Here is a 56262-nt window from a genome sequence, read left to right as displayed (position 1 = left end):
GCCGAACTCTGCGCGATGTCGCACTGCACGTCGTTCGCAGCTGCGATCACCAGAAACAGCTGGGCATACGTACGCAAACCCTTCTTGCCCGGCTCGCCGACGGTGATCAGCCGCTGTGTCGGTGTGATTCGCTTCTCCCGGCCGGATGCGTGTGCCCGGGCCACGGCGAGGTCGATGGAAGCCGTGGTCGCCAGGCGCTGGGCGGCTGCCATGAAGGCGTCGCTCTCGTGCGGGTTGTCGGTGGATTCCGCCTGCCTCAGGAGTCCACCGATGCGGGTCAACATCTTCTCCGAACTCACGTGGGCGATACTAGGCCCCCAAAGTGATACCGGGCGCCTGCGCCACCGGCGCCCACCCACTTCGACTCGGATCGTCCGGCACGTTCCTGCCGGTAGAAGGGACCCACACTCATGGCGACAGTGACCTACGACCGCACCACCTGCCTGTTCCCCGGCTCGGACAAGCCGGCTGTGGACACGCTGGATCTGCAGATCGAGGACGGTGAGTTTCTCGTCCTCGTGGGCCCGTCGGGCTGCGGGAAGTCGACGTCGCTGCGCATGCTGGCAGGTCTCGAACCGGTTCACAGCGGCCGCATCCTCATCGGCGACAAGGATGTGACGGTCCAGGAGCCGAAGGAACGCGACATTGCGATGGTGTTCCAGAACTACGCCCTCTACCCGCACATGTCGGTCGCGGAGAACATGGGATTCGCGCTGAAGCTGGCGGGAACGCCGAAGTCGGATATTCGCGCGCGGGTGCAGGACGTGGCGAAGCTGCTCGACCTCGAGGAGTACCTCGATCGCAAGCCCAAGGCGCTCTCCGGTGGTCAGCGCCAGCGTGTGGCGATGGGCCGCGCCATCGTCCGCCAGCCGCAGGTGTTCCTCATGGACGAGCCGTTGTCCAACCTGGACGCGAAACTGCGTGTGCAGACGCGCACTCAGATCGCTCAGCTGCAGCGTCGCCTGGAAACGACGATGGTGTACGTGACGCACGACCAGGTGGAAGCGATGACGATGGGTGACCGCGTGGCCGTTCTCCGTGACGGACAGCTGCAGCAGTGTGCCACCCCGCGCGACCTGTACAACCGTCCGACGAACCTGTTCGTCGCAGGTTTCATGGGGTCGCCTTCGATGAACCTGTTCACCCTGCCACTCGCCGAGCAGGGAGTGGTACTCGGGGACACCGTCATTCCGGTGCCGCGGCAGCTTCGCGGTGACAACGCAGAGTCCGAGGTGGTCGTCGGTGTGCGCCCCGAGCACCTGGAACTCGGGAGCGAGGGCATCCCGATGGACGTGGACGTGGTCGAGGAGCTCGGCTCGGACGCCTACATCTACGGCCACACCACGGTCAACGGTGTCGGCCAGGAGATCGTGGCCCGCGCAGACTGGCGGAACCCGCCGAGCAAGGGCGAATCCGTGAAGCTGCACGTCGACCCGGAGCAGCTGCACCTGTTCTCGGCAGTGGACGGTCGCCGTCTGGGCAGGTGAGGGGTCGATATGTCCCGGCGAGCAGGGTATGACACGCTCCTGACCGATTCAGGTCGGGGGTAATGCCCCTTTTTCGGGTGGTCCGTGCCACAGTATGTTCCGACACCGCGACAGGTGCTGTAGGTCCGTCATGCCGGTCGCGGGTTCATCCGCCTACCAACGGGGAGTACTCCATGGTTCAGATTTCGAGAGCGGTTCGCCGCGTCGCTGTGCTTGCCACGGCTGCGTCGCTGGTGACGCTCACCGCATGTTCGTCCGACAGTGGCGATGCCCAGTCGGAGAACCTCGACGCTCGCGGCCCCATCACGTTCGCGATGGGCAAGAACGACACCGGCAAGCTGCTTCCCATCATCGACAAGTGGAACGCCGCGCACCCCGAAGAGCAGGTCGAGTTGGCGGAACTTCCCGGTGAGGCGGATTCGCAGCGTGCCCGGCTCGTCCAGTCGTTGCAGGCCGGCAACTCCGACTACGACGTGATGGCGCTCGACGTCACCTGGACCGCGGAGTTCGCCGCGAACGGGTGGCTGCAGCCGCTGACCGGCGATCTGGCGATCGACACGTCCGGATTGCTCCCGGCGACGGTCGAGAGTGCGACCTATCGGGACGTCCTGTACGCGGGTCCGCAGAACACCAACGCACAGCTGCTCTACTACCGCACCGACCTGGTGCCCGAGGCCCCCGCGGACTGGAAGGCGCTGACCGACAGCTGCGCCGTCGCAGCCGAGAACAACGTGGACTGCCTGATCACCCAGCTCAAGCAGTACGAGGGGCTGACCGTGAACACCACGCAGGCCATCAACTCGTGGGGCGGTTCGGTCGTCGGTGATGACGGCAGCACCCCCGAGGTCGAGTCGCCGGAGGCCAAGGCAGGCCTGCAGGCTCTCGTCGATGCCTACGCGGCTGGGCAGATCGCGAAGACGGCCACCAGCTCCACCGAAGAGGAGACGAACCTGACGTTCGTCGACGGCGAGGCCATGTACGCCTACAACTGGCCGTACATGTACAGCAACGCCGCCAAGGACGGTTCCGCCGTACAGGGCAAGTTCGCCGTTGCGCCGATCGTCGGCCCGAACGGACCCGGTGCGTCGACGCTCGGTGGCTACAACAACGCCATCAACGTGAACTCCGAGGCCAAGGCCACCGCGCACGACTTCATCGAGTTCGTGCAGAGCCCGGAAAGTCAGACGTTCTTCGCGGACAACTCGTTCCCGCCCGTCCTGGCCAGCGTGTACGACGACGAGTCGCTCATCGCCGAGTACCCGTTCCTGCCGGCCCTGAAGGCGGCTCTCGAGAACGCCGTTCCGCGTCCGGTCACCCCGTACTACAGCGACATCAGCCGTGCGATCCAGGAGAACGCGTACGCCGCGATCACCGGTGAGAAGTCGGTGGGCCAGGCGATGACGGACATGTCGGCGGCCATCGAGGTTGCTTCCAAGTAGTTCGTTCGGATTCGAGAAGAGGGACCGGGTAACAAGACGATGCTTGACACCGCTGAGCGGACGCAGGACGACGAGCCGTTGGCAGCGCCACGCAAGAAGCGGGATCGGCGGGCCCTGTGGCTCATCGGGCCGACGATGCTCATTCTTGCGGTCGTCATCTTGTACCCGGTCCTTCGTGCGATCTACCTGTCCTTCCAGGAGGACAAGGGGATCGACCCTGCCACGGGCAGATTCACCGAGGGCGGATTCGCCGGTTTCGACAACTATTTGTTGTGGCTCACCGGGAACTGCGGTACGGGTGTGGGTTCGTGCCCGCCCGGTGTGCTCGCCGCCAACTTCTGGCCGTCGGTCGGGATCACGTTCTTCTTCGCGGTCGTCACCGTGTCCATCGAGGTCCTCCTCGGGCTGTGGATGGCCACGGTGATGGGCCGTTCGTTCTTCGGGCGCTCCTTGCTGCGGGCCAGCGTCCTGATTCCGTGGGCGATTCCTACGGCGGTCACCGCGAAGCTGTGGTTCTTCATCTTCGCGAACGACGGGATCGTCAACAGTGTGCTCGGCACCAACATTTCCTGGACCACCGATCCCTGGGCCTCGCGGTTCGCGGTCATCATCGCGGACGTCTGGAAGACGACGCCGTTCATGGCGCTTCTCATCCTCGCGGGTCTGCAGATGATTCCGCAGGACGTGTACGAAGCCGCGAAGGTCGACGGTGCGACCGCGTGGCAGCGTTTCAAGCAGATCACCTTGCCTCTGGTGAAGCCCGCGCTGATGGTGGCGGTGCTGTTCCGCACCCTCGACGTCCTGCGCATGTACGACCTCCCCGCCATCTTGTCGGGTGTCAGCGGTGCCACCCCGACGACCACGGTGTCGATCCTCGTGGTGGCGGACATGCGGGGCGGAAACTTCAACAGCGCGTCTGCGCTGTCGACCCTTGTCTTCTTGATGATTTTTGCCGTCGCGTTCGTGATGGTGAAGTACCTCGGGGCCAACGCGGTCCGCACCCAGGACGATCAACGTAAGGGAGAAAAGTCTTGATGGCGGGCAGGCACCGGTCGCCGGAACCAGGTGACGCGGACGTGGCACGGGAAGATCCGCCGGTTCACCGTCGGCCGATCGGGCCGATTCTTCGCACGTACGGTGGCGTGATCCTCATTCTGGTGTGGGGTCTCGCCCCGTTCTACTGGATGGTGGTCACCGCTTTCCGCAGCGTGGACCACACGTTCGATACGACTCCGTGGCCGACCAACGTCACGCTCGACAACTTTCGCGAGGCGCTGTCGACGGAGAAGGGCAACGACTTTCTGGGCTCGATCGTCAACAGCTTGATCATCGGTACGGTGACCACCGCCGTGGCGTTGATGCTCGGCATCTTCACTGCCTACGCGCTCGCCCGTATCGAGTTCCGCGGAAAGTACATGGTCACCGGCATCGTGCTGGCGGCCTCGATGTTCCCCGGCGTCGCGCTGGTGACCCCGCTGTTCCAGCTGTTCGGTGATCTGAACTGGATCGGCGAGTACCAGGCTCTGATCATTCCCAACATCTCGTTCGTGCTGCCGCTGACGGTGTACACATTGACGTCGTTCATGTCGGACATGCCGTGGGAGCTCGAGGAGGCGGCCCGCGTGGACGGGGCGACCAGGGCGCAGGCTTTCCGACTCGTGATTCTTCCGCTGGCGGCGCCGGCTCTGTTCACGACCGCAATCCTCGCGTTCATCGCCACGTGGAACGAGTACATGCTCTCGAGCCAGCTGTCGACCCGCGCAACCGAGCCCGTGACGGTGGCGATCGCCCGGTTCTCCGGTGGTGACGCCTTCACACAGCCTTACACCGCGGTGATGGCTGCGGGCACCCTGGTCACGGTTCCGCTCGTCATCATGGTTCTGCTGTTCCAGCGTCGTATCGTGTCCGGTCTGACGGCCGGCGGCGTGAAGAGCTGACATGCACCCGGTTGCCAAACGTCAGCGGCTCGAGTTGCTGGTCGGGTTACTCGGATTCTTCACGTTGATGGCGTTCGTCTCGTCTGTCGTCGAGATCGTGCGCGGTACGCCGAGCGTCCTGTCGTCGGTTGTTCTGTTGGGGTGTGTGCTGCTGACGGGGTCGGCGGTCATGGCGCTTCGGCGGGCCCGAAACGGGCAGTGACTGCGACTCGAATTCGGTGCAATCGGGTCCCTCTGCGATTGCTGCGCTCGTCACAGTTGGCGGGAAACGTCAAACATAGGTATTCCTGGGTGGAAAGATCCGTCACGTTCGGATGCGCCTACCGGGAGTCAGTGAGTGAGTTCATCGACCGATCTGCCAGGTGAGGGACGCTCGTCCCGCGCCGCCGCCCGCAAGTCGAGGCGGCGTCGTAAGCCCGTCATGCGTTCGCTACTTGTGGTTGCCGTCGTGTTGCTGGTGGTTCCTGCTCTGATCATGGGTGTCGCCTACATCCGCGCCGAGGTTCCGCAGCCGGCGGATATGGAAACGAATCAGGTGGCCACGATTCTCGCTGCGGATGGCACCACCGAGATAGCAACGGTGATTCCGCCGGAGGGGAATCGCAACGAGGTGGATCTCGACCAGATACCCCAACACGTCCGTGACGCCGTACTGGCGGCCGAGGATCGCAACTTCTACTCGAATCCGGGATTTTCGGTGACCGGATTTCTGCGCGCGGCCCGTGACAACATCCTCGGCAAGGACAACGCCGGCGGCGGCTCCACCATCACTCAGCAGTACGTGAAGAATGTGCTCGTCGGCGCGGAACGCACCATCTACCGCAAAATGCGGGAACTGGTGATCTCCACGAAGATGAACAACGAGTGGTCCAAGGACGAGATCCTGGCCGCCTACCTGAACACCATCTATTTCGGTCGCGGCGCCTACGGGGTCGACGCTGCCGCACACGCGTACTTCGACAAGCCGGTGGGCGCTCTGACCCTCGAGGAGGGCGCGGTCCTCGCTGCGGTGATTCGGAGTCCCTCGTACCTGGACCCGGAAGCGAACCCGGACGAGCTCGAGGCGCGCTGGAACTACGTGCTCGACGGCATGGTCGAGATGGGCGTCCTGAGCAACCAGGATCGCGAGGACATGGAGTTGCCGCAGGCAGCACCCGCAGACCGGCCGACCGACGCCACCACCGCGCCCGGTCCTGAGGGGCACATCCGCGATCGAGTGTTGAGTGAACTGGCCGCGGCCGGTGTCAGCGAGCAGACCCTGAACACGGAGGGTTTGCAGATCACCACCACTATCGACCCGGCGGCGCAGGCCGCGGCTGTCGAATCCGTGCGCGACACGCTCGAGGGCGAAGATCCGAGCATGCAGGCCGCGGTGGTGTCCATCGATCCGCGCACCGGAGGGGTACGCGCCTACTACGGGGGTGAGGAAGGTGCCGGATACAACTACGCGCAGGCACCGTTGCAGACCGGCTCGTCGTTCAAGACGTTCGGCCTCGTCGCGGCGCTCGAGCAGGGTATTCCGCTGTCGGCACGGTACAGCAGTGCACCGCTGACGGTGGGAGACCTCGAGATCGGCAACGTCGAGGGCGAATCGTGTGGAGTGTGCACCATTGCGGAGGCCACCAAGCGGTCGTTGAACACCAGTTTCTACCGCCTGATGATGTCGATGGAGAACGGCCCTCAATCCATCGCCGACGCGGCACACAAGGCCGGCATCCCCGAACACATTCCGGGCGTGGAAGGGCCCACCCTCAGTCACGAAGGTGGTCCACCGCAGGGTGGAATCGTGTTGGGTCAGTATCTTTCCCGACCCATCGACATGGCATCCGCATATGCGACGCTCGCCGCGTCGGGCATCTATCACGAGCCGTACTTCGTGCAGAAGGTGGTGACGTCCGACGGCGAGGTGCTGCTGGATCGCCCGCCGGGCCCCGGTGAGCGCCGCATCGACGCGGCCGTGGCCGACAACGTCACCCAAGCCCTGATGCCGGTCGCGGCCTATTCGCGAGGTCACGCGTTGGCCGGTGGGCGTCCTTCGGCGGCAAAGACCGGCACCACCCAGCTCGGTGACACCGGTGAGAACAAGGACGCCTGGATGGTCGGGTACACGCCGTCCCTGTCGACGGCGGTGTGGCTCGGTACCGCGGATGGCAGTGCCCTCACAAACAGTTGGGGTGGGCTGGTCTACGGGTCGAGCCTGCCGTCGGACATCTGGAAGGGCACCATGGACGGCGCCCTCGAGGGCACGGATTGGGAAGAGTTCCCGTGGCCGGACCCGATCGGTGGTCAGGCAGGTGTGCCGAGTTACAGCGGAACCAGCAGTGATGGCGACAGTTCCAGTGGAAGCAGCGACAACACCACCGGTCCGGGGAACACCGCCGGAGGTGAAGCCACTCCGCCGCCACCTGGCCAATCTCCGGTGCCCCCGGTGCAGGTGCCGCCCGTGGAGATACCGACCCCACCTCCACCACCTCGACAGGTGGAGATCCTTCCGGGTGTGGTGATCCCTCTCCCCGGTGGCTGACGCCTGTGCGCGGCCAAGGAGTCCAGAGACTCGTCAACCGCGCACAGGGGCGCCGACCCTATTGAACCTCGTATTCGTCCACATGGAAGGCGAGGATGGTCGGGGCACTGTCATCGGTGTCCGGGCCGCTGCCGCGGAACTCCTCCAGCGATGCGCGGTCCGTCCACCGTTCGCTGACGTTGACGCGACCCGGATCAAGCGAATCCGCTCCGACACTGAAGTCGAGGCAACCTGGCGTTCTGCGCGCCAATTCCACGGCTGCGGAACTGAGTTCGACGTGACGATCTCTATCGGCCGGTTCGAGGGTCAGATGCCCGATGACGATGATCATGCACTCTCCCGTCTGTGCTGTGTCAGGGCCGGGCGGCGATCAGCACCGGTTCCGAGCCCGCGGGGACGGCCGCGGTCCGCATAAACGACTGTGCGCGGTTGAGGAGTCCGGAGACTCGTCAACCGCGCACAGGTGCGCAGCGCCTATTAGGCCTCGACGATGAAGGCTTCCAGCTCGGCACGAGCCTTGTCGTCGGCCATCTGGACTGGCGGGGACTTCATCAGGTATGCGGATGCCGGGTAGACCGGTCCGCCGATGCCGCGATCCTTGGCGATCTTGGCGGCGCGGACGGCGTCGATGATGATGCCGGCGGAGTTCGGGGAGTCCCAGACCTCGAGCTTGTACTCCAGGTTCAGCGGGGCGTCACCGAAGGCGCGACCCTCGAGGCGGACGTATGCCCACTTGCGGTCGTCGAGCCACTCCACGTAGTCCGAGGGACCGATGTGGACGTTGCGGTCGTGGACCTTGCCCGCGAGCGAACCGGTGAGGTTGGACGTCACCGCCTGGGTCTTGGAGACCTTCTTGGATTCGAGGCGGTCGCGCTCGAGCATGTTCTTGAAGTCCATGTTGCCGCCGACGTTGAGCTGGTACGTGCGGTCCAGCACGACTCCGCGGTCCTCGAACAGCTTCGCCATCACGCGGTGGGTGATGGTGGCACCGACCTGGCTCTTGATGTCGTCGCCGACGATCGGGACACCGGCGTCCTTGAACTTGGCAGCCCACTCCGGGTCGGAGGCGATGAAGACGGGCAGCGCGTTGACGAACGCCACGTCGGCGTCGATGGCGGCCTGGGCGTAGAACTTGTCGGCCTCTTCCGAGCCGACGGGGAGGTAGGACACGAGGACGTCGACCTCGGCGTCCTTCAGGGCCTTCACCACGTCGACGGGCTCGGCGTCGGAAACCTCGATGGTCTCGGAGTAGTACTTGCCGACACCATCGAGAGTGGGACCACGCTGGACGACCACGTCGGACGGTGGGACGTCCGTGATCTTGATGGTGTTGTTCTCGCTGGCGAGGATGGCCTCGGAGAGGTCGAAGCCGACCTTCTTGGCGTCCACGTCGAAGGCGGCGACGAACTTCACGTCACGGACGTGGTACCCGCCGAACTTCACGTGCATCAAGCCGGGCACGCTGGCGTTCTCGTTGGCATCCTTGTAGTACTGCACGCCCTGAACCAAGGACGAGGCACAGTTGCCCACTCCCACAATGGCGACGCGCACTGCGCGCGCCCCGGCGGTGTTGTTCTCACCCATGGTCGGGTTCTCCTTCTTTCTTGTGCGTTGCTGTTGACTGTTCAGCGGCAATCAGTTCGTTGAGCCAGCGGACTTCGCGTTCGCTGGACTCGAGTCCGAGCTGGTGCAGCTGACGGGTGTATCGGTCCAGTGACGAACTCGCGCGTCCGATGGCAGCTCGGAGACCTTCGCGGCGTTCTTCGACCTGGCGACGTCTGCCTTCGAGAATCCGCATCCGCGCTTCGGCGGGGGTGCGGCTGAAGAAGGCGAGATGAACGCCGAATCCATCGTCGGTGTAGTTCTGTGGACCTGTGTCGGCTACGAGCTCGGCGAACCGTTCTTTGCCGACGGGTGTGAGTTGGTACACGCGGCGGGCTCGGCGTTTGACGGCCGCCGGTGCACCAGTATTTTCGGCGATCAGCCCGTCGGCCTGCATGCGCCGCAGCGTGGGATACAGAGACCCGTAGGAGAACGCGCGAAACGCTCCCAGTAGCCCGGTCAACCGTTTCCGCAGCTCGTATCCGTGCATGGGTGACTCATGGAGGAGCCCGAGAATTGCGAGTTCGAGCAGTGTCCTCACCTCCTGAGTTCGTTTCTGTACCCGATGTGCACGTATTCGATGAGCCGATGTATCCGATGCGATTACAAACTATATCGCAGCGATATATACGAGCATACGTGGGCCAGGTTACCTGTGACAATCGGTCACACGCTGCAGGTGCGTGTTCCGGGGAATGCCCGGCTCGCTGTTGGGGTAGATGTCCGAATTCAGGTCGTCCCCACCGTGCCGATCCGTCCCCGAACCTCGTTCCCCGAGTCGGACGCACGTACTCTGGTCACCGTGCGGTTACAACGGCAGGTGGTGGACTATGCGCTTCGGCGTCGGTCGCTACTGGCCGAGGTCTATTCGGGCAGGACGGGCGTCAAGGAAGTCTGTGACGCAGATCCCTACCTGTTGCGAGCCGCAAAGTTCCACGGCCGGGGCAGCGATGTCATGTGCCCCATCTGCCGCAAAGAACAGTTGACCCTCGTTTCGTGGGTTTTCGGCGAAAAACTGGGGGCTGTCTCCGGTTCGGCGAGAACTCCCGACGAGCTGGTGCGATTGGCGGCAACTCAGGAAGAATTCTCAGTTCATGTCGTGGAGGTGTGCCGGACGTGCAACTGGAACCATCTGGTTCAGTCGTACATCCTGGGTTCGATACCGGCACCCAAACGACCACGGCGATCGTCGGCGAGGGCACGCCCTCCTGGTCGGCGGACGGCGAGCGAGTAGGCCACAGCCCTTCGGGTGGGGCCGCAACGCGCGCGGCCGGATTCCGATGGATGCAAGACAGGACCGACCGGTCCACGACCCCCGATCAGTCAATGACTCTGGAGATTTGTACGTGAGTTTCCCCCGCAACGACGGACCGGGTGGCCGCCCGCCCCGACATGATGGACCACCCCCACGCCAGGGCCGTCCGATGGGTCCGCCCCCGCAAGGTCAGCCGCCTCGCCGTCAGGGTCCACCACCCCAGGGGCGTCCGATGGGCCCGCCTCCGCAGGGCCGCCCGGTGGGGCCACCGCCTGGTCGCCGACCCGGAGGGCCTCCACCCGGCGGACGTCACGGTGCTCCGCAGGGACCCAATCCGCGTCAGGGTCCCTCGGGTCCGCCACGTCGGCAGTCTCCTCCGCCTCAGCGTGGGGTTCGTCCGGCTCCGCGCAACGCTCCATCTGCCGGTGCGCGTCCGCCCGGAGGTCGGCCGCCCGGCCCACCTCCACGTACGGGTGGTGGTTCCGGTGGCGGCAACGGTGGTCAGCCGCCGAGGAAGAAGCCTGTGAACAAGAAGAAGTCGTCTCGGTGGAGGACCGTCCGACGCACTGCCTACACACTCGTGGCGCTGGGAATGGTGATCCCAGTTCTGGCGTTCATGGCTGCCTATGTGATGCAGGACGTACCCGAGCCGGGTGAACTGCAGACCAACCAGGTCGCCACCATCTACGGGTCGGACGGAACGTCGGTGATCTCGAAGATCATTCCCCCCGAAGGCAACCGCACCGAAGTCACCCTCGACCAGGTTCCGGTCGACGTGCGTAATGCGGTGCTGGCCGCGGAAGACCGGAACTTCTATTCCAATCCCGGCTTCTCGGTCACCGGTTTTGCCCGTGCAGCCCGCGACCACCTTCTCGGTAGGGAAGACGCAGGTGGTGGGTCCACGATCACGCAGCAGTATGTGAAGCAGGCCGTGGTCGGCACCGAGCGCACCATTACGAGAAAGCTCGAAGAGCTGGTCATCTCGTCGAAGATGGCTCGTGAATGGTCGAAGGACGACATCCTCGCGGCGTACCTCAACACCATCTACTTCGGTCGCGGTGCGTACGGCATCGCGTCGGCTTCGAAGGCGTACTTCGACAAGCCGGTGCAGGAGTTGACGTTGGAGGAGGGCGCCGTTCTGGCTTCGTCGATTCGTCTCCCGTCCCTGCTGGATCCGGCGAACAACCCGGACGGGGCGCTGGCGCGGTGGAACTACGTGCTCGATGGCATGGTCACCGCCGGCACCCTCGACCAGGCAAAGAGGGAAACGCTGCAGTACCCGGCATACCAACCTCTCAGCCAGGTCGACAACGGCGGCGGCGCGTCCGGCCCGGACGGGCACATCCAGACGCAGGTGCTGCAGGAGTTGAGTGAGGCCGGCATCGGCGAGACGCTGCTCAACCAAGCGGGTCTCGAGATCACCACGACGATCGACCCGAAGGCGCAGGCGGCTGCCGTCGAGGCGGCCCGCTCGAACCTGGACGGACAACCAGAGAAGCTCGAGACGGCTGTCGTCTCGATCGATCCGCGCACCGGTGGGGTCCGGGCCTATTACGGCGGCGAGGTGGGCCACGGCTACGACTTCGCGAACGCCGGCCTGCAAACGGGCTCGTCGTTCAAGGTCTTCGGCCTGGCCGCCGCTCTCGAACAGGGCATTCCGTTGTCGGCGATGTACGACAGCTCCGAGATGACCGTCAACGGCATCGACATCAGTAACGCGGGCGGTTCGACGTGCGGCACCTGCACCATCGCCGAAGCGTTGAAGCGTTCGCTGAACACGAGCTTCTACCGGCTGATGCTCGACCTCGACGGCGGCCCCCAGGCGGTGGCCGACATGGCACACCAGGCCGGTATCCCCGAGGAGGTCCCGGGGGTGGGACCGACCCTGGTCGGGCCGAACGGTGAAGCCCCGAACAACGGCATCGTGCTGGGTCAGTACCTGTCTCGACCCATCGACATGGCGTCTGCTTATGCCACTTTCGCTGCATCGGGAACGTTCCACGAGCCGTACTTCGTGCAGAAGGTCACGACCTCGGACGGCACGGTGCTGCTCGATCGTTCGAACGAGCAGACCGGTCAGGAGCGGGTCGGCGAGGATATCGCGGACAATGTCACTGCGGCGATGGAGCCCATCGCGGAGTACTCGCGCAATCACGGGCTGGACGGAGGACGCCCGTCGGCGGCGAAGACGGGTACCGCGCAGCTCGGCACCACCGGTGAGAACAAGGATGCGTGGATGGTCGGCTACACGCCGTCGCTGTCCACCGCCGTGTGGGTCGGTACGTCCGAAGGAACCGCGATTCAGACCAGTGGGGGTGCCTCCATCTACGGTTCGGGTCTGCCGTCGGACATCTGGAAGGACACCATGGACGGTGCGCTCGAAGGCACCCCGGAGGAGGAGTTCCCGGAGCCGGGCAAGATCGCCGGGCAAGCCGGTGTCCCGTCGTACACAGCGCCGTCGCCGACCACCACCGAAGCCCCGACCAGCACGTTCCAGCTGCCGACCGAGCTGATTCCGCCGGTGCAGGTGACGCCCAAGCCGGTGGAGATCCTTCCGGGTATCACCATTCCGATTCCCGGGCTCGTGCCGCGTGAACCCCAGCAAGCTCCCCGGAACGGAGCCAACAGTGGACAGGATGCGCCCGGTGCCGGAGGGCCGGGAAATTCCGGCAACGGCGACGGCTACAGCAGTGGCGACAGTTACGGAAGCCCCGGCAACGGCGGCGGGCCGAACAGCGAAGCCGACGATGGTCAGCTGATTCCCGGTCGGTAGTACCCGGTAGCCTCGCGGAGTGACCGTGACCCCTCCTCCACACCGGCACCAGGAGCGCGGCGACGTTGCGGCGGTGTCGCCGGGGCCGCTGGCAACCGACCGGCGGTCGGCCGATTGGCGGGACGTACCCAGCCGTACCGATCCGGTGGTCGGTCGGCTCTCCGAGATGGTGGGCGGGCCGATCGGGCGGCATGCGGTCGTCGGGCGCACGAGGTTCTTCACCCCGATGCGGGTGATCTTGCTGCTCGCCGTCGTGTTCCTGGCCTTCGGTTGGTTCTCCAAGGCTGCCTGTATCCAGCAGGCTCCCGTCGGTCCGGACGGTGCGCTCGGACTCGACTGGAGTGGCAGCAGGCAGTACGTCGCGATGTGCTACTCGGACACGGTGCCGCTGTACGGGGCGGAGCGTCTGAACGAGGGCGCCTTCCCCTACAAGAAGTGGTGGGAAGAGGAGCGTCCGGACGGTTCGGTTCAGCGACGGTACATGGAGTATCCGGTGATATCCGGTCTGTACCAGTACGTTTCGATGACCGTGGCGAAAGCCTGGGACGCCACCTCGTTCCTTCCGGGGGCGTTGCAGGTGGCGTTGTACTTCAACGTCGTCGCGTTCGGTCTGGCGTTGGCGTGGTTGGTGACCGTCTGGGCGACGGCGCTTCTGGCAGGCCGACGGGTGTGGGATGCGGCGCTGGTCGCCTGCTCTCCGCTCGTCGCGGTGCACGCCTTCACGAACTTCGATCTGCTGGCCACGGGATTTGCGGCCACCGGACTCCTGGCGTGGGCGCGCAAACGTCCTGTGCTTGCCGGTGTCCTGTTGGGTCTCGGTGGTGCGACCAAGCTGTTCCCACTGCTGTTGCTCGGACCCCTGCTGGTGCTGTGCCTGCGATCCGGGAAGATTCGTGACTGGTCTCGATCCGCCCTTGCTGCTGTAGCGGCCTACGTGGTGGTCAACCTGCCGATCGCCGTCCTGTTCCCCCGTGGCTGGGTCGAGTTCTTCCGGCTCAACTCCGAACGCGGCGCCGACCCCGATTCGATCTACAACGTGATCTCGTCGTTCACCGGGTGGGGTGGTTTCGACGGTCCGTTGGCTCCGGGGCAGGGGCCCACCATCCTGAACGCGGTGTCGCTGCTGCTGTTCGTCCTCGTATGCGTGGGCGTCGGCTACGTGGCCCTCACCGCGCCGACGCGGCCGCGCGTCGCCCAACTGTGTTTTCTGCTGGTGGCCGGGTTTCTCCTCACCAACAAGGTGTGGAGCCCGCAGTATTCGCTGTGGCTGGTCCCCTTGGCGGTGCTGGCGTTCCCGCACACGCGAATCCTGCTGGCGTGGATGACGGTCGACGCCCTCGTGTGGGTGCCGCGCATGTACTACTACCTCGGTGAATCCAACAAGGGATTGCCGGAACAGTGGTTCACCGCCACCGTCCTCATCCGCGATGTGGCTGTCGTGATCATCTGCATTCTGATCCTCCGGCAGATCTATCGGCCCGGCACGGACCTCGTGCGTTACGGATTCATCGACGATCCTGTCGGCGGTGTGCTGGATCAGACCGACGATCATCCCCCGAAGTGGTTGCCGAAGTTCCTGCGTCCGAGAGCGGACCGCGGGGCGTCCGGGGACGAACTGCGGCTTCGTGAGGAGGGTGGGATCGTTCCCGCCGGTTGACGGGTTCTCCGGTGCGGTCTCGGGTCGGCGTGTGATTCAACTGTTACCTGTTCACAGTAACCGGGGGGGGGGTGCGCCGATGTCACTGGAAATCGCCGGATGAAATGTGGCTGGCCGAAGGGACGGATCGATGCGACGAACAGGTTCTTCGCGACCGAACGTGGGTGTGGGCAATGACGAGTCGACGTGTGCGAGGGATCCTCACCTGCGGAGGCTGTCCGGTGTCGCGGCCGCCGGGCTCCTGGTGGGGGTACTCGTGGGCTGACGGGATCACCTGCTTCCGCGGTTCGCACGGCTTCACACTGGGCCGCCACACCAACACACTGTTCTGAGGTACGGCCTCGATTTCCCTGGTCACGGGATTTCCGTGTACCCTGCAAAGGTTGCTGACGCAACGACCCTCCTGTCACGGACAGCCCGTGACCGTTTCACTAGTCCATAGGAGGTGATGAGGTCTTATGCGTCATTACGAATTGATGGTCATCCTGGACCCCAGCCTGGACGAGCGCACTGTTGCTCCTTCGCTGGATACGTTCCTCAATGTTGTTCGCCAAGAAGGCGGCAATATCGACAAGGTCGATGTTTGGGGCAAGCGTCGTCTCGCTTACGAGATCCTGAAGCACACAGAAGGCATCTACGCGGTGGTCGACATCACTGCGACGCCTGACACCGTCAACGAGCTCGATCGTCAGCTCGGCCTGAACGAGTCGGTGCTTCGTACGAAGGTTCTGCGCCACAACAAGTGATCTCTGTCGGGCCGGGCCTCTAGGCTCGGTGCCAACCGAATTTCACATTACGCAGGAGGAACCACATGGCAGCAGGCGACACCGTCATCACCGTCATCGGAAACCTGACGGCTGATCCGGAGCTTCGTTTCACCCCCGCAGGTGCTGCGGTTGCGAATTTCACGATCGCATCCACACCTCGCCTCTTCGACCGTCAGACCAATGAATGGAAAGACGGCGAGGCGCTGTTCATGCGCTGCAACATTTGGCGCGAGGCAGCAGAGAACGTGGCGGAGACCTTGACCCGTGGCTCGCGAGTGATCGCGAGCGGCCGGCTCAAGCAGCGCTCGTTCGAAACGCGTGAAGGTGAGAAGCGCACTGTTGTCGAGCTCGAGGTCGACGAGATCGGCCCCTCGCTGAAGTACGCCACGGCAAAGGTCAACAAGACCTCGCGCGGTGGTGGCGGAGGCGGATTCGGTTCCTCCGGCGGATCGGGCGGTGGACGTCCCCAGGCGGCAGCGGCCGGCGGAGACGATCCTTGGGGCAGCGCGCCTCAGGCATCGGGTTCCTTCGGTGGTTCCGCTGGGAGCGACGAGCCCCCGTTCTGATCCGTACCTGATCGGAACGTCTGAGAAAAGAGTAAGCAAATGCCGAAGCCGCCCTTGCGCGACAAGGTAGTGAAGAAGAAGGTCTGCACCTTCTGCAAAGAGAAGAACTCGCAGATCGACTACAAGGACACGACGCTGCTGCGTAAGTACGTCAGCGATCGCGGAAAGATCCGTGCGCGCCGTGTCACCGGTAACTGCGTCCAGCACCAGCGCGACGTGGCCATGGCCGTCAAGAACTCGCGTGAGGTTGCCCTGCTTCCTTACGCCTCAGTGGCTCGCTAAGGAAAGGGAGGAAAGACATGAAGCTCATCCTCACCGCTGCAGTGGACAACCTCGGTGCGCCTGGCGACACCGTTGAGGTCAAGGACGGATACGGCCGCAACTTTCTGCTGCCCCGCGGACTGGCGATCGTTGCCACTCGTGGCGCCGAGAAGCAGGTCGAGGGCATTCGTCGTTCGCAGGAAGCTCGCGCCGTTCGCGGACTCGAGCACGCCAACGAGCTGAAGCAGGCCATCGAGGGTCTCGAGTCGGTCTCGCTGTCCGTCAAGACGGCTGCCGATTCGGGCAAGCTGTTCGGTTCGGTCAAGGCCTCCGACGTCGCCGACGCCATCAAGGCCGCCGGCGGACCGGTCGTCGACAAGCGCAACATCGTGCTGCCGAAGGCTCACATCAAGGCGACAGGCAAGCACGCCATCGTCGTGAACCTGCATCCCGATGTGGTTGCGAAGTTCGACCTGAACGTCGTCGCGAGCTAGCCTCCGCGGCGCCTCCAGGCGCATGTACGAAGGTCCCCGCGCACCATGTGTGCGGGGACCTTCGCATGGATTGGGGCCGTGACTGGAAGTTAACGGGCCCCTCGAGGACATGTGAGGTGCGTCATACCGCCGTTCACGGCCCATTTACTCAACACGCCCGAGTTGTCAACACGGAGGACACGCCGGGATGAGGGTAATCCACATGGTTTGAACAGTGTGAACACTCTCCGACCTGCGCTTACATGGGTGTGAGATGTACTTATCCTCAGGTTGTCCCCATGGGGTTAACAAACCTACCCAGGAGTTTCCACAATTTGTCCACAGCTGTGTACACAAGCTGGTTTGAACACTGCTGGGCAAATCCCTAACGTCGTCCCGGCGTGTCTGCACGCGGGTGCGGCGGAGGCCGTCCAAGGCCTGCGATCGTTGTCGGTGAGGTCGCGTAGAACATGTTTGGTGCCAATCACCGAACGAGCACATTCGGTGTCGTGCAACAGCGACGGGGAAGGTCGGGCGAGTGGCTGTAGTAGACGATCGGGGACGGTCCGGCTACCCGGATGCGCCGGAAGAGCCCACCGAAGAATTCGGTCGGCAGCCACCGCAGGACATGGCTGCGGAGCAGTCCGTGCTGGGCGGCATGCTGCTGAGCAAGGACGCCATCGCGGACGTCCTCGAGGTCCTTCGGCCGGGCGACTTCTACCGGCCGGCGCACCAGTCGGTGTACGACGCCATCCTCGACCTGTACAGCCGCGGCGAGCCTGCCGACCCCGTGACAGTGTCGGCGGAGCTGGATCGTCGCGGCGAACTCCGTCGTGTCGGTGGCGCCCCGTACCTCGTCACGCTGACGCAGACGGTGCCCACTGCGGCCAACGCCGGTTTCTATGCCGAGATCGTGGCGGAGAAGTCCGTTCTGCGCCGCCTGGTTGATGCGGGTACCCGCATCGTTCAGTACGGCTACACGGGCTCGGACGGTCAGGACGTTGCCGAGGTGGTGGACCGCGCGCAGGCCGAGATCTTCGAGGTCACCGAACGCCGCACCACCGAGGACTTCGTGCCGCTCGACGAGCTGCTGCAGCCCACGATGGACGAAATCGACTCCATCGCCAGCCGTGGCGGCATCTCACTCGGTGTGCCCACCGGATTCAAGGATCTGGACGAGGTCACCAACGGCCTGCACCCCGGTCAGATGATCATCGTTGCGGCGAGACCTGGTGTAGGCAAGGCACTGGCGTTGAACACTCCCCTGGCAACGCCGACCGGGTGGACCACCATGCATGCGGTCCAGGTCGGTGACCACCTCATCGACGCCGACGGCAAGCCCACCCGCGTCGTGGCTGCAACAGAAGTGATGGAGGGGCGCCCCTGCTACGAGGTCGAGTTCTCGGACGGCACCGTCATTGTCGCCGACGAACAGCACCAGTGGTTGACGGAGCCGGGCGGCGTGCCGGGTGTGCGTACCACTGCCCAGGTCGCGGAGTCGATCAGCGATGGTCACATGGTCCGCAACGCGAGTTCGCTGCAGTTGCCCGAGCAGAAGCTTGCCGTCGACCCATACGCGGTCGGTGTCATGCTGGCGGCCAACGGCCCGCTCGAAGCGGAAGTGCTGATGCGGGCCAGCGGAGCATTCGACGCCGTCGCTGTTGACCGGATCCCGGCCAGCTACCTTCGTGGCTCCGAAGCGCAACGTCGTGAGTTGCTTGCGGGTCTGCTCGACGTAGCTGGGTCGGTGGCGGACGATGGCTCGGTCCACGTCGGCGCCGCGGGTGGTCTGGGTAGTGACGTTCAACAGTTGCTGGTCGGCTTGGGCTACGTGTGCATTGTCGGTGACAGCCGACTGTCGTTCGCGGCCGACGAGGACGTTTTCACACTTCATCGCAAGGCGGTGGCGCACAAGGAGCTTCGCATCCCCTCGGCGGCGTCGCGGTACATCGTGGATGTCCGCAAGGTCGACAGTGTTCCGGTGCGTTGTGTCGAGGTCGATAACCCGGCCCACTTGTATTTGGCAGGCGCGTGGATGGTGCCGACCCACAATTCCACGCTCGGCATGGACTTCCTGCGGTCGTGCTCCATCACGCATGGCATGTCGAGTGTCATTTTCTCCCTCGAGATGAGTAAGACCGAGATCGTGATGCGTCTGCTGTCGGCGGAGGCGAAGATCAAGCTCGGCGATATGCGCTCGGGCAAGATGACCGACGACGACTGGACGAAGCTGGCTCGCCGGATGAGTGAGATCAGTGAGGCGCCGCTGTTCGTCGACGACTCTCCCAACCTCACGATGATGGAAATCCGTGCCAAGGCAAGGCGTTTGAAGCAGAAGCACGACATCAAACTGATCGTGGTGGACTACCTGCAGTTGATGACGTCGGGCAAGAAGGTCGAGTCACGTCAGCAGGAAGTGTCCGAATTCTCCCGTAGCCTCAAGCTTTTGGCGAAGGAACTCGAGGTTCCGGTCGTCGCGATCTGTCAGCTCAACCGTGGTCCCGAACAGCGAACGGACAAGAAGCCCATGGTTTCTGACCTTCGTGAATCTGGAAGTTTGGAACAAGATGCCGATATGGTGATCCTGTTGCACCGTCCCGATGCTTTCGAGCGGGACGACCCGCGTGGTGGCGAGGCGGACCTGATCCTCGGCAAGCATCGTAACGGTCCCACCGCGACCATCACCGTTGCGCACCAACTCCATCTGTCCAAGTTTGTGGACATGGCACGAGGATAGAGCGCGAGCCCGTTACCTTCTTGCTGCCGTAGGTCCTCATCACTCGTGTCATGTTCTCGCGTCCGTGACAGCGGCTTCCGAGGCGGCTCGAGTTTCTACAGTCGACTGGTCACGAATCCTGCGGCTTGATCGGCCATTCCGTTGACCGAGTAGAGCGTGTGTTGCGCGTTGGGCAGGCCGGCACCTGCGCCGTTGCAGATGGTGTCACCGGGAACGCATAGCCAAGTGCTCTTGGCTGCGTAGGCCGGTCCGAGGACGATGGGCGGTGCTCCGATGCCACGCTGCCATCGATCCGAAGGCGTGCCGAAGAAGACAACCGCAGCGACATGGTCGGCTACCTCGGCCGGCATCGGCGCGGGCGCGCTCCACGCGTACCCCGGGTTCAGTGAGGGTGGGATTGCGGCCATGGTGGTGAAGCCCGCCACCGCGCCACCCTGCGAATATCCGCCCAGCACGATCCTGGTGCCGGGACAGCGTGCCGCCATGAACTCCACGTGCGATCGCGAGTCCCTGACCCCGTCCATGACTGTCCGAGCGAACGGCACCGGGTTGAGGAAGTCGTTGCTCGCCGGATAGTTCACTGCATACGATCCCACCGACTTGCCGGCCGCCCTCTCACGCAGGGCTTCGACGAACGCGGTTCCCGTGACGCCGAGACCGGGTGCTTCACCGGTACCGCGAGCGAACGCCACTTCGATGTCGGGGCACGGTGATGCGGATGCAGCCTGCGTCGGCAGGCAGAACTGCATCGCTGTTGCCACGACTGCGGCGGCGAAGAAACCAGAGATCGAACGCAGGTACAGTGCGCCACTGTCGATTTCGAATGCCACTCCACCAGCTGAGCGTTGATCGATCGGTTCTTCCTCATTGAGGCGACTCCTAAGGTTACGCAGAGGGTGTCTCCTGACATTCGGAGCCCAGGGCCGTCCGGACGGGTCGCGGCCAACGGCAGCTCGCTCGGGTTGATCTTGCGCGGAAGCGTGTCCCCCACCACGAAGCGGGTCAAGTTCGAACTGGTGGCAGTTCGTGAGTACGCGGTCACCCGACCGATCCCACCAGAGCGATCGGCAGTGGTGTCTGACCGGTTGCCGACTGACTGAAAGGTAGGGTTCATTTCCGAGGTATGGATGCCATGGTCTATTTGCGAACAAATTGCTCGGGTGGTCCGGACTTGATGGAAACCTGTTCGGGCAATCCTGACCAAGAGGATCGGCTCTGATGGATGAAGGAAAAGTGAAGTTTGCCTGGCCACTGAAGTCATGGTTGTCCTGGGTGTACGTCGTGGCATTGGTTGTGGCCACCGTCCTTATGGTTCGGGCCGAAGCTCAAACAGGGCAGAGTATGCCTGCGGATTACTGGGCGATCACACTGATATTCTCCGTGGTGGCCCTCGTTCTGGTCGCATTGCTGATCCGGTTCCTGGATCTCTACCGTGGCAACCTCTGGCAACTGATTGTCGCGGGGGTGCTCTGGGGCGGGCTTGCCGCCGCTGGCTTCGCCGGTGTCATCAATAACCGGATATCGGAGGCGATCCATGGTGCCGCGCAGCAGGAACTGAGTTTTCTCGATGCCGCAACTGCGCCACTCGTGGAGGAGACGTTCAAGACGCTCGGCATCCTCGTGCTCGTGTCTATTGGCCGCCGATGGATCGTCAGACCCCTTCAAGCGGGCGTTCTCGGCGCGTTTGTCGGGCTGGGTTTCCAGAGCACCGAGAACATCGTTTACCTGTTGACCGCTGGTTCGGGGAGCATGAGCGACGGCACGGGCGACAACTTCAGTGACCTGATACAGATGGTTGTCTCGAGGGGGATTTCGATCTTCTCCACACACTGGGTGCTGAGCGGCGTCATCGGCCTCGGTATCGGCTACGCGCTTGTGCGACGCGATCGATCGAACGGCAGGCGCGCGGGAATTCTGGTGCTTGCAGTTCTGGGATCAGGGTTTGCGCACTTCCTGATCGACGCACCCAAGCCGGAAGGCTTGAACACGACGCTATCTCTTGCCATGCTCGTCGTCATTCCCGTCGTGGCTTACTTTGCGGCCTACCGACCCGCGATTGCCTCCGAATGGAGAACGTTTGCGGAGGTGGCAACGCAGGAATCGGATGATGTGATCTCGCCCGACGATGTCGAAGCCATTCGCACGCGCCGCACGCGTCGACGCGCCCGTAAGGCAGGTGCGTCCCGTAGCCGGCAGGTCCGCGAGCTTCAAGCTGCTCAGCTGAGCCTGGTCAACGTGATTCTTCGCGGCGACGATGCCGATGGTCTTCGAAGCGAGGTGCGCAGCCTGCGCGAGTGTATGCAGCAATGTATGAATCGCCTGGCCGCAGCCCCAGAAATAGCGCCCTCGGGCACTGCTCGGTGGGTTCAGTAAAGCAAAGGTCTCGTCCTCATAAACCGTATAAGGAGCATTTACTGTGAATGACAGCAGTGGTCGGCCGAGCCTGATTCGACGTATTTTGGCTTTCCCCCTTGTCTGGGCCCCGATCGCGTTCGTGTTGCTCGTGCTGATCGTGATTATCGGCGGGATAGTGGGAGGGGAAGACTCTGTTGTGAGTAGCGTGGTGTCGCTGCTCGTTGCCGTTGTTGCGCTAGGCATCTATCTGTTCGTCATGCGCGTGCTCGTGCGACGCCGAACCCCGGAGCTCACCCGCCGTATCGGGCGCAATCTGCTGCTCGGACTTTCTGTCGGCACTGTGTTCCTGGTCGCAACGACCGGGCTCATCGTCCTGCTGGGTGGTTACACGCTGGAGTGGCAACCCATCGATCCGGCGACCACCATCACCACGATCATTCTGGGGACCATCGGCGGCGCAATTGTCGAGGAACTTGCATTCCGTGGCATCGCACTCCAGGCGATAGAGCGAATGGGCGGTCCTTGGGTCGCTCTGGTCCTCTCTGCGTCACTGTTCGGCGCAGCTCACTCCGCGAATCCCAATGCCACGCTGTGGAGCGCGGTCGCCATCGCCATCTCTGCCGGTGGCCTCCTGGGCGCAGGCTTCTTGTGGAGTCGCAGCATCTGGTTTGTGGTCGGCATCCACTTCGGGTGGAACGCGCTCGAGGCGCTCCTCGGAATTCCGGTCTCCGGCGAGCGCGAGCCTGGTCTGCTGTTCACCACAACGCACGGTTCCGACTGGTTGACTGGTGGCGAGTTCGGGATGGAGACATCCGCCGTCACAGTCACCGTGTCGCTCGTGTTCACCGTCATCCTGCTGGTGTTGGCGGCTCGTCGAGGAAATCTTAAGCGCTCCGCACGGATCGGCGAGAACGAAACCGTTTGACGGCTCTGATGGTGGCCTGGGGTGACCGACGGTGATCGTGTCGGTGATTGATTGACGGCTCGCCCCCTTGTGGACCAGGTGTTCTACGCATACAGCAACAACAAATGGTGCGAGCGTGTCCCACAATAGTTCAGCCCTGTTCGGACTGACGGGATCATCGTCGAATCCGTCCATATCGGGTCCGACGGCACCCGCAAGGTCGTGGTGGGGACGGCCGCGCAGTGGGTAGGCGTGTGCGCATCGTGCTCGGCAGTGTCCACACGGTCGAAAGGCTGGGTGACCACGACACCAAGCGCCATCAAGATCGGACGGAATCGCACGACAGTTCAATGGAGAAGCGGGAAATGGCGCTCGCCGTCCTCGACGACGACAGCTCAGTCGAGGCGGTCGCAGCAGTGTACGGCCGCGCCTGGAGCACCTGCCACCGGGCGGTGGTCGTCACCGCCGACCCGGTCCTCGACACTGAACCCGAGACCGTGGTCGTCCTCAGCAGTCATCACTTTGGGGCTGCGTCGCTCGGTGGGCGGGCCGAAGGTGTCGCAGACTATCGCTCCTGTAGTTCGACGACCGCCCTGGTGCGCGCAGGGCGGATACCGACAAACGGCGCCGAGTACTGTCGGGTAGGTTCCGATGATGCTGCCGACGTGGGAACAGGTCCGAGGCTCGAACTACGGCACGATGGGACGGACCGTTCGCGGAACCGTCCACCGGCCTGACGGGTCTTGGGAACTCGTGTGGCACGCACCTGACGAGACCTGGCGCTACGAGAACGAAGCCGGTGAGCCCACTTTCATCGCGAACATCACCGACAGATGGTCGCGCGACGAGGACGGCACGATGGTCCATGCCGTCAAGTCCCCGAACACCGGCTACGCAATCATCGGTACCAGCCCTCCGTCGATACTCCTACGCGCCTACGATGTGTTTCCTGCCAACACAATTCGTGGGTCTGTCGATCAGCGATTCGTCGGACCGAGCGCGCCCAGGGCGGTCCAGGTTCGGGGCCGTGACGGCTGGGAGGTGAGCGCCCTCGACCAGCTGACGAACGAAACGGTCACCTACGTGTTCGACGCGGAACTCGGCATCGCAGTGCGTTGGCAGCGAGGCGAAGACTGGATGGAGCTGGAAGATCCCAGCCTTGACGAATCGTTCGAGCCCACGTTGTTCAGGTGGACCGGCCCGTCACGTCCGGCCGAGGACGATATGGCGAAATTCCACCGCGAGCACGAGGAACGACAGCGCGCTCTGGTTGGGATTCCTCACGCGCTTCCGACATGGCTGCCGATGAAGACGAACGCGCAGCCGCAATCCGGGGATGCCCGCACCGGCGAACTGAGTCTGTCGATCAGCGGGCACGCGCCACATTTCACACTGCGCCGATGGGTGACCGAGATCGGCGAACCGACAGTCGAGTGGCCGAACGATTCGACACCGGAACGCTATCGCCAATCCATCGGTGACTGGACGTACGAAATCCGCAGCTACGAGAAGATGAACCAAGACGACTGTGCTCGGATCGTGGACTCGATCGTTCCAGTCGATCCACCTGACCGCGACGCCGCTGAGATAGCGGCCGAGCTCGCGGCGGAGGAGCACGATCGACGCGAAGCGGAGGTGCTCGCCACCCTCGGCACGGGACGAGCTCTTACCGACCATCTCGAGGGGGAGTCGCTTCTCATCCGTACGGACTTCAGCGACGACGCCGCCTGGCGGGACATCGCCGTCGCAGCCATGGCTCCGGTACCCCAGGGAGACGGCACCGACTTCGCGGCCTACCTGACCTGCATCGATAATCCGGAGTACGACGGGCTGACCGTCGACGGGCTTCTAGAGGCAATCGGTGAACCGTCTCCTTACTACGTGTTTCTCGTCGACGCCGAAACGGTGAAGAACCCCGAGATGCCCATCGTCACCGTCTACACCGGGCCCGACGAACCGGAACAGCCACGCGGAAGCACCTTCCGTGTCATTCCCTCGGAGATGTGGGGCGTGGAGAACAACCTGTCGATCGCGAACATGGACTTCGAATCTTTCGCGGACAGCGTCGACGAGGACGGGGTGTTTCGCGGTTTCCCGGAACCCGACCGTCCCGTCGAGGAAGTGACCACACGGGAGATCGCGCACTGGATCGCAGACGATCTGGATACCGACGCGCTCAGGGAGTTCCACACCCAGATCTCAGGATGGAAGTATCGCTATCCGGTGCGTCTGTTCGAGGTCGAACTGGCCGATGTTCACGCTCACACCCGCGACGCCGAACACGGCACGCACGGTGAACTTCTCGGCTACGACGAGTTTCTGGATGCGACCTCGAGTGGGGGCCCAGCACTGCGCGGCACCATTACGACGCACAACGGCTACTGGACACTCGTCATCGACCGCGGTTCCCATCGACCGATCGCGGCGTACCGCATCACGTTCGCACCCTACGTCCCACCAGCGCCACAGGAAGGACTGTCGCGATCGATGAGGTTCGAAGTGCCGTTCAAATGCACTGAACCGGTGGCTTCCGCACTGCTGACCGATGACGATGATCTGGTCGACCGAGACGTCGTACAGCGAGCAGTACTGGCCGAGGCTGCACGGCTCCACCCCGACGACGACATCGCGGGCGGCGAACCAGTTGCCCAGCGAATCCCCCGACTCCCGGGCTTTACGATCGGATGCCACGTTCAAATCGGCGGCCGGCCAGTGTTCTATGTTGCCATCGTGACCGACGTCGACGACGAGTTCATCGTCCGGGAAGTACCACCAGAGGGGCTGCGGGTAGTCGGCCCAGGCGAGGACTGAACGACTACCCGCAGACCAAGCTCCAGCCCGTCGAGGTTTGTGGCCCGGGCCGTGGTCAGGTCACTTGTTCTTGCGGATGATGCTGCGGCAGCGGCGTTCGAGTAGCACGGTGGCGATGCCGAAGAACCGGAAGGCCGGGTTGGTGGTCTGCTTGTGGTGGTACCGGTAGTAGATCTGCTGGCAGATCACGGCGAGCCGGAACAGGCCGAATACCTCGTAGAAGGCCCATTCGCGATCGGTCAGGCCGATACCGGTTCGGCGGCAGTAGTATTCGACGACTTCGCGGCGGCTGAGCATGCCGGGGACGTGGGTAGGCTGGCGGCGGAAGGCCTTGAACGCACGCCCGTCGTCGCCCTGGACCCAGTACGCCAGCGCCCCACCGAGGTCCATCAGCGGATCGCCGATCGTCGCCATCTCCCAGTCGAGCAGCCCGATGGGACGGGTGGGATCGGTGCGGTCCAGGACGATGTTGTCGAATCGGAAGTCGTTGTGGATCACCACGGACCCGCGGTCCGGCGGCTGGTTGTCAGCCAGCCAGGCCATCACTGATTCGAACGAGCCGACATTCCAGGTCTTGGCGCGACGGTAGCGGTCGGACCAGCCCTTCAGCTGCCGGTCGACGTAGCCGGGTCCTTTGGACATCCAGTTCAGTCCCGCGGCCCCCGGGTCGAGGGTGTGCAGGTCCACGAGCACGTCGAGGACGTTCGTGCACAGTGTCCGGACGTGCTCCGTCGTGAGATCCACCTCGGGTGGCAGCTCCTTGCGGGAGATCAGCCCGTCGAGGCGTTCCATGACATAGAAGGGTGTGCCGATGATCTGGTCGTCCTCGCACAGCGCGACGGTGGCCGGTGCGTAGTCGAAGACCGGGTTCAGGGCGGTCTGCACCCGGTACTCCCGCCCCATGTCGTGAGCGGCCCCAGCGTGCCGGCCGCTCGGCGGCCGCCGCAGAATGAGATCGCGTTCCGGATACTGCAACAGGTAGGTCAGATTCGATGCGCCGCCGGAGAATTGGCGCACATCGGGCGTACCGGACAGGATTTCGTCGCCGACGAAGTCCTGCAGCCACGCAGCCAAGGCGGCGACATCGAAGGCGTCCTCGGCGCGAAAATCGCGCGCATCGGAGCGCGTGGAGGCTTGGCTCATGTCAGTTTCCTCACGATAGAGAGGGGCAGCACCTTCATGACCACGGAGAGCGGTACCCACGGCCAGCGCGGCACGTGGGCCACGTCCGCGCGGGCCTCGATGGCCTTCACAATGGCCCGGACGCCCGGTTCGGTGTCGACCATGAACTTGGTGCGGTCGGCAGCTGCGGCGTTCATCTCGGAACGGATGTATCCGGGGCAGATGAGCGAGACATCCACGCCCGGTATGCGTTCGGACCGCAAGCCCTCGGCCAGTGCGGCGACACCCGCCTTGCTGGCCGCGTAGGTGGTCATGGAGCGTCGCATCCCGCGCAGCGCGGAGAACGACGAGATCAGCACCAGGTGACCGCGTCCCTGGTCCCGGAAGATCGCGAGCGCGTGCTCGCTCTGCGACAGTGCTCCGACGAAATTCGTCATGGCTGTGCGCCGGTTGGCGGCCTGCCCGCCGGTCCCCAGCGCTGCACCCGACCCGCTACCGGCGTTGACGATGACCCGATCCAGCGTGCCGAATTCGGTTTGAAACTGCCCAAAAACTCGCTCGACGGCGTCGTCGTCGGTGACATCGAGCTCGGCGATGGACACCCGAATGCCGGGATTGGCGGCGAGGAGTTCCTCGCGCAGCGTCGCCAGGCGGTCCAGGCGCCGCGCACAGAGGCCGAGGTCGTAACCGAGAGCGGCGAATTGGTGTGCCATCTCTTCGCCCAGCCCGGAGCTGGCTCCGGTGATGACGATCGTGCTCATCGAGTCTCCTTTTCGGCCTCGGAAAGTGCGCCCGCGGCGATGCGGCGACCCATACCCGCCATCTGGCGGTCGTAGAGCGGCTTCAGTAGCCGCTTGCTCCAATACGCCTTCCGCGCAGCACTATCCGGGAGGACGAGGAACTTCCGTGCGTCGACACCGGCCAACGCCGCGGCGGCGATGGTGTCAGCATCCAGGGGTGCACGGTCGATCAGCTTGCGGGCCACCGTGGTCATGAGTGGATCGCCGTCGTGCAGCGACGAGGACAGATTTGTGCGGAAGAACGAAGGGCAGATGACGGACACGGCCACGCCGTAGGGTGCGAGTTCGTAGCGCAGGCTCTCGCTCAGCGCGACGACCGCGGCTTTCGCCGCCGTATACGACGCCATTGCGGGCGGGTGCACCAGCCCGGCCAGGGACGCGGTGTTCACCAGGTGTCCACCCCCGGCCGCCTTGAACGTCGGCGCGAACGTCGCACAGCCGTTGGCGACGCCGAGGACGTTGATGTTCATGACCCGGACCCACTCTTCGTTCGGAATGTGGTCGATCCGGCCGCCGGCAGCGATCCCGGCATTGTTGATCAGGATGTCGAGGCCACCCATGGTGTCCAGCACCGTCTGGCGAGCTCGGTGCCAATCGGTTTCGGAGGTGACGTCGAGTTGTTGGTAGGTGGCGCCGACCGGGACGTCGCAGTGTTCAGCCAGGTCGGTGACCAGCACCTTGTCGCCACGGGCGGTGCAGAGGCGGACCAGTGCCGCACCCAGTCCCGAGGCGCCGCCGGTGATCAGTACGCGGGCCATGTTCATCCCTCCTTGGGGTATTTGGCGAGCTCGAGGCGCCCGACCAGATCCAGATGCACTTCGTCGGGGCCGTCGGCGAGCCGGATGGCCCGGGCCGTCGTCCACGCCGCGGACAGCGGAAAGTCATCGGAAAGCCCAGCGCCGCCGTGGATCTGCATGGCGAAGTCGACGACCTCTTGGGCCATGGCGGGGACGTGCGCCTTGATCTGACTGATTTCGCTGAGCGCGCCGAAGGCTCCGACGGTGTCCAACTTCCAGGCCGCGTTCAGCACCAACAGCCGTGCTGCGTCGATGGCGATGCGGGCCTTGGCGATTCGTTCACGGTTGCCGCCGAGGCGGGCGAGCGGGCGACCGAACGCGGTGCGCTGCGTGCCACGCCGGCACGCCGCCTCCAGTGCGGCCTCTGCCAGCCCGATCAGCCGCATACAGTGATGCACCCGGCCGGGGCCGAGACGACCCTGGGCGATCTCGAAGGCTCGACCCGGACCGAGCAGGATGTTCGTGGCAGGCACCCGCACGTCGGCGAACGACACCTCGCCGTGCCCGAACGGCTCGTCGAAGCGGCCCATCGCGGGCAGCATTCGCTCGATCTTGACCCCGGGAGTATCGGTCGGCGCCAGCACCATCGTGTGCCGCGCGCGCTTGTCTGCTTCGGGGTAGGTCAGGCCCATGAAGATGATGACTTTGCAGTCGGGATGGCCGATACCGGTGGTCCACCACTTGCGGCCGTTGATCACCACGTCGTCGCCGTCCAGTTCGGCGGTGGCTGCCATGTTCGTCGCGTCGGAGGACGCCACGTCCGGTTCGGTCATGCCGAATGCCGAGCGGATCGTTCCGTCGAGCAGTGGGTCGAGCCAGCGGTCGCGCTGGGCCTGATCCCCGTACTGCAGAAGCACTTCCATGTTTCCCGTGTCGGGAGCGTTGCAGTTGAACACGTACGGGGCCAGGAAGGAGCGGCCGGTCAGTTCGGCGATGGGTGCGTAGTCGGAATTGCTCAGGCCCGCACCGCCATCGGTGCCGAAACGGGCGGCGTACTCGCCGGCGTGGGCGGCGGGCAGAAACAGGTTCCACAGCCCTTCCTCGCGGGCCTGCGCCCGCAGTTCTGCCAGCAGGGGCAGCGGTGTCCAGGCGTCGCCTGTTGCGCGCAGCGCGTCGACGTCGCGGTGGTACTGCTCCTCGACAGGGACGATCTTCTCGTCGATGAAGCGGCGCACGCGGTCGGCCAGGTCGGCGGCGCGTGGGCTGGGAGCGAAGTCCATTTCTTCTACTTTCGGAAGTTGGAATCGGGGACGTGAGTGACCGCGATCGCGGATTCGTGCAGGCTGCCGAGAATCAAGGTGCCGTCGAGCTCGGCTACACCGGTAACCATGGAGTACGACGACCCGTCCGTCTGCAGGTCGTGCACGATCGATCCGTCCGGGGCGACGCCGAGCACCCAGACGGTGCGTTCGGGCGCAGGTTGCAAGCGGTCGGGCAACTTCCACAACAGCTTGCGGAGTACACCTGCGCGCGGCAGCAGCGCGTCGAGTATCGGGTTGCGCGGCGAGGCCAGGGTCACCCAGATCAATCCGTCGCTGCCCAGTGCAATGTTGTCCGGGAATCCAGGGAGGTTGTCCACAAGGGTTTCCCGCGTGCCCGCTCCGGGTCCGCGGAGCCGGTAGCGGTTGAGGCGGTAGCCCGCGGTTTCGGCGACGATCAGCGACTGCCGATCCGGTGTGAAGGCGACACCGTTGGCGAACTGCAGACCCTCGAGAAGGACGTCGACCGCGCCGTCGGGTGTGCGGCGCAGGAGTCGGCCGGTGCCGGAATGCTCCATGAGGTCGCCCTTCCAGTGCTCGAGCGGCCACCGATGCGAGGAGGCGGTGAAGTAGATCGTGCCGTCTTCTGGATCGGCGACCACATTGCTCGGAAATTTCAGGGGCTCTCCGTCGACGGCGTCCACCAGCACCTCGACGGCATCGCCGGTGCCGGGCCAGCGCAGTAGCCCGCGGTAGGCATCGCAGATGAGCAGTGAGCCGTCGGCTTCGGCGTGCAAGCCCAGGGGTCGGCCGCCCGTATTGACCACCGTCTCGACCGCGCCGTTGCGGAGGTCTACACGCAGGACGGATCCGTCGGCGATGCCGCAATAGACGAATCCGTCGGCGTCGATCACGACATCTTCCGGCCCGTCGCCCGGTAGTTCGATGCGGCGTACGGCGGGCAGCGCCGGTACGGAGGATTTCTGCCGCGCCCGGTCCGGGGCGACGGGTGGCGTCCAGCGAACTGGGCTCATCCGAGGGGTGGGTCGAACGGTGTCGGACACGGTACCTCCGGTTCGGGCGGAAATCGTGGGTATGAAGGAGCCCACTGGGAGCGGGCATATGCATTCTTCAACGGGCCCAGGTGTGGAAGGAATAGGCGATGGACCCGACTAGGATGTGCATATGCACAGACCGCGCGAGAGGGTGATCGCATGATGGACATCGCGGCACTCGGGCGCGGCATCCGGCTCGGGCCGCGCCGACAGCAGGTCGCGGCCCGGATCGCGGCGATGATCGCCGACGACGATCCCGAATTGACCGAGATCTCGGAGGATCTGACCCGCCTCTACCGGGAGCACATTCCAGGCTACGACCAGGTCGATCCCACCTCGGTCGAGCGGAACACCCGCGCGGTTCTGGCCATCGCGGTGCAGCAGTTGCGCAGCGAGTCGGTCGACGCCGACTTCAGTGAGCTGGCCACGCTCGCCCGCACCTGGTCGGACCAGCAGATTCCGCTCGATCTGGTCGCCCACAGCCTGCAACTGGGTGCCCGGCGGATCGTCGAGCTCATCCGGCAGCGTGCCACCGCCGAACACCTGCCCGCCGGCACCGTCGATGACATCCAAGACCTCACATGGGAGTGGGCGACCGCCGCCTCGGCCACCGTGCACATGGTGTCGCAGGAACGAACAATGGCCACCGCAGCACGACGAGCAGATTTCCTGCGCCGTCTCGTCCACGGCGGCCTCTCGCCCGAGGAAATACGCGAGGCCGCGCGAGCGCACCGGGTCGATCCCGATCACAACTACCGGATCGCCTGTGTCCCGTGGGAGGAACAACGCTCCGATTCGGATCTGCTGGCGGCCCTGCGGAATCGGGGGTCCACTGCGAAGCTCCCGGTCGTGGACACCGTGGTCGACCAGTATCTGGTCGCGCTGCTTCCGCGCACACCGGAAGGTCTGGCGCACCCCGGTCCCGTCGCGCTCGGCCCCGCAGTTCAACTCGGTGACGCCCCCAGCTCCTACCGGTACGCCCGCCATGCCCTTGCGATCGCCGTCGCGCACGGCCGCAGTGGTCTCGTCGATCTTGCCTCGCTCGGTCCCCTACCACTGCTCGGCGCCGCCGAGGACGCCGCCGGCCAACTGGCCGACAAGCATCTGGCTCCCCTCGACCGCCACGGCGCGGTGGGAGACGAGATCCGCACAACCGTCGAAACCTACCTCGACTGCGACCGCCGAATCGACGACACCGCCGAAACCCTATTTCTGCACCGGAATACGATCCGCAACCGGCTCACCCGCTTCTCCGAGCTGACCGGTCTGGACCTCGACCGCACCGACGACCTGATCGTCGCCTGGTGGCTGCTCAACCGCACACGCTCCCGCTAGCAGCCGTGTGTGGGGAGTTCCGTCTTTTGGTTCTGGCATCGCTCAGCTAGCCATTCCGCCCGCGGCAACAACGCCGCAGACGGGGTCACTCCTCCCGACAGATACGTCGACATCCGCGAGGGTGAGGTGCCCAGGCGCGTTGCGAATGCCCGGTCCGACAGACCCGATGCCTCCACGCACTCCCGCAGACGCCGGGCTACTTCAACCCGAGCGGCGTTCTGCTCACCGGTGCGGGCCTCGGTGAGCGCACGCGACAACGCCGCCCGGGCACCCCTGTCTTCGGCGATGCTCAGGGCCTCCCCCAGATCGGCTGCGACGGGGCCGTATGGCTCCTGCGCGACCGCTCGACGGATCTTCCGCCAATGCTGCAGTGATCCCCGATCGATCGCCGCCAAGATACCTTCGACACCCCACTGCTCGACCGGATCCTCCGGAGTCGCAGAGATATTGCGGAACGCAAGCGCGCACATCGCGTCTCCATTCTGATCAGTTCAGCATGACATCGGCGATGCGTTGACACTGCTGCACCACCGATGTCCAGTCCGTCCATCGCTGTGCCAGTCCCTTGTACTTGCCTAGCGAGGCCGTCGTTCTGCTGTCCTTCGGTCTTGGCTCAGCGAGTTGCCGAACCACTTGGCTGGCGACGTCATCTCCCCCGGTTCGACTGGCGGAGTAGTAGTCGTCGATGCTGGCCAAGACGCTGGCAGCCCACTCCACGCCAAATCTTTCGGACAGTGCCGCGACGCCAATATAGTCGCGGGTCTGGTTCCGCTTGACCAGCAAGTACGCCTTGATTCGGAGAGTCTCCTCCGCAGTGGGGGCAGTGACTTCCGCTCCGCCTGGCAGTTCCACGCGCCGCGTTTCCAGCGGCCGATTCCGGATGAGCTGGCGCACCCCCGCTTCGATGTCACCGAGGTTACCGAGCAGGACTTTCCCCTGCACCGCTCTGTTGAGCACCCACTCCGGATCTGATTCGAGTGCATCGAGAACTGCGTCGAACCGTTCCTCCAGATCGACCAGCACATGATCGTGGTCGTATGACTCTCGATGGCCGGCGTACAACACCGCGGCGGACCCGCCGACAAGCACCGCGTCCGGAACGAGCTCCTGCAAACGGGCCGCCGAACGCAGCACCGCGTCGAAGTCCCCTTTGCCCACCGTGCCTCCTCGGGGTTATCTGAACTGATAATTCAGCTTATCCTATTCGGGCAAGTTGTAACCTGGCGCGCGTCACTCGAGTCCGGGCAACTCGTCGCGACTTTCCTGAGAACTCCCGCGTTCAGCCCGGGACCTGTAGCGCGTCACCGCAAATCGGCTTCGTCGGGGTCACGCAGTACAGCCTGCTTGCCGCGGAGCACGGCCACGGGCAGGTCGTCCTCGGTCAGGCCGAGTCTGCCCAGGTACGTGTCGGCGGTGTCGTCGATATCGATATCGATGAGCACCGAGGACTGGCCGTGCTCGTCGGCCCAGTCCCTGAGCTGGCGTGTGCGCGGGCTGCTGGAACGTCCGATTATGCGTATATCAGCAAACTGTTCGACCCCGATCGCGTGACGAACGAGAAACGCCCGCTGTACGAGCTCGCGCAGGTCGGGGTCTGCGGCGAGCGCCTCGTGCAGCTGCTGCACGGTCAGGTGCAGGACTTCGCCGTCGTCGATGACGATGGCCGTTCGCTGGACGGTGGTCTGGTCGAACAGGTCGAATGCCCCCAGGAAACGCCAAGGCGGCAAGCGCGGGAACCGCAGCCCGACGTCGGTCGGCGAGTTCACCGAGCACCAACTCGTGTTTGACTTCCAACCCCACGATGAAGAAGAACGCCATCAGTGCGTCGTTGACCCAGTGCTGCAGGGTCAACGTCAGCTCGCTGCTCCCGAATCCGACACTCAACTCGGTATCCCAGAAGGTGTCGTAGGTGTCGCCGAACGGCGAGTTCACCCACACCAGCGCCAGGACCGTCGCACCCAACAACAGGGCGGCCGCGCCGACATCATCGCCCATCCGCGCGCGCAGCGCTCTCACACGCGTCCGGTAACTACTTTGCGCGCGTGCGTCGTTGGTCATCGGGTCATGATTTCCGTCGGTGTGGCACTGTCTCGTTCCGTTGGTGATGCGGCAGGCCTGCGTGCAGTCACGGGCGGATCACGATCTTGCCGACCGCTTCCCCGGAGCGGAGCCGGCCGGCAGCCTGCGCGAAGTCGGTGATGTTCACGGTCCGGTCGATCACCGGCCGGATCCGATCGTGGGCGACAGCGGGGATCACCTCGGGCAGAAGGCCCGCGATGATGCCGGCCATCTCCACGTCGCGGGTGAATCCGAAGGAGACGCCGTGGACCGTGAGGTGCCGGTAGGACAGCGCGTCGATGTCGATCGTGGAGACCGGGCCGGCGAGTCGACCTATGTTGACCACATGCCCATCCACAGCAGTGGCCGACAGGCACTGCGCGAAGGTCTGCCCGGCGACGTGATCGAGCACCACGTCCACACCCTTGCCGCCGGTCGCGGCCAACGTCGCCTCGGTCAGATCCTGCTCGTCGGTCACGATGACGGTGTCGACGCCCGCCGCGGTGAGCAGATCACGTTTGCCTGCCGTGCGGGTGGTGCCGATGATCTGGGACGCGCCGAGAGACTTGGCGATCTGGGCGCCGATCAGTCCGATCGCGCTCGATGCACCCGTGATCAAGACGCTCTGCCCGGAGACGAATCCGGCGGTGCTGAGAGCGCCGTGCTCGGTCAGCAGTCCGGTCGGAAGCGCACATGCTGTCTCGGGGGCGAGTCCGGTCGGGCGCGGCAGCACGAACCGGTGATCGGCGACCACGTACTCGGCGAAGGAGGATGGAATCGAGCCCATCACCGCGTCACCGATCTTCCAAGTCTCCACGCCGGCGCCGAGAGCGATGATTTCACCGGCGTACTCGAAGCCGGCGATGAATTCCTTGCCGTGCCCACCATGGGTGGGGTCGGCCTCGGCGAGCATGGGCAGGTCGGCATTGTTGGTCGCCGCCGCCCGGTTACGAATCAGAACCTGGCCCGGTCCCGGTTGCGGGACAGGCACCTCGGTGAGTACCCATTCGGGTCCGCGTCCGGATATCAACGCGCGCATCATGTCGGTCACAACGATCTTCTCCATTCGTTCCATGAGCCGTGGCGCGAGGCGGAACCCGCAGGCTCCGTCTCGGTCGACGGTCAGTTCCGGCGGGTGCGGGGTGCGGCGTACTGCTGATCGGTGACTTCTTCGAGCCACGTGGTCTCCGAGGTGGTCGTGCCGTCGCCCTCCCAGACGGCGAGATGTTCCATGAACCGGTCCTCGGTGGCGCCGTGCCAATGCTCCTCACCTGCAGGGCAGGTCACCGTCTCTCCCGGATGGGCTTCGAACACGACACCATCGCGAGTGCCGACCAGCGCGATACCGGTCACGACGTGCAGGGTCTGACCCAGCACATGGTGATGCCAGAACGTGCGCGCCCCGGGAGAAAAGCGCACCATATTCGCGCGCACCCGTGACGGCTCCTCACCTGCGAAGATGACGTCGTACCAGACGTCGCCGGTGAATTGGGCGTCCGTACCCTTGCCGGTGGGGACGGGATCGATGAACTCCATGTCTTTGCTCCTTACTGGGTGATTGCGGCCAGGTCCGTCTCGGTCCAGTCGGTCATCGGTCTCTCCTCTGCGCTGGTAGTCATTGCCCGGGTCATGGCCGCAGGGCAACCTTGAGGGCGTCGCGAGCGTCCATCAGCCGATAGGCCTCGGCTGTTTCGGCGAGCGGCAGTTGGACGTCGAACACCTTGCCGGGGTCGATCTGCCCGTCGAGTACCTGCGGAATCGCGTCCTCGAGATAGGCGCGGACGGGGGCGGGCCCACCCGTCAAGGTGACGTTCTTACCGAACAGCGAGCCGAATCCGATCGGCGCGTCCTCGTACTGCGGGACACCGACGCGGGAAATGACGCCGCCGGGGCGGACGATGCCGTAGGCCTGTTCGTAGGCGGGCATGTGGCCTACCGCTTCGAGGACGACGTGCGAGCCCTCGCCCTCGGTGAGTTCCATGACCTGGGAGATACCGTCGGCGCCCCGCTCGGCGACGACGTCGGTGGCGCCGAAGTCGCGTCCGAGGTCGGTGCGCTGCTTGTGTCGTCCCATGAGGATGATGCGTTCGGCACCCATCTGGCGGGCGGCGAGCACTGCGGACAGGCCCACCGCACCGTCACCTATCACGGTGACGGTCTTGCCGGGCTCGACGCGGCCCATGTGGGCGGCGTGATGGCCGGTGAGGTAGACGTCCGATAGCGTGAGCAGCGACGCAAGAAGCCTGTCGCCGGCGGTGGACGGGTCGACGCCGGGCACCACGACGAGGCTGCCGTCGGCTTGCGGGATGCGGGCGAGTTCGGCCTGCAATCCCCCGGTTTCCGGGGAGCCGTAGAAGCCGCCGTGGATGCAGGAAGTGTGGAATCCTTCGCGGCAGAACACGCAGGTGTTGTCGGCATACGCGAATGGGGCGATGACGAAGTCGCCCTTGCGCACCTTGGTGACAGCGCTTCCGGTGTCCTCGACGATGCCGATGAGTTCGTGGCCCATGGGGTTGGCCGCCCCGGCTGTCATGGAGTGATACGGGTGCAGGTCGGATCCGCAGACGCAGGCGAGGACGGTGCGCACGATGGCATCGGTGGGTTGCCGAATGTCGGGATCAGGTGCGCTTTCGATGCGAACGTCGCCGGCGCCGTACATGAATGTTGCTTTCATGGAAGGAGTTGCCTTTCAGGGGGGGTGAAGGTCGGGTTCGACGAGTCAGGCTTCGGGAATGTCGAGTCCGAAGTTGTCCAGGGTGATGTCGGCCGGCTCGGGGCCGCCGCGGAGGCCGGTATCGAGGCCGTCGATCGCGGCGAGTTCGTCGGCGGTGAGTTCGAAGTCCGTCACACGGAAGTTCTCGGTGATGCGGTGCGGTGTCACGGATTTGGGGATCGCCGAGCGGCCCTGCTGCAGGTGCCAGCGCAACATGATCTGTGCCGGTGTCTTGCCGTGGGCTCGGGCGATGGCGCCGATGGTGGGGTCGTCGAGTGTGCTGGTGTGCTCGGAGTCCCGATAGAAGGTGATGCCGCCGATCGGCGACCACGCCTGGGTGATGATGCCGCGGTCGCTGTCGGCGGCGAGGACGGCAGGTTGCCGGAAGTAGGGGTGCACCTCGACCTGGTTGACCGCCGGCACGACCGACGTGGCCTGCGACAGTTGCTCGAGATGTTCGGGCATGAAGTTGCTGACGCCGATTGCGCGGACCTTGCCGTCGGCCAGGAGTGTCTCGAGTGCGCGGTAGGCGTCGATTGTGAGGTCGAACCTGCTCGGCAGTGCCTGGTGCAGGATCAGCAGGTCGATGGTGTCGACGCCGAGCTTGCCGGCGCTCTTGTCGAACGCATGCAGTGTGGCGTCGTATCCGTAGTCGTTGATCCAGATCTTGGTCTCGAGGAACACGTCCGCACGGTCGAGACCGGACCGGCGAAGGGCCTCACCGACCTCGCGTTCGTTGCCGTAGGCGGCGGCGGTGTCGATGTGACGGTAGCCGACGCGAAGGGCTTCGGCGGCGGCGTCGATGGTCTCGTCGGGAGGGGTTTGGAAGACGCCGTAGCCCAGTGCGGGCATCGTGACGCCGTTGTTGAGGGTGACGGTGGGGATTGCGGTGGGATCGGTGTTCGTCGTCATGGCTTTCACGCTACGAACGATCGGCCGGATGAGGCAGGCACTGTTGGTACCCCGCTGCCGAGACCCGGTCAGTGTCGATCGGCCGGCGGCTCGCCGGTAGCACCAGCCCTGCGGCGGAGATCAGAGCCGCGGTCAGCAGGACCGCGCCTGCGGTCATTGCGGCAGGGTAAGTCGAGGACACGGCCAGTACCAGGCTCATGCCCAGTGCGCCGCCGAGTTGATGCACAGAGTTGACGGTTCCCGACGCGGCACCGGCCTGGGCGGGTGCCACTCGCACGATGCCCGAAGAGGTCATCGGCCCGAACGCCAGGCCCTGCCCTGCCCCGATCAAGACCATGGGCGCGGCGATCCCGGTGGCATACGCGGTGGTGTCATGGACCAGACCCAGCCAGGCCATGCCCGCCGCGGCGAGCATGAGACCTGCCACCAGCAGTGCTGGACCGCTGAACTTGCGTTGGAATCGGGGCACGGCCAGGGCGACCGCGAAGTTGACCACCGTCATCGGGAAGAAAGCGCATCCGGCCGCCAAGGCGGAGAAGTCGCGCGCATCCTGTAGATGTTGGCTGGTGAAGAGGAAGAAGCCCATCATCGCGCCGATGAACAGTCCTCGGGACAGGTAGGCGCCCACTCGTTCCCGGTCGGCGAACAGGCTCAGCGGCAGCACTGGTTCGATGGCCGAGCGCTCGACGGCTAACAGTGCACCGAGCGCCACGACGCCGAGGCTCAGCGTTCCCAGGGTTTCCGGCGACGCCCAGCCGGATTCTCCGGCGGTGACGAAGCCGTAGACGAGCAGTGCGGGTCCCAACGTCGCCAGCAGCGCGCCGGGAATGTCGAACCGGCCGGGGGTTCGGTTGGTCTCGGGGAGCAGCCTCAATCCGGCGACGAGCATGACAACGCCGATCGGCAAGTTGATCATGAACCCGGCGCGCCACGAGACAAGGTCGGCAAGCAGTCCGCCGGCCACGAGGCCGACGCTCGCTCCGACCCCCGCGACCGCGCCGTAGGCGGAGGTGGCGCGGACGCGCGACGGGCCCTCGCTGAACGTTGCCGTCAGCAGTGCAAGGGTCGACGGCGCCAGCACCGCTGCTCCGGCACCCTGCACAGCTCGGGCAGCGATGAGCCAGCCGCCCGTCGGCGCGGCACCCACCACCACCGACGCCAGGGTGAACAGCACCAGGCCGAGAACGAAGGTGCGCCGTCGGCCGAGGATGTCACCGGCGCGCGCCCCGAGCAGCAGCAAACCGCCGAACGTGAGCAGATAGGCGTTCTGCACCCATGTGACCGAATCCGCGGAGAGACCGAGTTCGTCCTCGATGTGTGGCAGGCCGGTGATGACGATCGAGTTGTCGAGAATCACCATGAAATAGCCGGCCAGGATGATAGCGAGGATCGCAGTTGGGCGAGCCCTCCGAGTACTCGCTTGTGCGGTGATGTGGCGTATTGGCACGGAAACCGGCGGCGCGACGATGGATGTCCTGGTCATGAACGCCAGCACACTCCACGACCACCGGACGCAGGAGTCTCTGATGTACCGGGTATTGCCAGTACCTCCCGCTGGCAGGTATGCCGTCGTACGGTCGAAATCATGGACTTGAAGGCAGAGACACGCGAATTCCTCGCCACTCGCCGGGCGCGGATCACCCCGGACAAAGCCGGGTTGCCCGCGTACGGCGGCAACCGGCGAGTGCCCGGTCTGCGGCGCGAGGAGGTGGCGATGCTCGCCGGTGTCAGCGTCGACTACTACACCCGCCTCGAACGGGGAAACCTCGGCGGTGTCTCCGAAGAAGTCCTCGAGGCACTCGCGGAAGCCTTGCAACTCGACGAAGCCGAACACGGCCACCTCTTCGACCTCGCCCGAGCAGCCAACGCTTCGGGTGCGGCACGGGCACGTGCCCGCCGCACCCCGGCGCCCACGCTCCGGCCCGCGGTGCAGCGAATTCTCGATGCCCTCGAGGGCGCCCCCGCGTTCGTCCGTAACGGCCGACTCGACGTGCTCGGCGCGAACCAATTGGGACGCGCGCTGTACGCACCGATGTTCGACTCACTCGAACGCGTCGCGAACAAACCCGTCAATACCGCACGATTCCAATTTCTCGACCCCGCTGCAGCACAAGAATTCTGGGGCGCCAAAGCGGCCCGAATGTCGCACGACGCGGTCGCGATCCTGCGGGCGGAAGCAGGAAAGAACCCCTATGACAAAGACCTCACCGCCCTGGTCGGAGAGCTGTCCACGCGCAGCGAGGACTTTCGTCGCCTCTGGGCTTCCCACGATGTGCGCTACCACCGGACAGGCACCAAGATCTTCCACCACCCGGTCGTCGGCACCCTCGAACTCGACTACGAGGCGCTCCTGCTGCCGGCCGACCCCGGGCTGCAGCTCAACGTCTACACCGCCGTGCCCAGTTCACCGTCCCATGACGGACTACAGCTCCTCGCCTCCTGGGCGGCAACCCGAGAACACGAGGCCGCCACCGAGCTGAACCCCACGAGCAATTTCACCCAGCCCGGAGAATGGAGATAGACGGCGACAGTGGTTGGTCTCCAGGGCACGGCAGTCGGCGCGCTGCGGTTACACGGAATGTCCACCGCCCCAGTGGGACTCACCCTTCTGTTCGTGCCGTGGTCAGTGGAAGGAAGATGGTATCGACGATCTCCGAGATGGCGGCGTCCGTGGCGGCCTGCCTGTGCATGAGAATCTCTTGCCGGAGCAGATCGAACGGCAGTGATCTGATCCTGTTGGTGACCCGAGTCTGGTCGACCTCGCCCCGCGCGGCAGCGCGATCGAAGATGATGTCCAGTGCCCCGGGTTGTTCGGTGGCGAGCAGTTTGCGTAGGTCGCTCGGGCTCGTGCCGGTGGCTTCGTAATATTCGGCGACCTGCACGCTCAGTGCGGTCATAAGGCCGACGCTGGTCCGGTTGATCTCGCGCATCAGCGCCAGGATGTCGCCGCGGAGCGATCCGGTGTCCGGCACGGGTGGACGATTCCGTTCGAGGATGTGTCGCATGGCGGCGCGGATCAGGTCGGCCTTGTCGGGCCACCGCCGATAGATCACCGGGCGACTGGTGCGTGCGCGTGCGGCGACGGCTTCCATCGTCAGATTCGCGTACCCGGTCTCGGACAGTTCGGCCCAGGTCGCGTCGAGTAGGGCTTCTTCCAGTGCCGCGCCCCGTCTGCGTTCCGTCATATCGACTCCTCGAGAAACAGTTGCGCATCTTCGTTGGGAAGGCTAACGTTCTGCATCGTAAGATGCGACTCTGTATCTTAAAGTCTTCCGGTCGAAGTGCCAACTGCCTTGCCCTGCCGGCTCGACGAGACCAAATCCTGCTAACTCTCGGAGAAGAGATCTCATGACAACCACTGCCACGGTGGCGCCCGACACGTCGGAGTCCGGCGGCGGCCAGAAGAACGTGGGCCTGCTGTTCGCCGGACTCATGGTGACGATGCTGCTGGCTTCGCTCAACCAGACCGTGCTGTCCACTGCACTACCGACGATCGTCGGCGAACTCGACGGTGTCGACCACATGACGTGGGTGATCACCTCCTACATCCTCGCCTCGACGATCGTGATGCCCGTCTACGGGAGCATCAGCGACCGTCTCGGCCGCAAACCCGTTCTCATCGCGGCGATCCTGCTGTTCCTCGCCGGATCCGTGGTCGGGGCGCTCGCTCAGGGGATCGGCGTGCTCGTCGTCGGCCGCGTCGTTCAGGGACTCGGGGGTGGCGGTCTGATGATCCTCTCGCAGGCGGCGATTGCCGACGTGGTGCCCGCTCGCGACCGCGGCAAGTACATGGGACTGATGGGTGCGGTGTTCGCGGTGTCCTCGGTGGCTGGACCGCTGCTCGGCGGCTGGCTCACCGAGGGTCCCGGGTGGCGCTGGGCATTCTGGATGAACCTGCCCCTCGGCGCACTGGCCATCGCCGCCACCGTGGCCTTCCTGCACCTGCCCAAGGTCCACACCACCATCCGCCCGAAGATCGACTACCTCGGCATGGCGCTCATCGCCACTGCGACCACATCCGTCGTCCTCGTCTGCACCTGGGGCGGTGGCACCTACGAGTGGGTCTCGCCGCAGATCATCGGGCTCGGCATCGGCACGGTCGTCCTGGCTGCAACGTTCGTGTTCGTCGAATCCCGCGCTGAGAGCCCGGTCATGCCGTTGACGCTGTTCAAGGACCGTAGCTTCGTCCTGACCACCATCGCAGCACTGATGATCGGTATCGCGATGTTCGGTGCCGTCGGCTACATGCCCACCTACATCCAGATGGTCTCAGGTGTGAACGCGACCGTCGCCGGACTGTTGATGATCCCGATGATGGGTGCGCTTCTCGTCGCCTCGACCTTCTCGGGGCAGATGGTGTCGAATACCGGGCGGTACAAGCCGTTTCCGATCGTCGGGTCGATCGTCATGGGTATCGGGCTCGCGTTGCTCTCGACCATGCACCCGAACACAGCGACATGGGTGATGTGCGCGTACCTCGCAGTGTTCGGCTTCGGTATCGGTCTCGGCATGCAGATCCTGACACTGATCGTGCAGAATGCGTTCCCCGGCAATGTCGTCGGAACGGCGACCGCGTCGATCAACTATTTCCGCCAGGTGGGTGCCACCGTCGGTTCCGCCATCGTCGGCTCGGTTTTCGCGTCGCGACTGGTCGCCTTGATGCAGGAGAATCTTTCCGGTGTCGGTGACGCGGGGGGTGTCGCCGGTGGTTCGGGTATGAAGTCGCTGACGCCGGCGTCGGTGAATGCACTTCCCGAGGCGGTACGCATCCCCGTCGTGGAGTCGTACAACGACGCTCTGTTGCCCATTTTCCTGTTCATGGTGCCGCTGGCGGTGCTCGCGGTCATCGCACTGTGGTTCCTCGAGGAGAAGCCGCTCAGCGAGCACGTTGGAGCGGAGGGCTCGGCCGAATCGCACGCTGCGGATCACATGCCGCCGAACGAGGTACTCGACGGTACTGACGTCACTTCTGCTGCCCGGCAGAATGTTTCGGTGGGCGTCGGCAACGGTTAGTCGTCATCGTCCGGCCGACCGAGAAGGCGTCGCGGGCGCGGTCGGCGAAGACCGGCCCGTCCCGTTCTCCCCCGCGATTCAGGCCAGACGCCGGTCGAATGCGAGTGTGGGTGTGCCGGTGGGGATGTCGACAGTGTAGGCGCGGGTGCGCACGGTGTCGGCGGTCAGGTCCATCGCCATGAAACCGACGTCGGTGAAGTTCTGGTACAGGTTGGCCCGCTCCGGGGTCGTCGATTTGCCGTGGCTGTTCTTTCCTGCCGCGCCCGAGACGATCTGCCGGGTGCCCTTCGACGCGATCGTCGGTTCGAGCACCTGCAGCGTGTGATCGTGCCCGGAGAGGATGAACTGGCAACGCCCGACCACGTGGTCCTCGAAGAATCGCTTGACGTGTACGCCGTTCATCGGCTCGATCGGGATACCGTCGTAGGAGCCGGCGTCACCATGGGACCCGTTGCTCAGATAGGGGTGGTGGGTGCACGCGATCTTCCATTTCGCCGGCGACTGCGCGATGGCGTTGTCGAGCCAGGCGCGCTGCTCGCTCATGAACTGACCGTCCGGCATCCAGTAGTGAACCAGCAAGGGCGGCAGGTACGCGGCGAGTGGGTTGAGGTCCAGGACGAAGAACTCGACGATCGGGTTGACCTCGGGAACCCGTACCGAGTAGTAGCGGCTCGGCATCCACCACTTACGGGAGAGGCGGTGGTAATCGACCTCTTCGTCGCCACGCAGCAGCCAGCCGCCGTCGCCCCCGACCACGGCGCTGTTGTCGTGGTTGCCCTGCACCATCGCCCACGGGAAGTCGAGGCCATGGTTCGGGTCCTCGAACTTGGTTGCGAATTGCACGTCCCGTTCGGTTTGTGGACCGTGGTTGTAGATGTTGTCGCCGAGGCCGAAGGCCATCCCGAACGGTTCGGCGTCGTGCACCGTGCGCATTGCGTCGCCGACCGCCCACTGCGCCGGGGTGCCCGTTCCGGCGTCACCGGTGACGAGCACTCGCACCTGGTCGTCGGAGGGAAAGGGGAACTTGCCGGTGTCTGCGACCGCTCGTCCCAAACCGGCACCGTAAAGCGGAGCGAGGGCTCCGGCTGCGGTGGCTCCGGCCAAGAAGCGCCGTCGATTGATATCGGCAAACCCCATCGTTGCAGTCCTCATCGTTCGAGTCGGTTGAGCATCGTGCCCAGCTAACCCGAACCTGGACGACCGTTCAACTGGCCGATGGGTGGACCGCGCAATGTTCGCTCGGCGTTCATCTTGCCGTAGCCGTCGAACGTTCGCGTCGACAGCGGTCGATTCGTGGGCGAGAAATTGGGTTGGACGGGGCTACGTTCAGATTTATAGTTCTGTGCGAGACCGTGACATCGCACGAGGAGGTGAGACCCATGTACGCAGTACGCAGGTGGGTGCTCCACTCGTGTTCACGGTTCGGCGATTGACGTGACTGTCGCTGGGAGCGCCTCGACAACACGGCACTCCCGAAAGGCAACACCATGCACTTCACTTCCGAGACCCTGCATGTCACGTCAGAGACACTGGCGAACGGGGTCATCGAACGCACCTTCACTCTGGGCGAGATCACGGGCGTGCTCTGGTCGCCCGCATCCGGACCAATCGGCGCACCGTTGCTGCTGTTGGGTCATTCCGGCGGCATGCACAAGAAGGCGCCGGGGCTGGTCGCCAGTGCAGTTCACAGCGTGACCACCCAAGGGTTCACCGTCGCCTCGATCGACGCGCCTGGACACGGCGACCGGCCACGAAACCCGCAGGATCAACGGTGGGCCGAGGCGATCCATCGAGCAAGAACGGCGGGTAATCCGATCGCCCCGATCGTCATCGACTACAGCTGGTCGCTGGCCGAGCGTGCGGTCCCGGAATGGCGGGCGACGCTGGACGAACTGCAGGCACTGCCCGAGATCGGCGGGGAAGCACCCATCGGCTATGGCGGTGTTTCGTCGGGTGTCGTGGCCGGAATGATGTTGGCGTCGGCTGAATTCCGGATCGCCGCCCTGAGCTTAGGTGCCGTTTTCGTGGACGATGCTCTGATCGAGGCGGCACGGAAGGTCACCGCTCCAGTCGAGTACCGGATTCCCTGGGACGACAGGCACTTCGATCACAACGAAGGGGTCGCCTTGTTCGATGCCTTCGCCTCCAAGGAGAAGGTGTTGCAGGCCCGGTCGGGCAGGCAGTATCCGGTGCCTGACGGCGAGCGTGATGCGTCAGCGCAGTTCTTCGCCCGGCACCTGGTCCCGACCGCCGCCACGTCGACGACGTGATCGTCGCATGGTGGCTCCTCACCGCACCCGGGTCCGCTAGCGGCAGCGAGCCGTTCGATCACTGGACGTAGACCGACACGTAGGCGTTGGTGATGGTCCCCAAGCCGGGGCCGAGGCAGGTGGCCGAGCCCTGCCCATCCGGTCTGAAGGAACCACCCCACGCCCCTCGGTAGGGGCCGAAAGCTACGAGCGGGAACCGGTTAGGGATGAAATGCAGTCCGAAACACTCGGTGGTGACTGTGTACTCCCGATGCGGGGGCGTACCGACGTCGTGGCAGGTCGCTGATGCGCTGACGAAGTCCCGCGTGATCACACAATCCTGCGGTGCGGCCTGCGCCGTCCCCGAGCCGATAACCGCACTGAGTCCGAGCACGGTCGCAGCAGCGATGGTGATCCGCGTGGCAACTTCTGTTGTTTGCGTCTTGCGCTTCATCTGCAATTCTCCCGCCAGGGCCGTACGAGTGCCTACCCAGAAAGTCGAACGTGGGCTCCGAGTTGTTACGTGGCGCCCGCGCCAAGGCGTTGTTACGTGGCGCCCGCGCCAAGGCGTTGTTACGTGGCGCCCGCGTTGAGCGGAGCTAGGAAAGGCGTTCGGTGAGGCGGACCTCCACCTCGTCGCCGTCGGACTTGCCGATTGCCTTGCGGACGGCGGCGCTCACAGGAAGCTTGTGGGTGCCGTCGCCCAGGGCCATGAAGGCGCCATGGAACGGCTCCCCGTCGACGGTTCCCGCGACCTTGACCAGTCCCCGGGTACCGAACACCGTTGCGGAATCAGGCAGCTGCACGCACGTCCATGTGTCGCCCTCGCGTACCTTGCCGAGAACCGCCGTGAACGTGATGTCGAGAGGTCCTTGCTTCTTGTTCATCTCGACCCCTTCGATTGGGCGGGTGGGTCACACGAACCAAGTACTCGACGTCGAGGCTACGCCCTGAATGATCTGGGAAGTTTGGACTACGATTCGTGCGTGGAGAATGCGATTCTGGCGCTGCTGTTCTGGGCCATGGTTGGTGTGTCGGGCTGGGTCGCATACAACGGAACGCAGGGCCGATTCACCGCTCCCGAGATGGGATACAAGGTTCCCGACACAGTCCGTCAGAATGTGGATCTGGCCGCGAGGGCCAACGGGCTGGTTGCGCGGTGGAGCGGTGCGGCGGCAATCATGGCGATACCGCCTGCAGTCCTGTTCACAGTGTCGGCCCTCGGTGCAGTGACTTTGGAGTTGCCGATGGTGTGGCTTGTTGCCGTGGCAGCCTATGGAATCGCGATCACCATGATCGTTCGGTATCCATTCGAGCGGGTCGCGCGCATGTAAGTGCGAACCCGTGCCTGAGCAGAGTGTCGGTTGGCAGCTGTTCGGTGCGGCACTCGCGTGCGAGACCGTGTGCTGGCCTGAGCGGTGTCGGATCGGGTGTCTCGGCCGCATCCCCGATACCCGAGCACGTGGGTTCGCGATGTCCGCGACGATGTGCACCGCCGACAACGATACGAAATCCGATCGCGAACGGTGCCGGCCATTGTACGGTCGGATGATGAAGGCACGCATTCTCGCGTCATCTCTGGGTGCTGCGATGGTCGCCCTCGTGGCGCCGTTGTCACTGCCCTTGCATTCGGCATCGGCGGCTCCCGCGCCGTGTTCCGATGTCGATGTGGTGTTCGCTCGTGGTACTGCCGAACCGCCAGGCCTGGGTGGCACGGGCACGACCTTCGTGGAGTCGATGCGGTTGCTTGGTGGGGACAGATCGATCAGTTCCTATGCTGTGGATTATCCGGCCAGCGCCGATTTCGGCAACCAGGTCGCCTTCGTCGACAACGTCGTGGACGGTATTCGCGACGTCCGCACCCATATAGAGAACACCGCCGCGAACTGCCCGGGTACGAAGATCGTTCTGGGCGGATACTCACAGGGCGCTGTCGTGAATTGGTTCGCCACCCTGCCGGGTAAGCCCGAGGGGGTTTCAGCCGAGTATTGGAACGGTATGCCCGCACCGCTCTCGCCTCAGGCTGCCGACAAGATTGTCGCTGTCGTCAATTTCGGAAAGCCCTCGGCTCGTTTCATGAAGGACGCGGGCGCACTGCCCCTCACTGTCCAGGCGTCGGACGCGTCGAAGACCGTCGACTACTGCATCCCGTTCGACAACATCTGTGACGGGCAGCCACTCGCCCAACCGAACCCGCTGCATGTGTTGTATGCCGTCAACGGCATGACCGTGGCGGGTGCGCAATTCGCAATCAGTCGCCTGTAGCCGTACCAGGTGGCGACCGGGTTACTGGTATGACGCAGTATCGGCGACCGGACAGTGCCGGTCGCCGATACTGCTGTCACCAAGAGTCAGTCTGCGGATCGGTCTGCGTTGGCTGATTCGGTTTCGGTTTCGCGGACTTCTGTCCGGTCGTCGGCCGCCTCCGGTTCATGTGCGGTGGTCGAGCGCCGTTCTGCGGCCTCTCGCTCCTTTGCGGCTTCCTGACGGTCGATGTGCCGGAACAGGAGGTGCTGCTGGCAGAAGGTCCAGAGGTTGTTGCTCACCCAGTACAGCAAGATCGCGACGGGGAGGAACCACCCGAAGGTGAGGGCGCCGAGCGGAAAGACCCACAGCATCAGCTTGTTCATGATTGCCACCGGCGGGGTGGGCTCCACGATCTGACTGCGCCACGCTATCGATGCCCTCGCGTTGAAGTGTGTTGCGAGGCTGGCGATCACCATCAGCGGGATCGCGACGGCGGCGATGGCGGCCATGGTCGGGATTCCGCCGTGCGGTGCAAAGGACTCGAGCACACTCTGCGGGCTGGTGATCGCTGCGGAGATCGGCACACCGAACAGACGCGCGCTCAGAAACGACTGCACGTCGGCGACGCTGAAGACGTAGTTCGCGGTGTTCGCGTTCTCCTCCGGGGTCATCCCGAGGCCGCCCACTGCGGTTCCGGTGCGGTTGAACGAACGCAGTACGTGATAGAGCCCGAGGAAGACGGGAAGTTGCACGAACATGGGCAGGCACCCCAGCAGCGGCTTGACGCCGTGCTCCTTCTGCAACTTCTGCATTTCGGCGGCGCGTCGAGGACGGTCGTCGGCGTACCGGTCTTTCAGGGCCTGGATGTGCGGTTGCAGCTTCTGCATCCGGCGCGTTGTGCGCATCATCGTGATTGCCGGCCAGAGCAACACGACGCGAACGGTGAAGACCAGAAACACCACAGACAGCGCCCAGGCGAAGCCGTTGTCCGGGCCCAGAATCGCTCCGAAGGCCTTGTGCCAGAACCACATGATTCCGGAGACCGGATAGTAGATGAAGTCGAGCATTCTCGAATACCTCTTTGCGGCACGATGCGACATCGTGCGAGTAGGAGTTCACGCCGATTCGTCCTGGAGACTACGGCGTGGCAGGGACGGTCGAGCGAGAGTCGGCCGATTCGCGAGTGTTATGCGAGGGCCGGGACCGGTCCGGGTGCGCGGGCCTGGCGGGGACGGCCGGGATTGTTCGGTGCGCTCTGCCTGCGGAAGGCGCCGCGTAGTCGACGTTCTTCGCGTCGTGGGCCGACAGTCGGTGACGTCACCGAGTGCAGCTGCGAGCGCGAGTCCTGTCCGGTAGCCGAGAGCAGCAGGACGAGCGCGACCGTGGCGCCGACGACTGCAGTGGGCGCGTCGATCGCGGTTGTCGCAAACACAACCAACGTCAGACCGGTCACCCATGTGAACTGAACCAGGTTCAGTCCCCGCGTGAGAGCGGTCAACGTTCGCGTCATGCGAGGCAGCATACCGAGTGTCGTCGTCCACGGCAGGTCGTAGCGCACACGAATTTCGACAGACGGGTCGCAGACTGTACGGTTCGGCTGGGGCGGGGTTCCCGAACACCTCACCAGGACCAGGGGGGAATCACATGGGTAGTAGGTCGGTCGGTCCGCGTGGCGGGATTCGCATCCCGCGCCGATCCCGAAACCGCCGTGGATGTTTGGTCGCGTCGATGGTCGCTCTCATGGTTGTGGTGGCCGGCTGTGGGTCACAGCAGGTGACTACCGAGACGGATTCGGAGGCTCCTGCGCAGGCGAGCCCGGCTCCGCTGCCCCGCGGGGAGCACATTGCCTTCCTGTTGGACGACACCCGGGCCGATTTCCTGTGTCGGATTCTCGACGATGCCACGTGGGGTGAATTGCTGGGCGGACCCGTCGACAAGACCACAGAAGACGAGACGTGCAGTATCTCGAGTGCTGCGGGCGCTGTCCTCCTGGAGTTGACCGACGAAGAGGAAACGCAATTGGCCCGGCATGCGCCTGTCGCCGGCCGGCCTGCGCGCATGCACGACCTGGTCAACCTCGGTCAGAGTTGGCAGGTCTCGTTGTTCGACGGATTGGCCGAGCGTGGATACCGCCCTTCGGACCTCACGCCGTATCTCGATGTCACCGTTGCCGCAGACGACGGTGTGGAAACGCGAAGCGAGCAGATTGTGCAGGCTGTGGTGCAGAAACTGACGCAGCCGGGCCCCGAACTGCCTCCGCAGGGCGAGTTCGTCGCGACTCCACCCACCCCGGGTACTGACCTGACCGTCCTGCCTGTCCCGCTCATTGCCCGGCAGGTGTGCACTGCCGCACTCGATGCCGCGGAGCAAACCCCGACCACCGCAAACCTGTACTTCACCGGGGAAACGCCTTCGTGCACCTTCGTCCCACCGGACGCAAAGTCCGGAATCATCAAACCCGATGACGGTGTCTGGGATTTCCACGTCAGCTTCACCCACTACACGGCTGACCAGCCCACCGGACCGCCGGGGGAATTGCAGCCCACCGAGAACCCTGCCGGCTATGTTGCCTGCCTGGACGAGACCTGCGAGTACTGGTTGAGCATAGAGGGCGAAGACACCGGCAGCCCGGTGACGCTGCGACAGGTGGCCGAACGCGTCGTCTCCCGGTTCCTCGGAAGATGATGCGCTAGTTGGCCCAGCACTGGCCGCCGCGAGAGGGATCGTGGTAATAGCCCGGGTAGCACGGCAGAGAATAGGGGTCGGCAGGCGCGGGCGGTGCGGGCTCCGGGGCAGGAGCCGGTGGTGGGGCCGGTGCAGGGGCGGCCGGACCGCCGACAGGGAGGCACGGCCCGTCCGGTGGCGGCTGGTGGCTGTATCCGGGATAGCAGGGCAATACATCCGATGGTGCCGGAGCTGGGGCGGGAGCCGGAGCCGGAGCACGCTCAGGTGGAGGTGCCTGGACGCGCGGCGGCGCAGACGTCGGTTCGCGCCGTGTGGTCGGTTCGGATCGGGTGGTGGTGTCCGGCGGGGCGCTCGATGCTGATGTGCTCGATGCTGATGTGCCAGGCGATGCAGTCGGCGCAGGAACCGCCGAACTGGTCGCCGAGGACGTTGCGGGCACGGCCGGGTTGCTGATTTCTGGGGCGTTCGTCTTGAACTCGCCTCCGGCGAGGACCCCGGCCAGTCCCCAGATCAGGAGGACAACAGCTACCACTGCCGCACCGAAGCCGGCGTACTTCCATCGTTTGTCACGATCCTGAGTGCTCGTCGCCTCGGGCTCTGCGACCGGCTCGGTTCCCGTGCTCGCCGCAGTGTCCGCAGCATGCGCAGCGCTCGCATCGGCCAGGTTCTGATCGATCACGTTGACGACGGTTCCTGCGGTACGCAGTCCACGAGTACTGGTGTCGAGGGCGCGTACTGCCAGGATGGAGGTCGAGTAGTCCACATCTGGACGGAGAACGTGTGGTGCGAGCGGCGCACCGGAAGGGTCGCGTGGCGAAGCCGGTAGCCCACCGATGGCCTCCACCGCATCAGGGGCCTGTGCCGCCTCTCCGCGTAGAGCCCAGGTCTTGGTCAGCAGGGCGTACAGAACGGCGCCCACGCCCTGGACGTCCGCGTCGGGGTTCGCGTCGGCCGGAACCGCAGGAAAGGCGAGTACGGCGTCGCCCCGGTTGCTGATCCGGATTCGGTTCGGGTGGTCGATCGACAGCGCGCCTTGGCTTCGGTGTGCCAGTTCCGCGGCGGTAGCCAGCGCGCGGACCGCCTGAGCCGATTGCGTCGACGAGGTTTCCGTGATCTCTCGTAACGGCACACCGGGAGTCCACTCCGCAACCACGATCCCGCCCACTGCACCCACATTGGTGACGTCGAGAATCCGCGCGAGCCCAGGACTGTCGATGTGGCCGAGGCGTAGTGTCCGTTCCAGTATCGAAGCTTGGTCGTCACCTGGAGGAACGACCGTGAGTGCCACATCCCGCTCGAGAGTCCCATCGAACGCGTGCCAGAACTGGAAGCCCTTGACCGCGCCCTGCGGCGACAGCAGGCGGTAGCGGCCGGCGCCGATCACTCGACCGGGCACCAACCTCGAGGTCTGGCGTCCGTTGTGGTCGCCTCCAGGCGCTGAATTCGATCCGGTCATCTACATCATCTTCCAATTTCAGCGCAAGAATCGCCACCGAACGATTCTTGCGCGTGGCGGAGACGAACGAACACCGCTCGACCCGGCGGATCATGTCGAGGCACAGTCGGTGTTCCCGCAGATCACAGTGACAGCCGAAATATCGTGCGGCTCACGGTGTGAACGCCAGGGTGACGACACAGGATTCGCTGGTCCCCGGACCATTGTGCGCGTGGACGATGACGCGGTTGACGTCGGCTGCGGCCGTACCGGTGTCGACGGTGTCGTTGCCTCCGGCGGCAGACGGCCCGGTCACCACTGACCCGTCCTTCATCTCCAGGTCGAAGGTCAACCTGGAAACAGGGTTCTCATGGATTTGCAGCTTCAGGTTGAGATCGTAGGGAACCAACGACACGATGCCCGGGTCGCATTCAGCGCCCTCCTCGACCCCGAGGAGACGGATGTCTGCGGATTCCGAGTTGGTCGTCGTGTGTGCCGGTGCCGGCCGGGCGTTGTCGATTGTGAAATCGCTACATCCCGACAGAAATATTGCTGTCGTGGCCAGCAGAATCCCCGAACCCCGTATTGAATCTCCCCTGTTCACCGCGGGGACGCTACGGCACCATCGAGAATTGTCAATAGACTCGAGTCTCGACTGTGGTGAGTCTCAGAGTGCTGGTCACAAGATTGGTGATATATCTCAGGAAGCCGACGCGAGCGTGATGACGCAAGACCCGCCGATTCCGGACTCGCCCCGAGCGTGGACGATGATCCGGTCGACGTCGAACGTGGTCTTCCCTGTGGTCACCTGGAGCCCTCGCTGACCCGGATCGAACGGGATCTTGAATTCGCCTTTATCGATAGACCCGTCCTTCATTACGTAATCGAAGGAGAACTCGTCACCCTGAATGCCATGGGCATTCAATTTCAGCCGGAAGTCGTACGGGACGTAGGACACCACGTCCTTGTCGCATTCGGCACCTTCTTCGACCCCGAGGATGCGGGCGTCGGGTGCGCGTACTTCGGCGCTCGGCGTCGCCGAAGGTGTCGACGCGGCATCTTCGGAGGTCGGCGTTCCACACCCCGACAGGAGTACTGCCGTCGCCAACAGAATCCCCGAGCCCCGCACGGCGTCTCCCCTGTTCACCGTGAAGACGATACGTGGTGGCTGGAACTCGATTCGACCGGCTTCCTCGGACGGGGTGTGCGGTGCACCTGCAGCGTGGGAACATGGCATGGGCTGGCGGAGAGAGGATGAAGATGCGCGGCAAGAAAGAGCAGACCGATTACAGTGAGGCCGATCTGCAGGTCAAGCCGCAGAAGGATCATGCGGCGGGCGTCCCGGCCGTCGCGGTCGCATTGAAGCGCTCGTTCGAGCGTATGGGGTTGGTCCGCTCGGCGGAGGCGTTGCTGCAACTGAACCAGGCCGAGGGGTTCGACTGCATGAGCTGCGCCTGGCCAGACCCCGACGCAGGTCATCGTGCGAGCGCCGAATTCTGCGAGAACGGCGCCAAGGCGGTTGCGGAGGAAGGCACCCGAGATCGTGCGAACCCCGACTTCTTCGCCAGGCACAGCATCGCGGACCTCGACAGTCACACCGAACATTGGCTCGGCCAGCAGGGTCGGATCACTCATCCGATGGTCAAGCGCCCAGGCGCGACCCACTACGAGCCGATCAGCTGGGACGACGCGTACGCATTGATCGGTGATCAACTGAAGGCGCTGGAGCGCCCGGACGAGGCCATCTTCTACACGTCCGGCCGGGCGTCCAACGAGGCGGCCTTCGCGTATCAACTCTTCGTCCGGGCGCTGGGGACCAACAACCTGCCCGACTGCTCCAACATGTGCCACGAGTCGACCAGTGTTGCCTTGGCGGAGTCGATCGGCATCGGTAAGGCGAGCGTGACGATGGACGACGTTCACCACGCGAAACTGATCGTTCTGCAGGGGCAGAACCCGGGAACCAATCATCCGCGGATGCTGACGGCGCTGGACGAGGCCAAGCGCAACGGCGCGAAGATTCTGTCGATCAATCCGCTGCGCGAGGCCGGTCTGGTCAATTTCAAGAACCCGCAGACTCCGCGTGGTGTGGTGGGCCCCGGCACCGATCTGTCGGATATGCATCTGCCGATTGCCGTCAACGGTGATCTGGCGCTGTTGCAGGCGTTCGGGGCGCTGCTGGTGCAGTGGGATGCGCTCGATCACGACTTCATCGACCAATACACAACTGGCTTCGAGGAGTGGAAGGCGAACGTCACCGATATCGACTGGGATGTGGTCACCACGACGACCGGCCTCTCGCGTGAGGAGATCACGGAAGCCGCGGGAATGCTGCGAGATTCCGACGCGACGGTGTTCTGCTGGGCCATGGGCCTCACTCAGCACCACAATTCGGTTGCGATCATCAAAGAAGTAACCAATGTTGCTCTGCTGCAAGGAAATATCGGCAAACCTGGCGCGGGTCTGTTCCCGGTCCGCGGGCACTCCAACGTGCAGGGTGACCGGACGATGGGTATCTGGGAGAGGATGCCGGACCACTTCCTGGACGCGCTCGAGAAGGAGTTCGGTTTCGACCCGCCCCGCGAGCACGGTTACGACACCGTCGATTCGATCCGTGCCATGCGCGATGGCAAGGCGCACTTCTTCCTCGGGCTCGGCGGCAACTTCGTTCAGGCGGCGCCGGATACCACTGTGACTGCGGCGGCCATGCGGACGATGAAGATGACGGTCCATATCTCCACCAAGATCAACCGGTCGCATCTGGTGTGCGGCGAGACTGCGCTGATCCTGCCGACCAAGGGCCGCACAGAGCAGGATATTCAGGCCAGTGGGGCGCAGTACATTTCGGTGGAGGATTCGGTGTGCGCCGTCCACGCGTCCCGTGGTCCGCTGAAGCCCGCCAGTCCCTACCTCGAATCCGAGGTCGGCATCATCACCCGCATCGCGGAAGCCGCAATCGGTGACCGCTACGGGATCGACTGGAAGAGCATGCGCGACGACTATGCCAACATCCGCTCGCACATCTCGCGGGTCGTGGAAGGCTGCGAAGGGTACGAGGTCAACGCCCGGCGCCCAGGCGGATTCATTCTTCCGCACCCGCCGAGGGACTCCCGCACGTTCGAAACCAAGTCGGGCCGAGCCGAATTCGCCACCTCGCCCATCGACGTTCTCCAGGTTCCGCGCGGACACCTGGTTCTGCAGACTCTCCGCAGCCACGACCAGTTCAACACCACCATCTACGGGCTGAGTGACCGTTACCGCGGCATCGAGGGTGGCCGCCGGGTGGTGTTCATGCACCGCGACGACATCGCTGCCCTCGGGTTCGACAACGGCGACATGGTGGATCTCGTGACACAGTGGGACGGTGACGATCACGAGCGCCGCGCCGACTCCTTCAGAATAGTCCAGTACGACACCCCTCGTGGCTCGGCTGCCGCCTACTACCCCGAGACGAACCCGCTCGTGCCGCTCGATTCCACGGCACTGGGAAGCAATTGCCCCACCTCCAAGTCGATCATCATCTCGTTGGAGCGCGCAGGGCAGGTGTAATTCGGCGTAGGTCGCTCACTTCCCGGTGAAGCGCGACGCGCTGGGCGTGTCGCCATCGCCTGGGCGCACGTTCGCGATCGCCTTCTCGAGCGTGCTGCCCAACTGCCGGACGTCGTCTGCCGAGATGCCCGCGAACAGTTGATCGGCGGCTTTCCCGAAAGCCGGGACCAGTTCGGGCGTGATTCGCCGACCGGCCTCGGTGAGTTCGAGGTCGACCACTCGACGATCGATTTCGCTGCGTCGGCGTCGCACCAATTGCTTCTTCTCGAGGCGGTCGAGCAGCCGGGTCACCGTTGCCTTGTGGTGAGCAAATGTGAGCATGCTCCTCCATCAGGCAGTCGCCTCTTGCGGGGCGACGGTCCCGGTCCGATCAACCCGGGTCGGGTTGTGCCGGGTTGACGCTTCACAGCCTCCTGCCTGGCCTGCGTGTGCAGGCCCGGTCTCACGGATGGCTCCACGTCCTGCCACCGACCTACTGCCGGCGGAACTCTGTTCACCCAGGATATGGGTCTCGCCGAGTCGGGCGAGGTTGATCGCGGCATTACGATCACGATCGATCGACAACCCGCAGTACTCACATGCATAGGTGCGCTCGGCGAGGGTCAGGTTTGGCTTTCGCCCACCACACCCCGAACACGTCTTCGAACTGGGATAGAACCGATCCGCCGCCACCACCGTGGACCCATACCAGGCGGTTTTGTAGGTGAGCATCCGTCGCACCTCGGCGAGTGCGGCATCCGCGAGGGCACGGTTGAGGCCCTTCTTGTAGGCGCCACCAGCACGGCGCATACCGGCGGCGCTCAACGTCTCCACGGTGACGACCTGGTGCTGTTGCGCGAGGGCGGTGGTGGCCTTGTGCACCACATCCCGGCGTATCGCGGCAGCCCGCGCATGCGTTCTCCCTATCCGGGCTTGGGTGCGTTGCCACCGCGCCGACGGTCTTTGCCGGGTCTTCGTGGCCGGGTCGTAGGGGCCGTGCTGGCGGGCGGCCTTGCGTTGCAACACACGGAGACTGGCCTGCGCTGCGGTGAGTGACTTCGGCGCCCGGACTCGGTTGATCTCGGTCCCGTCGGGGGTGGCGACCACCAGGAGGCTGTCGGCCTTCACTCCCACATCCACCCCCACCACCGGATACGGCGACCGTGACGCGTGGGCGGGCCGGGTCTTGGCCGCCACGAGAGTCTGAAACGAGCAAGACCATCGCCCCGACGAATCCTGCGTCACCGTGGCCGACAAAATCCGTGCGGTCCCGGACTCGATCCGCCGCGCCAGTTTCCGAGTCGACTCATGCGTTTTGATCATTCCCACCCGGGGAAGACTCACATGATGCCGGCCGGGTTCGACGCGGAGGGTGCCGGTGGTGAACCGAACACTGCGCCGCGCACGCGCGGTCTTGAACCGCGGAAACCCCACCGCCTTCCCCGCCCGCGCACCTTTACGCGACTGGCTCCAGGCGTCCAGACCGCGGGCCAGGCTGTCGAGACCGGTGTTGTAGGCCTCCTTCGAGTTCGCACCCCACCACGGCGCATAGTCGTCCTTACGCCG

Annotated in this window: 54 protein-coding genes and 2 pseudogenes (1 of these 56 only partly in view); 26 read left to right on the top strand and 30 right to left on the bottom strand. The window is 64.5% G+C overall.

What is annotated here, in order from left to right; genetic code table 11:
- A protein-coding gene (locus ACZI8Q_RS18665) for a DUF2786 domain-containing protein (RefSeq protein ID WP_463375061.1) crosses the window boundary here: on the bottom strand, window positions 1-299 show its beginning. The gene continues 508 nt to the left of window position 1, outside the view; only the first 299 of its 807 coding nucleotides appear in the window; it begins with the start codon at window positions 297-299; its stop codon lies beyond the left edge, outside the window.
- A gap of 111 nt (window positions 300-410) precedes the next feature.
- On the opposite strand from ACZI8Q_RS18665, the gene ACZI8Q_RS18660 reads away from it, so the two are divergent.
- From ACZI8Q_RS18660 to ACZI8Q_RS18635, 6 genes are all read left to right on the top strand, one after another.
- Complete coding sequence (locus ACZI8Q_RS18660) at window positions 411-1487, top strand: ABC transporter ATP-binding protein (protein ID WP_463375060.1); 1077 nt, start codon at window positions 411-413, stop codon at window positions 1485-1487.
- A 173-nt stretch (window positions 1488-1660) separates the two neighbouring features.
- On the top strand, window positions 1661-2926 hold the full coding sequence (locus tag ACZI8Q_RS18655) for an ABC transporter substrate-binding protein (RefSeq protein ID WP_463375059.1): 1266 nt from the start codon (window positions 1661-1663) through the stop codon (window positions 2924-2926).
- Between the two features lie 39 nt (window positions 2927-2965).
- The gene (locus ACZI8Q_RS18650) at window positions 2966-3961 is read left to right on the top strand and encodes a carbohydrate ABC transporter permease (protein WP_463375058.1); all 996 of its coding nucleotides are present in this window, start codon (window positions 2966-2968) and stop codon (window positions 3959-3961) included.
- Window positions 3961-4863: a carbohydrate ABC transporter permease gene (locus tag ACZI8Q_RS18645; RefSeq protein WP_463375057.1), complete on the top strand. Its 903-nt coding sequence runs from the start codon at window positions 3961-3963 to the stop codon at window positions 4861-4863. Before ACZI8Q_RS18650 ends, ACZI8Q_RS18645 begins: the two co-directional genes overlap by 1 nt.
- A 1-nt stretch (window position 4864) precedes the next feature.
- Window positions 4865-5065: a hypothetical protein gene (locus ACZI8Q_RS18640; RefSeq protein WP_463375056.1), complete on the top strand. Its 201-nt coding sequence runs from the start codon at window positions 4865-4867 to the stop codon at window positions 5063-5065.
- Between the two features lie 135 nt (window positions 5066-5200).
- Window positions 5201-7387 (top strand): transglycosylase domain-containing protein, encoded by a 2187-nt coding sequence (locus tag ACZI8Q_RS18635; protein WP_463375055.1) that lies wholly within the window; start codon window positions 5201-5203, stop codon window positions 7385-7387.
- A gap of 58 nt (window positions 7388-7445) precedes the next feature.
- Here the strand turns inward: ACZI8Q_RS18635 and ACZI8Q_RS18630 are convergent, their stop codons facing one another.
- The 3 genes from ACZI8Q_RS18630 to ACZI8Q_RS18620 form a co-directional block, all read right to left on the bottom strand.
- Window positions 7446-7718, bottom strand: a complete 273-nt coding sequence (locus ACZI8Q_RS18630; protein WP_463375054.1) for a putative quinol monooxygenase — start codon at window positions 7716-7718, stop codon at window positions 7446-7448.
- Window positions 7719-7864: 146 nt separating this feature from the next.
- Entirely contained in the window at window positions 7865-8971 is a 1107-nt protein-coding gene (locus tag ACZI8Q_RS18625) for an inositol-3-phosphate synthase (protein WP_463375053.1), read from the bottom strand.
- Window positions 8964-9521, bottom strand: a complete 558-nt coding sequence (locus ACZI8Q_RS18620; RefSeq protein WP_463375084.1) for a PadR family transcriptional regulator — start codon at window positions 9519-9521, stop codon at window positions 8964-8966. The genes ACZI8Q_RS18625 and ACZI8Q_RS18620 overlap by 8 nt, the downstream gene beginning before the upstream one ends.
- Before the next feature lie 270 nt (window positions 9522-9791).
- Between ACZI8Q_RS18620 and ACZI8Q_RS18615 the strand changes: the two genes are divergently transcribed.
- The 8 genes from ACZI8Q_RS18615 to dnaB all read left to right on the top strand — a co-directional run bounded on the left by ACZI8Q_RS18615 (window position 9792) and on the right by dnaB (window position 19478).
- On the top strand, window positions 9792-10223 hold the full coding sequence (locus ACZI8Q_RS18615; RefSeq protein ID WP_463375083.1) for a DUF5318 domain-containing protein: 432 nt from the start codon (window positions 9792-9794) through the stop codon (window positions 10221-10223).
- A gap of 613 nt (window positions 10224-10836) precedes the next feature.
- Window positions 10837-13017 (top strand): transglycosylase domain-containing protein, encoded by a 2181-nt coding sequence (locus ACZI8Q_RS18610; RefSeq protein WP_463375082.1) that lies wholly within the window; start codon window positions 10837-10839, stop codon window positions 13015-13017.
- Window positions 13018-13036: 19 nt separating this feature from the next.
- Complete coding sequence (locus ACZI8Q_RS18605) at window positions 13037-14674, top strand: glycosyltransferase family 87 protein (protein WP_463375052.1); 1638 nt, start codon at window positions 13037-13039, stop codon at window positions 14672-14674.
- A 458-nt stretch (window positions 14675-15132) separates the two neighbouring features.
- A complete protein-coding gene (gene rpsF, locus ACZI8Q_RS18600) occupies window positions 15133-15420 on the top strand; it encodes a 30S ribosomal protein S6 (protein ID WP_463375051.1) in 288 nt (95 codons plus the stop codon).
- A 65-nt stretch (window positions 15421-15485) separates the two neighbouring features.
- Entirely contained in the window at window positions 15486-16007 is a 522-nt protein-coding gene (locus ACZI8Q_RS18595; RefSeq protein ID WP_463375050.1) for a single-stranded DNA-binding protein, read from the top strand.
- A 39-nt stretch (window positions 16008-16046) separates the two neighbouring features.
- Window positions 16047-16289: a 30S ribosomal protein S18 gene (gene rpsR, locus ACZI8Q_RS18590; protein ID WP_463375049.1), complete on the top strand. Its 243-nt coding sequence runs from the start codon at window positions 16047-16049 to the stop codon at window positions 16287-16289.
- A gap of 17 nt (window positions 16290-16306) precedes the next feature.
- Complete coding sequence (rplI, locus tag ACZI8Q_RS18585) at window positions 16307-16762, top strand: 50S ribosomal protein L9 (RefSeq protein ID WP_463375048.1); 456 nt, start codon at window positions 16307-16309, stop codon at window positions 16760-16762.
- Window positions 16763-17279: 517 nt separating this feature from the next.
- On the top strand, window positions 17280-19478 hold the full coding sequence (gene dnaB / locus ACZI8Q_RS18580; protein ID WP_463375047.1) for a replicative DNA helicase: 2199 nt from the start codon (window positions 17280-17282) through the stop codon (window positions 19476-19478).
- Window positions 19479-19573: 95 nt separating this feature from the next.
- Here dnaB and ACZI8Q_RS18575 read toward each other — a convergent pair whose 3' ends face one another.
- Window positions 19574-20227: a cutinase family protein gene (locus ACZI8Q_RS18575; RefSeq protein WP_463375081.1), complete on the bottom strand. Its 654-nt coding sequence runs from the start codon at window positions 20225-20227 to the stop codon at window positions 19574-19576.
- A gap of 469 nt (window positions 20228-20696) precedes the next feature.
- Between ACZI8Q_RS18575 and ACZI8Q_RS18570 the strand changes: the two genes are divergently transcribed.
- The 4 genes from ACZI8Q_RS18570 to ACZI8Q_RS18555 all read left to right on the top strand — a co-directional run bounded on the left by ACZI8Q_RS18570 (window position 20697) and on the right by ACZI8Q_RS18555 (window position 25548).
- Window positions 20697-21851: a PrsW family intramembrane metalloprotease gene (locus tag ACZI8Q_RS18570; RefSeq protein ID WP_463375046.1), complete on the top strand. Its 1155-nt coding sequence runs from the start codon at window positions 20697-20699 to the stop codon at window positions 21849-21851.
- 43 nt (window positions 21852-21894) lie between these two features.
- Entirely contained in the window at window positions 21895-22758 is an 864-nt protein-coding gene (locus ACZI8Q_RS18565; protein WP_463375045.1) for a lysostaphin resistance A-like protein, read from the top strand.
- A gap of 329 nt (window positions 22759-23087) precedes the next feature.
- A complete protein-coding gene (locus tag ACZI8Q_RS18560) occupies window positions 23088-23474 on the top strand; it encodes a hypothetical protein (RefSeq protein ID WP_463375044.1) in 387 nt (128 codons plus the stop codon).
- Window positions 23437-25548 carry a DUF6924 domain-containing protein gene (locus ACZI8Q_RS18555; protein ID WP_463375043.1) on the top strand — a complete coding sequence of 704 codons (2112 nt, stop codon included), beginning with the start codon at window positions 23437-23439 and terminating at the stop codon, window positions 25546-25548. Before ACZI8Q_RS18560 ends, ACZI8Q_RS18555 begins: the two co-directional genes overlap by 38 nt.
- Before the next feature lie 60 nt (window positions 25549-25608).
- Here the strand turns inward: ACZI8Q_RS18555 and ACZI8Q_RS18550 are convergent, their stop codons facing one another.
- From ACZI8Q_RS18550 to ACZI8Q_RS18530, 5 genes are read right to left on the bottom strand one after another with little or no spacing between them, the layout of a single operon-like run.
- On the bottom strand, window positions 25609-26691 hold the full coding sequence (locus ACZI8Q_RS18550) for a phosphotransferase family protein (RefSeq protein ID WP_463375042.1): 1083 nt from the start codon (window positions 26689-26691) through the stop codon (window positions 25609-25611).
- Complete coding sequence (locus ACZI8Q_RS18545) at window positions 26688-27431, bottom strand: SDR family oxidoreductase (RefSeq protein WP_463375041.1); 744 nt, start codon at window positions 27429-27431, stop codon at window positions 26688-26690. The genes ACZI8Q_RS18550 and ACZI8Q_RS18545 overlap by 4 nt, the downstream gene beginning before the upstream one ends.
- On the bottom strand, window positions 27428-28228 hold the full coding sequence (locus ACZI8Q_RS18540) for an SDR family NAD(P)-dependent oxidoreductase (protein ID WP_463375040.1): 801 nt from the start codon (window positions 28226-28228) through the stop codon (window positions 27428-27430). The genes ACZI8Q_RS18545 and ACZI8Q_RS18540 overlap by 4 nt, the downstream gene beginning before the upstream one ends.
- Before the next feature lie 2 nt (window positions 28229-28230).
- Window positions 28231-29487 (bottom strand): acyl-CoA dehydrogenase family protein, encoded by a 1257-nt coding sequence (locus ACZI8Q_RS18535; RefSeq protein ID WP_463375039.1) that lies wholly within the window; start codon window positions 29485-29487, stop codon window positions 28231-28233.
- A gap of 5 nt (window positions 29488-29492) precedes the next feature.
- Entirely contained in the window at window positions 29493-30530 is a 1038-nt protein-coding gene (locus tag ACZI8Q_RS18530) for an SMP-30/gluconolactonase/LRE family protein (protein ID WP_463375038.1), read from the bottom strand.
- A gap of 150 nt (window positions 30531-30680) precedes the next feature.
- Here ACZI8Q_RS18530 and ACZI8Q_RS18525 point away from each other — a divergent pair, with 150 nt between their 5' ends.
- Complete coding sequence (locus ACZI8Q_RS18525; RefSeq protein WP_463375037.1) at window positions 30681-31856, top strand: PucR family transcriptional regulator; 1176 nt, start codon at window positions 30681-30683, stop codon at window positions 31854-31856.
- Here ACZI8Q_RS18525 and ACZI8Q_RS18520 read toward each other — a convergent pair.
- The 9 genes and pseudogenes from ACZI8Q_RS18520 to ACZI8Q_RS18480 all read right to left on the bottom strand — a co-directional run bounded on the left by ACZI8Q_RS18520 (window position 31853) and on the right by ACZI8Q_RS18480 (window position 39022).
- A complete protein-coding gene (locus ACZI8Q_RS18520; RefSeq protein WP_463375036.1) occupies window positions 31853-32326 on the bottom strand; it encodes a helix-turn-helix domain-containing protein in 474 nt (157 codons plus the stop codon). The genes ACZI8Q_RS18525 and ACZI8Q_RS18520 overlap by 4 nt on opposite strands.
- Window positions 32327-32342: 16 nt before the next feature.
- A complete protein-coding gene (locus tag ACZI8Q_RS18515; protein WP_463375035.1) occupies window positions 32343-33014 on the bottom strand; it encodes a hypothetical protein in 672 nt (223 codons plus the stop codon).
- A 143-nt stretch (window positions 33015-33157) separates the two neighbouring features.
- Window positions 33158-33622 carry a hypothetical protein gene (locus ACZI8Q_RS18510; RefSeq protein WP_463375086.1) on the bottom strand — a complete coding sequence of 155 codons (465 nt, stop codon included), beginning with the start codon at window positions 33620-33622 and terminating at the stop codon, window positions 33158-33160.
- Window positions 33570-33914: pseudogene (locus ACZI8Q_RS18505) on the bottom strand (Na+/H+ antiporter NhaA); the annotation flags it as partial. The pseudogene ACZI8Q_RS18505 and the gene ACZI8Q_RS18510, both read right to left, overlap by 53 nt.
- A 67-nt stretch (window positions 33915-33981) precedes the next feature.
- On the bottom strand, window positions 33982-34980 hold the full coding sequence (locus tag ACZI8Q_RS18500; protein WP_463375034.1) for a quinone oxidoreductase family protein: 999 nt from the start codon (window positions 34978-34980) through the stop codon (window positions 33982-33984).
- A 56-nt stretch (window positions 34981-35036) separates the two neighbouring features.
- A complete protein-coding gene (locus ACZI8Q_RS18495; RefSeq protein WP_463375033.1) occupies window positions 35037-35450 on the bottom strand; it encodes a (R)-mandelonitrile lyase in 414 nt (137 codons plus the stop codon).
- Between the two features lie 91 nt (window positions 35451-35541).
- Entirely contained in the window at window positions 35542-36588 is a 1047-nt protein-coding gene (locus ACZI8Q_RS18490) for a zinc-binding dehydrogenase (RefSeq protein ID WP_463375032.1), read from the bottom strand.
- Window positions 36589-36633: 45 nt separating this feature from the next.
- Window positions 36634-37539 carry an aldo/keto reductase gene (locus ACZI8Q_RS18485; RefSeq protein ID WP_463375031.1) on the bottom strand — a complete coding sequence of 302 codons (906 nt, stop codon included), beginning with the start codon at window positions 37537-37539 and terminating at the stop codon, window positions 36634-36636.
- 10 nt (window positions 37540-37549) lie between these two features.
- The gene (locus ACZI8Q_RS18480; protein ID WP_463375030.1) at window positions 37550-39022 is read right to left on the bottom strand and encodes an MFS transporter; all 1473 of its coding nucleotides are present in this window, start codon (window positions 39020-39022) and stop codon (window positions 37550-37552) included.
- 102 nt (window positions 39023-39124) lie between these two features.
- Between ACZI8Q_RS18480 and ACZI8Q_RS18475 the strand changes: the two genes are divergently transcribed.
- Window positions 39125-40060, top strand: a complete 936-nt coding sequence (locus tag ACZI8Q_RS18475) for a helix-turn-helix transcriptional regulator (protein ID WP_463375029.1) — start codon at window positions 39125-39127, stop codon at window positions 40058-40060.
- 79 nt (window positions 40061-40139) lie between these two features.
- Here ACZI8Q_RS18475 and ACZI8Q_RS18470 read toward each other — a convergent pair whose 3' ends face one another.
- Window positions 40140-40724, bottom strand: coding sequence for a TetR/AcrR family transcriptional regulator (locus ACZI8Q_RS18470; protein WP_463375028.1), 585 nt, complete (start codon window positions 40722-40724; stop codon window positions 40140-40142).
- 163 nt (window positions 40725-40887) lie between these two features.
- Between ACZI8Q_RS18470 and ACZI8Q_RS18465 the strand changes: the two genes are divergently transcribed.
- Window positions 40888-42552, top strand: coding sequence for an MDR family MFS transporter (locus tag ACZI8Q_RS18465; RefSeq protein WP_463375027.1), 1665 nt, complete (start codon window positions 40888-40890; stop codon window positions 42550-42552).
- 78 nt (window positions 42553-42630) lie between these two features.
- Here ACZI8Q_RS18465 and ACZI8Q_RS18460 read toward each other — a convergent pair whose 3' ends face one another.
- Window positions 42631-43689 (bottom strand): metallophosphoesterase, encoded by a 1059-nt coding sequence (locus ACZI8Q_RS18460; protein WP_463375026.1) that lies wholly within the window; start codon window positions 43687-43689, stop codon window positions 42631-42633.
- Between the two features lie 371 nt (window positions 43690-44060).
- Between ACZI8Q_RS18460 and ACZI8Q_RS18455 the strand changes: the two genes are divergently transcribed.
- Complete coding sequence (locus ACZI8Q_RS18455) at window positions 44061-44822, top strand: alpha/beta hydrolase (protein ID WP_463375080.1); 762 nt, start codon at window positions 44061-44063, stop codon at window positions 44820-44822.
- A 58-nt stretch (window positions 44823-44880) separates the two neighbouring features.
- Here the strand turns inward: ACZI8Q_RS18455 and ACZI8Q_RS18450 are convergent, their stop codons facing one another.
- Together ACZI8Q_RS18450 and ACZI8Q_RS18445 are read right to left on the bottom strand one after the other, a co-directional pair.
- Window positions 44881-45255: a hypothetical protein gene (locus ACZI8Q_RS18450; protein ID WP_463375025.1), complete on the bottom strand. Its 375-nt coding sequence runs from the start codon at window positions 45253-45255 to the stop codon at window positions 44881-44883.
- A gap of 145 nt (window positions 45256-45400) precedes the next feature.
- Window positions 45401-45688 carry a DUF1905 domain-containing protein gene (locus ACZI8Q_RS18445; RefSeq protein WP_463375024.1) on the bottom strand — a complete coding sequence of 96 codons (288 nt, stop codon included), beginning with the start codon at window positions 45686-45688 and terminating at the stop codon, window positions 45401-45403.
- Window positions 45689-45787: 99 nt separating this feature from the next.
- On the opposite strand from ACZI8Q_RS18445, the gene ACZI8Q_RS18440 reads away from it, so the two are divergent.
- Together ACZI8Q_RS18440 and ACZI8Q_RS18435 are read left to right on the top strand one after the other, a co-directional pair.
- On the top strand, window positions 45788-46135 hold the full coding sequence (locus ACZI8Q_RS18440) for a hypothetical protein (RefSeq protein WP_463375023.1): 348 nt from the start codon (window positions 45788-45790) through the stop codon (window positions 46133-46135).
- A 214-nt stretch (window positions 46136-46349) separates the two neighbouring features.
- Window positions 46350-47066, top strand: coding sequence for a cutinase family protein (locus tag ACZI8Q_RS18435; RefSeq protein ID WP_463375022.1), 717 nt, complete (start codon window positions 46350-46352; stop codon window positions 47064-47066).
- An 86-nt stretch (window positions 47067-47152) separates the two neighbouring features.
- Here the strand turns inward: ACZI8Q_RS18435 and yidC are convergent, their stop codons facing one another.
- Together yidC and ACZI8Q_RS18425 are read right to left on the bottom strand one after the other, a co-directional pair.
- Window positions 47153-48115: a membrane protein insertase YidC gene (gene yidC / locus ACZI8Q_RS18430; RefSeq protein WP_463375021.1), complete on the bottom strand. Its 963-nt coding sequence runs from the start codon at window positions 48113-48115 to the stop codon at window positions 47153-47155.
- 119 nt (window positions 48116-48234) lie between these two features.
- On the bottom strand, window positions 48235-48558 hold the full coding sequence (locus ACZI8Q_RS18425) for a DUF6412 domain-containing protein (RefSeq protein WP_463375020.1): 324 nt from the start codon (window positions 48556-48558) through the stop codon (window positions 48235-48237).
- A 218-nt stretch (window positions 48559-48776) separates the two neighbouring features.
- On the opposite strand from ACZI8Q_RS18425, the gene ACZI8Q_RS18420 reads away from it, so the two are divergent.
- On the top strand, window positions 48777-49733 hold the full coding sequence (locus ACZI8Q_RS18420; protein WP_463375019.1) for a hypothetical protein: 957 nt from the start codon (window positions 48777-48779) through the stop codon (window positions 49731-49733).
- A 4-nt stretch (window positions 49734-49737) separates the two neighbouring features.
- Here the strand turns inward: ACZI8Q_RS18420 and ACZI8Q_RS18415 are convergent, their stop codons facing one another.
- The 3 genes from ACZI8Q_RS18415 to ACZI8Q_RS18405 all read right to left on the bottom strand — a co-directional run bounded on the left by ACZI8Q_RS18415 (window position 49738) and on the right by ACZI8Q_RS18405 (window position 52315).
- Complete coding sequence (locus ACZI8Q_RS18415; protein WP_463375018.1) at window positions 49738-51189, bottom strand: protein kinase family protein; 1452 nt, start codon at window positions 51187-51189, stop codon at window positions 49738-49740.
- Between the two features lie 151 nt (window positions 51190-51340).
- Window positions 51341-51772 (bottom strand): hypothetical protein, encoded by a 432-nt coding sequence (locus ACZI8Q_RS18410; protein WP_463375017.1) that lies wholly within the window; start codon window positions 51770-51772, stop codon window positions 51341-51343.
- A gap of 96 nt (window positions 51773-51868) precedes the next feature.
- Window positions 51869-52315, bottom strand: coding sequence for a hypothetical protein (locus tag ACZI8Q_RS18405; protein WP_463375016.1), 447 nt, complete (start codon window positions 52313-52315; stop codon window positions 51869-51871).
- A gap of 113 nt (window positions 52316-52428) precedes the next feature.
- Between ACZI8Q_RS18405 and ACZI8Q_RS18400 the strand changes: the two are divergent.
- Window positions 52429-54711, top strand: a pseudogene (locus tag ACZI8Q_RS18400) (FdhF/YdeP family oxidoreductase); the annotation flags it as partial.
- A gap of 21 nt (window positions 54712-54732) precedes the next feature.
- Here ACZI8Q_RS18400 and ACZI8Q_RS18395 read toward each other — a convergent pair.
- Together ACZI8Q_RS18395 and tnpB are read right to left on the bottom strand one after the other, a co-directional pair.
- Window positions 54733-55038 (bottom strand): MarR family winged helix-turn-helix transcriptional regulator, encoded by a 306-nt coding sequence (locus tag ACZI8Q_RS18395; protein WP_463375015.1) that lies wholly within the window; start codon window positions 55036-55038, stop codon window positions 54733-54735.
- A 9-nt stretch (window positions 55039-55047) separates the two neighbouring features.
- The coding region (gene tnpB, locus ACZI8Q_RS18390; protein ID WP_463375014.1) for an IS607 family element RNA-guided endonuclease TnpB at window positions 55048-56262 on the bottom strand (1215 nt) is incomplete at its 5' end.

The organism is Rhodococcus quanlei (genome assembly GCF_055231015.1).
The sequence above is the reverse complement of the archived record's forward strand: the minus strand, read 5'-3'. Positions and strand labels throughout refer to the sequence as shown.

What these genes read in the sequence shown, in the direction of transcription:
- ACZI8Q_RS18660 (WP_463375060.1), top strand. Translation starts at nt 411, where the DNA reads ATGGCGACAGTGACCTACGACCGCACCACCTGCCTGTTCCCCGGCTCG.
- ACZI8Q_RS18655 (WP_463375059.1), top strand. Translation starts at nt 1,661, where the DNA reads ATGGTTCAGATTTCGAGAGCGGTTCGCCGCGTCGCTGTGCTTGCCACG.
- ACZI8Q_RS18650 (WP_463375058.1), top strand. Translation starts at nt 2,966, where the DNA reads ATGCTTGACACCGCTGAGCGGACGCAGGACGACGAGCCGTTGGCAGCG.
- ACZI8Q_RS18645 (WP_463375057.1), top strand. Translation starts at nt 3,961, where the DNA reads ATGGCGGGCAGGCACCGGTCGCCGGAACCAGGTGACGCGGACGTGGCA.
- ACZI8Q_RS18640 (WP_463375056.1), top strand. Translation starts at nt 4,865, where the DNA reads ATGCACCCGGTTGCCAAACGTCAGCGGCTCGAGTTGCTGGTCGGGTTA.
- ACZI8Q_RS18630 (WP_463375054.1), bottom strand. Translation starts at nt 7,718, where the DNA reads ATGATCATCGTCATCGGGCATCTGACCCTCGAACCGGCCGATAGAGAT.
- ACZI8Q_RS18625 (WP_463375053.1), bottom strand. Translation starts at nt 8,971, where the DNA reads ATGGGTGAGAACAACACCGCCGGGGCGCGCGCAGTGCGCGTCGCCATT.
- ACZI8Q_RS18610 (WP_463375082.1), top strand. Translation starts at nt 10,837, where the DNA reads ATGGTGATCCCAGTTCTGGCGTTCATGGCTGCCTATGTGATGCAGGAC.
- rpsF (WP_463375051.1), top strand. Translation starts at nt 15,133, where the DNA reads ATGCGTCATTACGAATTGATGGTCATCCTGGACCCCAGCCTGGACGAG.
- ACZI8Q_RS18595 (WP_463375050.1), top strand. Translation starts at nt 15,486, where the DNA reads ATGGCAGCAGGCGACACCGTCATCACCGTCATCGGAAACCTGACGGCT.
- rpsR (WP_463375049.1), top strand. Translation starts at nt 16,047, where the DNA reads ATGCCGAAGCCGCCCTTGCGCGACAAGGTAGTGAAGAAGAAGGTCTGC.
- rplI (WP_463375048.1), top strand. Translation starts at nt 16,307, where the DNA reads ATGAAGCTCATCCTCACCGCTGCAGTGGACAACCTCGGTGCGCCTGGC.
- ACZI8Q_RS18575 (WP_463375081.1), bottom strand. Translation starts at nt 20,227, where the DNA reads ATGCAGTTCTGCCTGCCGACGCAGGCTGCATCCGCATCACCGTGCCCC.
- ACZI8Q_RS18570 (WP_463375046.1), top strand. Translation starts at nt 20,697, where the DNA reads ATGGATGAAGGAAAAGTGAAGTTTGCCTGGCCACTGAAGTCATGGTTG.
- ACZI8Q_RS18560 (WP_463375044.1), top strand. Translation starts at nt 23,088, where the DNA reads ATGGAGAAGCGGGAAATGGCGCTCGCCGTCCTCGACGACGACAGCTCA.
- ACZI8Q_RS18555 (WP_463375043.1), top strand. Translation starts at nt 23,437, where the DNA reads ATGGGACGGACCGTTCGCGGAACCGTCCACCGGCCTGACGGGTCTTGG.
- ACZI8Q_RS18550 (WP_463375042.1), bottom strand. Translation starts at nt 26,691, where the DNA reads ATGAGCCAAGCCTCCACGCGCTCCGATGCGCGCGATTTTCGCGCCGAG.
- ACZI8Q_RS18545 (WP_463375041.1), bottom strand. Translation starts at nt 27,431, where the DNA reads ATGAGCACGATCGTCATCACCGGAGCCAGCTCCGGGCTGGGCGAAGAG.
- ACZI8Q_RS18540 (WP_463375040.1), bottom strand. Translation starts at nt 28,228, where the DNA reads ATGGCCCGCGTACTGATCACCGGCGGCGCCTCGGGACTGGGTGCGGCA.
- ACZI8Q_RS18535 (WP_463375039.1), bottom strand. Translation starts at nt 29,487, where the DNA reads ATGGACTTCGCTCCCAGCCCACGCGCCGCCGACCTGGCCGACCGCGTG.
- ACZI8Q_RS18525 (WP_463375037.1), top strand. Translation starts at nt 30,681, where the DNA reads ATGATGGACATCGCGGCACTCGGGCGCGGCATCCGGCTCGGGCCGCGC.
- ACZI8Q_RS18520 (WP_463375036.1), bottom strand. Translation starts at nt 32,326, where the DNA reads ATGTGCGCGCTTGCGTTCCGCAATATCTCTGCGACTCCGGAGGATCCG.
- ACZI8Q_RS18500 (WP_463375034.1), bottom strand. Translation starts at nt 34,980, where the DNA reads ATGGAGAAGATCGTTGTGACCGACATGATGCGCGCGTTGATATCCGGA.
- ACZI8Q_RS18495 (WP_463375033.1), bottom strand. Translation starts at nt 35,450, where the DNA reads ATGGAGTTCATCGATCCCGTCCCCACCGGCAAGGGTACGGACGCCCAA.
- ACZI8Q_RS18490 (WP_463375032.1), bottom strand. Translation starts at nt 36,588, where the DNA reads ATGAAAGCAACATTCATGTACGGCGCCGGCGACGTTCGCATCGAAAGC.
- ACZI8Q_RS18485 (WP_463375031.1), bottom strand. Translation starts at nt 37,539, where the DNA reads ATGACGACGAACACCGATCCCACCGCAATCCCCACCGTCACCCTCAAC.
- ACZI8Q_RS18480 (WP_463375030.1), bottom strand. Translation starts at nt 39,022, where the DNA reads ATGACCAGGACATCCATCGTCGCGCCGCCGGTTTCCGTGCCAATACGC.
- ACZI8Q_RS18475 (WP_463375029.1), top strand. Translation starts at nt 39,125, where the DNA reads ATGGACTTGAAGGCAGAGACACGCGAATTCCTCGCCACTCGCCGGGCG.
- ACZI8Q_RS18470 (WP_463375028.1), bottom strand. Translation starts at nt 40,724, where the DNA reads ATGACGGAACGCAGACGGGGCGCGGCACTGGAAGAAGCCCTACTCGAC.
- ACZI8Q_RS18465 (WP_463375027.1), top strand. Translation starts at nt 40,888, where the DNA reads ATGACAACCACTGCCACGGTGGCGCCCGACACGTCGGAGTCCGGCGGC.
- ACZI8Q_RS18460 (WP_463375026.1), bottom strand. Translation starts at nt 43,689, where the DNA reads ATGGGGTTTGCCGATATCAATCGACGGCGCTTCTTGGCCGGAGCCACC.
- ACZI8Q_RS18450 (WP_463375025.1), bottom strand. Translation starts at nt 45,255, where the DNA reads ATGAAGCGCAAGACGCAAACAACAGAAGTTGCCACGCGGATCACCATC.
- ACZI8Q_RS18445 (WP_463375024.1), bottom strand. Translation starts at nt 45,688, where the DNA reads ATGAACAAGAAGCAAGGACCTCTCGACATCACGTTCACGGCGGTTCTC.
- ACZI8Q_RS18435 (WP_463375022.1), top strand. Translation starts at nt 46,350, where the DNA reads ATGATGAAGGCACGCATTCTCGCGTCATCTCTGGGTGCTGCGATGGTC.
- yidC (WP_463375021.1), bottom strand. Translation starts at nt 48,115, where the DNA reads ATGCTCGACTTCATCTACTATCCGGTCTCCGGAATCATGTGGTTCTGG.
- ACZI8Q_RS18425 (WP_463375020.1), bottom strand. Translation starts at nt 48,558, where the DNA reads ATGACGCGAACGTTGACCGCTCTCACGCGGGGACTGAACCTGGTTCAG.
- ACZI8Q_RS18420 (WP_463375019.1), top strand. Translation starts at nt 48,777, where the DNA reads ATGGTCGCTCTCATGGTTGTGGTGGCCGGCTGTGGGTCACAGCAGGTG.
- ACZI8Q_RS18415 (WP_463375018.1), bottom strand. Translation starts at nt 51,189, where the DNA reads ATGACCGGATCGAATTCAGCGCCTGGAGGCGACCACAACGGACGCCAG.
- ACZI8Q_RS18395 (WP_463375015.1), bottom strand. Translation starts at nt 55,038, where the DNA reads ATGCTCACATTTGCTCACCACAAGGCAACGGTGACCCGGCTGCTCGAC.